At 59.1% G+C, this 54,551-nt stretch carries 67 protein-coding genes, 1 tRNA gene and 2 pseudogenes (1 of these 70 running past the window's edge); 20 read left to right on the top strand and 50 right to left on the bottom strand.

Annotation, left to right across the window (positions count from 1 at the left end; all coding sequences use genetic code 11):
* From CLG94_RS04775 to CLG94_RS04755, 5 genes are all read left to right on the top strand, one after another.
* Positions 1–663 carry the 3' portion of a response regulator gene (locus CLG94_RS04775; protein WP_107561718.1) on the top strand. 21 nt of this gene lie to the left of the window's left edge, so only the last 663 of its 684 coding nucleotides appear in the window; its start codon lies off the left edge, out of view; it ends in the stop codon at positions 661–663.
* A gap of 23 nt (positions 664–686) precedes the next feature.
* On the top strand, positions 687–2,177 hold the full coding sequence (locus CLG94_RS04770; protein ID WP_107561717.1) for an ATP-binding protein: 1,491 nt from the start codon (positions 687–689) through the stop codon (positions 2,175–2,177).
* Between the two features lie 119 nt (positions 2,178–2,296).
* Positions 2,297–2,623 carry an ArsR/SmtB family transcription factor gene (locus CLG94_RS04765; RefSeq protein ID WP_107561716.1) on the top strand — a complete coding sequence of 109 codons (327 nt, stop codon included), beginning with the start codon at positions 2,297–2,299 and terminating at the stop codon, positions 2,621–2,623.
* 55 nt (positions 2,624–2,678) lie between these two features.
* A complete protein-coding gene (arsB, locus tag CLG94_RS04760) occupies positions 2,679–3,788 on the top strand; it encodes an ACR3 family arsenite efflux transporter (RefSeq protein ID WP_107561715.1) in 1,110 nt (369 codons plus the stop codon).
* A 96-nt stretch (positions 3,789–3,884) separates the two neighbouring features.
* Positions 3,885–4,322 carry an arsenate reductase ArsC gene (locus CLG94_RS04755; protein ID WP_107561714.1) on the top strand — a complete coding sequence of 146 codons (438 nt, stop codon included), beginning with the start codon at positions 3,885–3,887 and terminating at the stop codon, positions 4,320–4,322.
* Positions 4,323–4,640: 318 nt separating this feature from the next.
* Here the strand turns inward: CLG94_RS04755 and CLG94_RS04745 are convergent, their stop codons facing one another.
* The 9 genes and pseudogenes from CLG94_RS04745 to CLG94_RS04710 all read right to left on the bottom strand — a co-directional run bounded on the left by CLG94_RS04745 (position 4,641) and on the right by CLG94_RS04710 (position 9,355).
* Positions 4,641–5,363 (bottom strand): hypothetical protein, encoded by a 723-nt coding sequence (locus CLG94_RS04745; RefSeq protein ID WP_107561713.1) that lies wholly within the window; start codon positions 5,361–5,363, stop codon positions 4,641–4,643.
* Positions 5,364–5,501: 138 nt separating this feature from the next.
* A complete protein-coding gene (locus CLG94_RS04740; protein ID WP_161954026.1) occupies positions 5,502–6,125 on the bottom strand; it encodes a 3'-5' exonuclease in 624 nt (207 codons plus the stop codon).
* A gap of 307 nt (positions 6,126–6,432) precedes the next feature.
* A pseudogene (locus CLG94_RS04735) lies at positions 6,433–6,561 on the bottom strand (integron integrase); the annotation flags it as partial.
* A gap of 11 nt (positions 6,562–6,572) precedes the next feature.
* Positions 6,573–6,725, bottom strand: coding sequence for a hypothetical protein (locus CLG94_RS13260; protein ID WP_161954025.1), 153 nt, complete (start codon positions 6,723–6,725; stop codon positions 6,573–6,575).
* A 403-nt stretch (positions 6,726–7,128) separates the two neighbouring features.
* Positions 7,129–7,425 carry a hypothetical protein gene (locus CLG94_RS04730; RefSeq protein WP_107561711.1) on the bottom strand — a complete coding sequence of 99 codons (297 nt, stop codon included), beginning with the start codon at positions 7,423–7,425 and terminating at the stop codon, positions 7,129–7,131.
* Positions 7,426–7,516: 91 nt separating this feature from the next.
* On the bottom strand, positions 7,517–8,005 hold the full coding sequence (locus CLG94_RS04725; protein ID WP_107561710.1) for a type II toxin-antitoxin system VapC family toxin: 489 nt from the start codon (positions 8,003–8,005) through the stop codon (positions 7,517–7,519).
* Entirely contained in the window at positions 8,002–8,238 is a 237-nt protein-coding gene (locus tag CLG94_RS04720; RefSeq protein WP_107561709.1) for an AbrB/MazE/SpoVT family DNA-binding domain-containing protein, read from the bottom strand. The genes CLG94_RS04725 and CLG94_RS04720 overlap by 4 nt, the downstream gene beginning before the upstream one ends.
* 180 nt (positions 8,239–8,418) lie before the next feature.
* The gene (locus CLG94_RS13570) at positions 8,419–8,751 is read right to left on the bottom strand and encodes a sodium/proton-translocating pyrophosphatase (protein ID WP_239993127.1); all 333 of its coding nucleotides are present in this window, start codon (positions 8,749–8,751) and stop codon (positions 8,419–8,421) included.
* Between the two features lie 211 nt (positions 8,752–8,962).
* Positions 8,963–9,355, bottom strand: a complete 393-nt coding sequence (locus CLG94_RS04710; RefSeq protein ID WP_107561708.1) for an Ig-like domain-containing protein — start codon at positions 9,353–9,355, stop codon at positions 8,963–8,965.
* 232 nt (positions 9,356–9,587) lie between these two features.
* Between CLG94_RS04710 and CLG94_RS04705 the strand changes: the two genes are divergently transcribed.
* The 8 genes from CLG94_RS04705 (at position 9,588) to phoU (ending at position 19,187) form a co-directional block, all read left to right on the top strand.
* Positions 9,588–9,806 (top strand): hypothetical protein, encoded by a 219-nt coding sequence (locus CLG94_RS04705; protein ID WP_107561707.1) that lies wholly within the window; start codon positions 9,588–9,590, stop codon positions 9,804–9,806.
* Positions 9,807–9,828: 22 nt separating this feature from the next.
* Positions 9,829–10,188: an STAS domain-containing protein gene (locus tag CLG94_RS04700; protein WP_107561706.1), complete on the top strand. Its 360-nt coding sequence runs from the start codon at positions 9,829–9,831 to the stop codon at positions 10,186–10,188.
* Between the two features lie 163 nt (positions 10,189–10,351).
* On the top strand, positions 10,352–11,851 hold the full coding sequence (locus tag CLG94_RS04695; RefSeq protein WP_107561705.1) for a porin: 1,500 nt from the start codon (positions 10,352–10,354) through the stop codon (positions 11,849–11,851).
* Positions 11,852–11,949: 98 nt separating this feature from the next.
* Entirely contained in the window at positions 11,950–12,954 is a 1,005-nt protein-coding gene (locus CLG94_RS04690) for a PstS family phosphate ABC transporter substrate-binding protein (protein WP_239993126.1), read from the top strand.
* A 19-nt stretch (positions 12,955–12,973) separates the two neighbouring features.
* Complete coding sequence (locus CLG94_RS04685) at positions 12,974–15,244, top strand: ABC transporter permease subunit (protein WP_107561704.1); 2,271 nt, start codon at positions 12,974–12,976, stop codon at positions 15,242–15,244.
* Positions 15,241–16,863, top strand: a complete 1,623-nt coding sequence (gene pstA / locus CLG94_RS04680; protein ID WP_107561703.1) for a phosphate ABC transporter permease PstA — start codon at positions 15,241–15,243, stop codon at positions 16,861–16,863. Before CLG94_RS04685 ends, pstA begins: the two co-directional genes overlap by 4 nt.
* Positions 16,864–17,073: 210 nt before the next feature.
* A complete protein-coding gene (pstB, locus tag CLG94_RS04675; RefSeq protein WP_107561817.1) occupies positions 17,074–17,820 on the top strand; it encodes a phosphate ABC transporter ATP-binding protein PstB in 747 nt (248 codons plus the stop codon).
* Between the two features lie 17 nt (positions 17,821–17,837).
* The gene (phoU, locus tag CLG94_RS13565; RefSeq protein WP_239993124.1) at positions 17,838–19,187 is read left to right on the top strand and encodes a phosphate signaling complex protein PhoU; all 1,350 of its coding nucleotides are present in this window, start codon (positions 17,838–17,840) and stop codon (positions 19,185–19,187) included.
* A gap of 38 nt (positions 19,188–19,225) precedes the next feature.
* On the opposite strand, the gene tatC (CLG94_RS04660) is transcribed toward phoU, so the two are convergent.
* From tatC (CLG94_RS04660) to CLG94_RS04630, 6 genes are all read right to left on the bottom strand, one after another.
* Positions 19,226–19,630, bottom strand: coding sequence for a twin-arginine translocase subunit TatC (tatC, locus tag CLG94_RS04660; protein WP_239993123.1), 405 nt, complete (start codon positions 19,628–19,630; stop codon positions 19,226–19,228).
* A gap of 85 nt (positions 19,631–19,715) precedes the next feature.
* On the bottom strand, positions 19,716–21,674 hold the full coding sequence (locus CLG94_RS04655) for a glycoside hydrolase family 15 protein (RefSeq protein ID WP_107561702.1): 1,959 nt from the start codon (positions 21,672–21,674) through the stop codon (positions 19,716–19,718).
* Between the two features lie 9 nt (positions 21,675–21,683).
* On the bottom strand, positions 21,684–22,316 hold the full coding sequence (locus CLG94_RS04650; protein ID WP_107561701.1) for an FMN-dependent NADH-azoreductase: 633 nt from the start codon (positions 22,314–22,316) through the stop codon (positions 21,684–21,686).
* 996 nt (positions 22,317–23,312) lie between these two features.
* On the bottom strand, positions 23,313–23,762 hold the full coding sequence (locus CLG94_RS04640) for an integrase core domain-containing protein (protein ID WP_161954024.1): 450 nt from the start codon (positions 23,760–23,762) through the stop codon (positions 23,313–23,315).
* A gap of 9 nt (positions 23,763–23,771) precedes the next feature.
* A complete protein-coding gene (locus tag CLG94_RS04635) occupies positions 23,772–24,149 on the bottom strand; it encodes an IS3 family transposase (RefSeq protein WP_107561698.1) in 378 nt (125 codons plus the stop codon).
* Positions 24,146–24,313 carry a transposase zinc-binding domain-containing protein gene (locus tag CLG94_RS04630; protein WP_107561697.1) on the bottom strand — a complete coding sequence of 56 codons (168 nt, stop codon included), beginning with the start codon at positions 24,311–24,313 and terminating at the stop codon, positions 24,146–24,148. The genes CLG94_RS04635 and CLG94_RS04630 overlap by 4 nt, the downstream gene beginning before the upstream one ends.
* An 8-nt stretch (positions 24,314–24,321) precedes the next feature.
* Between CLG94_RS04630 and CLG94_RS04625 the strand changes: the two genes are divergently transcribed.
* A complete protein-coding gene (locus tag CLG94_RS04625) occupies positions 24,322–24,600 on the top strand; it encodes a DUF47 domain-containing protein (RefSeq protein WP_161954023.1) in 279 nt (92 codons plus the stop codon).
* A gap of 38 nt (positions 24,601–24,638) precedes the next feature.
* On the opposite strand, the gene tatC (CLG94_RS04620) is transcribed toward CLG94_RS04625, so the two are convergent.
* From tatC (CLG94_RS04620) to CLG94_RS04525, 19 genes are all read right to left on the bottom strand, one after another.
* On the bottom strand, positions 24,639–25,439 hold the full coding sequence (gene tatC / locus CLG94_RS04620; protein ID WP_107561695.1) for a twin-arginine translocase subunit TatC: 801 nt from the start codon (positions 25,437–25,439) through the stop codon (positions 24,639–24,641).
* Positions 25,432–25,719 (bottom strand): twin-arginine translocase TatA/TatE family subunit, encoded by a 288-nt coding sequence (locus CLG94_RS04615; protein WP_107561694.1) that lies wholly within the window; start codon positions 25,717–25,719, stop codon positions 25,432–25,434. Before CLG94_RS04615 ends, tatC (CLG94_RS04620) begins: the two co-directional genes overlap by 8 nt.
* Before the next feature lie 49 nt (positions 25,720–25,768).
* A complete protein-coding gene (locus CLG94_RS04610; RefSeq protein WP_107561693.1) occupies positions 25,769–26,386 on the bottom strand; it encodes a DUF47 domain-containing protein in 618 nt (205 codons plus the stop codon).
* Between the two features lie 31 nt (positions 26,387–26,417).
* Positions 26,418–26,834, bottom strand: coding sequence for an ExbD/TolR family protein (locus CLG94_RS04605; RefSeq protein WP_239993121.1), 417 nt, complete (start codon positions 26,832–26,834; stop codon positions 26,418–26,420).
* A 5-nt stretch (positions 26,835–26,839) separates the two neighbouring features.
* Positions 26,840–27,517, bottom strand: coding sequence for a MotA/TolQ/ExbB proton channel family protein (locus CLG94_RS04600; protein ID WP_107561692.1), 678 nt, complete (start codon positions 27,515–27,517; stop codon positions 26,840–26,842).
* Between the two features lie 173 nt (positions 27,518–27,690).
* Positions 27,691–28,284, bottom strand: a complete 594-nt coding sequence (locus CLG94_RS04595) for a UbiX family flavin prenyltransferase (RefSeq protein WP_107561691.1) — start codon at positions 28,282–28,284, stop codon at positions 27,691–27,693.
* A gap of 197 nt (positions 28,285–28,481) precedes the next feature.
* Positions 28,482–28,682 carry a hypothetical protein gene (locus CLG94_RS04590; protein WP_107561690.1) on the bottom strand — a complete coding sequence of 67 codons (201 nt, stop codon included), beginning with the start codon at positions 28,680–28,682 and terminating at the stop codon, positions 28,482–28,484.
* A 150-nt stretch (positions 28,683–28,832) separates the two neighbouring features.
* A complete protein-coding gene (locus tag CLG94_RS04585) occupies positions 28,833–29,207 on the bottom strand; it encodes a HepT-like ribonuclease domain-containing protein (protein ID WP_107561689.1) in 375 nt (124 codons plus the stop codon).
* Positions 29,188–29,505: a nucleotidyltransferase family protein gene (locus CLG94_RS04580; RefSeq protein ID WP_107561688.1), complete on the bottom strand. Its 318-nt coding sequence runs from the start codon at positions 29,503–29,505 to the stop codon at positions 29,188–29,190. The genes CLG94_RS04585 and CLG94_RS04580 overlap by 20 nt, the downstream gene beginning before the upstream one ends.
* Before the next feature lie 627 nt (positions 29,506–30,132).
* Positions 30,133–30,345: a type II toxin-antitoxin system HicB family antitoxin gene (locus CLG94_RS04570; protein ID WP_107561687.1), complete on the bottom strand. Its 213-nt coding sequence runs from the start codon at positions 30,343–30,345 to the stop codon at positions 30,133–30,135.
* Positions 30,335–30,595 (bottom strand): type II toxin-antitoxin system HicA family toxin, encoded by a 261-nt coding sequence (locus CLG94_RS04565; RefSeq protein WP_107561686.1) that lies wholly within the window; start codon positions 30,593–30,595, stop codon positions 30,335–30,337. Before CLG94_RS04565 ends, CLG94_RS04570 begins: the two co-directional genes overlap by 11 nt.
* A gap of 145 nt (positions 30,596–30,740) precedes the next feature.
* Positions 30,741–30,860 carry a type II toxin-antitoxin system PemK/MazF family toxin gene (locus CLG94_RS13560; RefSeq protein WP_239993120.1) on the bottom strand — a complete coding sequence of 40 codons (120 nt, stop codon included), beginning with the start codon at positions 30,858–30,860 and terminating at the stop codon, positions 30,741–30,743.
* A gap of 14 nt (positions 30,861–30,874) precedes the next feature.
* Entirely contained in the window at positions 30,875–31,222 is a 348-nt protein-coding gene (locus tag CLG94_RS04560) for an HVO_A0114 family putative DNA-binding protein (protein WP_107561685.1), read from the bottom strand.
* Positions 31,203–31,499, bottom strand: a complete 297-nt coding sequence (locus CLG94_RS04555) for a toxin-antitoxin system TumE family protein (protein WP_107561684.1) — start codon at positions 31,497–31,499, stop codon at positions 31,203–31,205. Before CLG94_RS04555 ends, CLG94_RS04560 begins: the two co-directional genes overlap by 20 nt.
* A gap of 339 nt (positions 31,500–31,838) precedes the next feature.
* A complete protein-coding gene (locus CLG94_RS04545) occupies positions 31,839–32,144 on the bottom strand; it encodes an addiction module antidote protein (RefSeq protein ID WP_432264757.1) in 306 nt (101 codons plus the stop codon).
* 15 nt (positions 32,145–32,159) lie between these two features.
* Positions 32,160–32,417, bottom strand: coding sequence for a type II toxin-antitoxin system RelE/ParE family toxin (locus tag CLG94_RS04540; RefSeq protein WP_239993119.1), 258 nt, complete (start codon positions 32,415–32,417; stop codon positions 32,160–32,162).
* A 177-nt stretch (positions 32,418–32,594) separates the two neighbouring features.
* Positions 32,595–33,224 (bottom strand): DUF4145 domain-containing protein, encoded by a 630-nt coding sequence (locus CLG94_RS13555; protein ID WP_239993118.1) that lies wholly within the window; start codon positions 33,222–33,224, stop codon positions 32,595–32,597.
* 96 nt (positions 33,225–33,320) lie between these two features.
* A complete protein-coding gene (locus CLG94_RS04530) occupies positions 33,321–33,887 on the bottom strand; it encodes a tetratricopeptide repeat protein (RefSeq protein ID WP_239993117.1) in 567 nt (188 codons plus the stop codon).
* A 44-nt stretch (positions 33,888–33,931) separates the two neighbouring features.
* Positions 33,932–34,279 carry a DUF6804 family protein gene (locus tag CLG94_RS04525; protein WP_107561682.1) on the bottom strand — a complete coding sequence of 116 codons (348 nt, stop codon included), beginning with the start codon at positions 34,277–34,279 and terminating at the stop codon, positions 33,932–33,934.
* A gap of 849 nt (positions 34,280–35,128) precedes the next feature.
* Between CLG94_RS04525 and CLG94_RS12980 the strand changes: the two genes are divergently transcribed.
* Positions 35,129–35,350, top strand: coding sequence for a site-specific integrase (locus CLG94_RS12980; protein ID WP_133174639.1), 222 nt, complete (start codon positions 35,129–35,131; stop codon positions 35,348–35,350).
* A 9-nt stretch (positions 35,351–35,359) separates the two neighbouring features.
* Here the strand turns inward: CLG94_RS12980 and CLG94_RS04515 are convergent, their stop codons facing one another.
* The 14 genes from CLG94_RS04515 to CLG94_RS13255 all read right to left on the bottom strand — a co-directional run bounded on the left by CLG94_RS04515 (position 35,360) and on the right by CLG94_RS13255 (position 48,686).
* On the bottom strand, positions 35,360–35,944 hold the full coding sequence (locus tag CLG94_RS04515; RefSeq protein WP_107561680.1) for a Maf family protein: 585 nt from the start codon (positions 35,942–35,944) through the stop codon (positions 35,360–35,362).
* The gene (locus CLG94_RS04510) at positions 35,941–36,210 is read right to left on the bottom strand and encodes a DUF4321 domain-containing protein (RefSeq protein ID WP_239993116.1); all 270 of its coding nucleotides are present in this window, start codon (positions 36,208–36,210) and stop codon (positions 35,941–35,943) included. The genes CLG94_RS04515 and CLG94_RS04510 overlap by 4 nt, the downstream gene beginning before the upstream one ends.
* A 500-nt stretch (positions 36,211–36,710) precedes the next feature.
* Positions 36,711–38,243 (bottom strand): uroporphyrinogen-III C-methyltransferase, encoded by a 1,533-nt coding sequence (gene cobA, locus CLG94_RS04505; protein ID WP_107561678.1) that lies wholly within the window; start codon positions 38,241–38,243, stop codon positions 36,711–36,713.
* Complete coding sequence (gene hemC / locus CLG94_RS04500) at positions 38,240–39,175, bottom strand: hydroxymethylbilane synthase (RefSeq protein ID WP_107561677.1); 936 nt, start codon at positions 39,173–39,175, stop codon at positions 38,240–38,242. The genes cobA and hemC overlap by 4 nt, the downstream gene beginning before the upstream one ends.
* A gap of 42 nt (positions 39,176–39,217) precedes the next feature.
* Positions 39,218–40,486, bottom strand: coding sequence for a glutamyl-tRNA reductase (gene hemA / locus CLG94_RS04495; RefSeq protein ID WP_107561676.1), 1,269 nt, complete (start codon positions 40,484–40,486; stop codon positions 39,218–39,220).
* On the bottom strand, positions 40,486–41,295 hold the full coding sequence (ccsA, locus tag CLG94_RS04490) for a cytochrome c biogenesis protein CcsA (protein ID WP_107561675.1): 810 nt from the start codon (positions 41,293–41,295) through the stop codon (positions 40,486–40,488). Before ccsA ends, hemA begins: the two co-directional genes overlap by 1 nt.
* Before the next feature lie 43 nt (positions 41,296–41,338).
* Positions 41,339–41,812 (bottom strand): transcriptional regulator NrdR, encoded by a 474-nt coding sequence (gene nrdR / locus CLG94_RS04485; RefSeq protein WP_107561674.1) that lies wholly within the window; start codon positions 41,810–41,812, stop codon positions 41,339–41,341.
* Positions 41,813–41,833: 21 nt separating this feature from the next.
* Positions 41,834–43,102 (bottom strand): serine hydroxymethyltransferase, encoded by a 1,269-nt coding sequence (gene glyA / locus CLG94_RS04480; RefSeq protein ID WP_107561673.1) that lies wholly within the window; start codon positions 43,100–43,102, stop codon positions 41,834–41,836.
* Positions 43,103–43,260: 158 nt separating this feature from the next.
* Positions 43,261–43,563, bottom strand: a complete 303-nt coding sequence (locus CLG94_RS04475) for a hypothetical protein (protein ID WP_133174638.1) — start codon at positions 43,561–43,563, stop codon at positions 43,261–43,263.
* Positions 43,564–43,581: 18 nt separating this feature from the next.
* Positions 43,582–44,055 (bottom strand): glycine/sarcosine/betaine reductase selenoprotein B family protein, encoded by a 474-nt coding sequence (locus CLG94_RS04470; RefSeq protein ID WP_107561671.1) that lies wholly within the window; start codon positions 44,053–44,055, stop codon positions 43,582–43,584.
* Between the two features lie 291 nt (positions 44,056–44,346).
* Entirely contained in the window at positions 44,347–46,935 is a 2,589-nt protein-coding gene (gene clpB / locus CLG94_RS04465; RefSeq protein WP_193450634.1) for an ATP-dependent chaperone ClpB, read from the bottom strand.
* A 66-nt stretch (positions 46,936–47,001) separates the two neighbouring features.
* Positions 47,002–47,457 carry a bactofilin family protein gene (locus tag CLG94_RS04460; RefSeq protein ID WP_161954022.1) on the bottom strand — a complete coding sequence of 152 codons (456 nt, stop codon included), beginning with the start codon at positions 47,455–47,457 and terminating at the stop codon, positions 47,002–47,004.
* Between the two features lie 63 nt (positions 47,458–47,520).
* Positions 47,521–48,219 (bottom strand): YdcF family protein, encoded by a 699-nt coding sequence (locus CLG94_RS04455; protein ID WP_161954021.1) that lies wholly within the window; start codon positions 48,217–48,219, stop codon positions 47,521–47,523.
* Complete coding sequence (locus CLG94_RS13255; protein WP_161954020.1) at positions 48,216–48,686, bottom strand: hypothetical protein; 471 nt, start codon at positions 48,684–48,686, stop codon at positions 48,216–48,218. Before CLG94_RS13255 ends, CLG94_RS04455 begins: the two co-directional genes overlap by 4 nt.
* Positions 48,687–48,841: 155 nt before the next feature.
* Here CLG94_RS13255 and CLG94_RS04445 point away from each other — a divergent pair, with 155 nt between their 5' ends.
* The 4 genes from CLG94_RS04445 (at position 48,842) to CLG94_RS14095 (ending at position 51,719) form a co-directional block, all read left to right on the top strand.
* Entirely contained in the window at positions 48,842–50,740 is a 1,899-nt protein-coding gene (locus tag CLG94_RS04445; RefSeq protein ID WP_161954019.1) for an AMP-binding protein, read from the top strand.
* Between the two features lie 21 nt (positions 50,741–50,761).
* Positions 50,762–51,142 (top strand): phage holin family protein, encoded by a 381-nt coding sequence (locus CLG94_RS04440; protein WP_107561665.1) that lies wholly within the window; start codon positions 50,762–50,764, stop codon positions 51,140–51,142.
* Positions 51,143–51,198: 56 nt separating this feature from the next.
* Positions 51,199–51,275, top strand: a tRNA-Glu gene (locus CLG94_RS04435).
* Between the two features lie 228 nt (positions 51,276–51,503).
* Positions 51,504–51,719: a hypothetical protein gene (locus CLG94_RS14095; RefSeq protein WP_153062388.1), complete on the top strand. Its 216-nt coding sequence runs from the start codon at positions 51,504–51,506 to the stop codon at positions 51,717–51,719.
* Between the two features lie 233 nt (positions 51,720–51,952).
* Here the strand turns inward: CLG94_RS14095 and CLG94_RS04425 are convergent, their stop codons facing one another.
* Both CLG94_RS04425 and CLG94_RS13550 read right to left on the bottom strand, forming a co-directional pair.
* The gene (locus CLG94_RS04425) at positions 51,953–52,774 is read right to left on the bottom strand and encodes an FKBP-type peptidyl-prolyl cis-trans isomerase (protein ID WP_239993115.1); all 822 of its coding nucleotides are present in this window, start codon (positions 52,772–52,774) and stop codon (positions 51,953–51,955) included.
* Positions 52,775–53,479: 705 nt separating this feature from the next.
* Positions 53,480–53,707: pseudogene (locus CLG94_RS13550) on the bottom strand (ISKra4-like element ISDesp4 family transposase); the annotation flags it as partial.
* A 263-nt stretch (positions 53,708–53,970) separates the two neighbouring features.
* On the opposite strand from CLG94_RS13550, the gene CLG94_RS13965 reads away from it, so the two are divergent.
* Positions 53,971–54,551: Druantia anti-phage system protein DruA (locus CLG94_RS13965; protein ID WP_121592139.1), on the top strand; the 581-nt coding region annotated here is incomplete at its 3' end.

Genomic DNA, 54,551 nt, shown 5'->3' with positions numbered 1-54,551 from the left:
GATGAAAAAGACATTACCGCCCTGGTCGCGTACCATCTGGAGCGCGAGGGATTTCGTGTCCTTCAGGCGCATGATGGCCTCCAGGCATTAGAGCTGGTCAAGCGTGAGCGGCCACACCTGCTGGTCCTGGATCTGATGCTGCCGCATCTGAGCGGGTTGGATGTCTGCCGTCGGCTTCGCAAAGAACCCGACACCGCACGTCTACCGATCCTGATGCTTACCGCCAAGGCGGAGGAGACCGACAAGGTTCTAGGCCTTGAACTGGGCGGCGACGACTATCTCACCAAGCCGTTCGGACCGAGAGAACTGGTGGCGAGGGTCAAGGCCCTGATTCGCAGAAGCGAGGAGACTCAGGAGGAGGAGGTCTTCAAGGTGGGTAGCCTGGAGATTGATCTCGGCCGGTACACTGTCTCTATCCGGAAGCGAGCGGTGGAGCTAACAAGCAAGGAGTTCGACCTGTTAAAAGCCCTGGTCCTCGCCAAGGGACGCGCTCTGACGCGAGAGTTTCTTCTGGCCCGGGTCTGGGGATACGAGCGAGCCTCCGAGATAGAATCCCGCACCGTCGATGTCCATGTCCGGCGCCTCCGTGAAAAGCTGGGTCCAGAGGCCACGCGCATCGTCACCGTGAAGAACGTCGGCTATCGGTTCGATCAGGATACCTGATTGGCGCGGCAGCAAGGGCACCCGTGATCCCAGGCAAGCTTGAACAAAAGCTTATCGCCACGTACCTGCTCTTGGTGGCAGGCATCGCCGTCGCTGTCGGTCTCACCGTCCTTACATCACCGGATACCGCCCTAGTTGAGCGCCTGAAGGAGAGCTGGCTGACGCTGGTCATCTGGGGCCTGCTTGCTCTGGCTGCGGCGGCGGTTCTGGGCTTCCTCTTCGCCCGTCAGGTAACACAACCCATCCTGGAGATGACAACCGCCGCTTACCGCATGGCCGAAGGCGACTTCTCCTGCAAGATGTCCGCGCCCTCCTCCGATGAAATCGGCCAGTTGGGACGTGCCCTGAATCTCATGGCTAAACGGTTAGAGGATCGGCTCGCGGAGCTGGAGGGAGAGCGGGCCAAGGGGGCGGCCATCCTTGATAGCATGGTGGAAGGGGTGGTGGCGGTTGATGGAGCGAACCGCATCCTGTTCATCAATGCCAGCGCCTGTCGACTCCTCAACGCTCCATCCGTAGCGGCGGACGGCAGGCCCTTTCTCGAAGTGATCCGTAACAAGGAGATGCTAGATCTCTTGAATCACACGCTCAAGGAGGGGGCCTTCGCCCAGCAGGAGCTTCAGATCTTTACCCCAGTGCAGCGGGTTCTTCAAGTGCATGCCTCTGCCCTCAAGGGTCGGGAACGGACATCAGGCGCAATGCTGGTGCTGCATGATGTGACCGAGTTGCGCCGCCTGGAGATGGTTCGTACTGAGTTCGTGGCCAATGTCTCCCATGAACTGCGAACCCCCCTGACCTCGATCAAGGGGTACCTGGAGACACTCTTGGAAGGAGGGCTTGAGGATCGGGAGCATGCCCGTCCGTTCCTCGAAGTAATCCACAAGCATACCGAGCGGTTGGGCCGGCTCCTGGACGACCTGCTGGACCTCTCCAACCTGGAGTTAGGGAAGGCCACGCTCCACTGGTGCCCAACCAGCCTCGCGGAGGTGATAGAGAGTAGTATGGCCATCTACGGACTACAGGCAAACAAGCTGGGAATCGACCTGCGGGTGGTGTTGCCAAACAACCTGCCGCTTGTGCTGGCCGACCGTGACCGTCTGGTGCAAATCCTAATCAACCTGCTGGACAATGGCCTCAAGTTCACACCGAGTGGCGGCACCGTGACGGTCACCGCCAGACTGGTTTCGAGTTTCGAGTTTCGAGTCCCGAGTTCAGAACCCAAAACTCGAAACTCGAAACTCGAAACAGCGAGCGTGAGTGAGCTTGTGGAGATCGCGGTGGAAGACACTGGGGTCGGAATACCGTCGCAGGACCTGCCCAGAATCACAGAGCGGTTCTACCGGGTGGACAGGGCTCGCTCCAGGGATCTGGGCGGGACCGGACTCGGACTAGCCATCGTGAAGCACCTGGTCAAGGCGCACGGCGGTGAGCTAGCCATCGAAAGCCAATTAAACCAAGGGACCACAGTCCGCTTCACGCTCCCAATCGCCCCTCCCGATTCCGAGGCCACCTGACACAGGCGACGCCGCTGATTGTCCCGCTGCTGACCAGATCTCCAAGGGCATTGGCAACTGGAGCGTCCAAGAAGTAAATAGTCGTTTTACAAATCAATACAAATTGATATATTCGCTCCATGCTATCTCTGATGCCGAAAGATCTCACGCGCGCCGCACGCTGGTTTCACGCTCTCTCCGATGAAACGCGCTTGCAGATCATCGAACGTCTGAGTGACGGCGAGCAGTGCGTCTGCGACTTGACCGACATGCTGGCGACAACCCAGTCGTTGCTCTCCTTCCATCTCAAGACGCTCAAGGAGGCTGGAATTCTGACGGACAGGCGGGAGGGTCGATGGGTGTACTACTCGTTGAGCCTGGAGGCGATCGAGGATCTGCAGCGGTTTATTGGCTCGCTAAAGCCAAGGGGACGTGGGCTCCGCGTTTCATCGAAACGATGTGATTGACTTTTTTTTGGCGCCATTCATCAATGAATCTTGATTTGGATAGCGGGAGGACAGCATGAGCGAGCAGGACGTCAAAGTTGCAACGCGGCTGAACGTCTTTGAGCGCTACCTCTCTGTCTGGGTGGCGCTCTGTATCGTGACGGGCGTCGCCATCGGCAAGGTCAGCCCCGGACTGGTGGGTACCCTAAGCCGGATGGAGGTGAGTCACGTCAACCTTCCTGTCGCAGTCCTGATCTGGCTGATGATCTACCCGATGATGCTGCGGATCGACTTCTCTGCCATCAGGGACGTCGGGCGGAGACCGAAGGGAATCCTGATCGTCCTGTTCGTGAACTGGTTGGTAAAGCCTTTTAGTATGGCCTTCCTCGGCTGGCTCTTCTTCAAACACCTCTTTGCCGGGATCATCGGCTCCTCCCTCGGAGATCAGTACCTCGCTGGAACCATCATCCTGGCGGCTGCCCCGTGCACGGCCATGGTCTTTGTCTGGAGCTATCTGACTGACGGCGACCCAGCCTACACACTGGTCCAGGTGGCGTTGAACGACCTCATCATGCTCTTCGCCTTTGCGCCCATCGTGATCTTTCTCCTGGGCGTCTCGAACATCGCGGTGCCGTACGACGTGCTGCTGTACTCGGTGGTCCTGTACATTGTCATTCCGCTCGCTGCCGGGGCTGCCTCCCGCGCGGCGCTCCTCCGGATCAATGGCCCCGCGTGGTTAGAGGGAGTCTTTCTCGCGCAGCTCAAGCCGGTCACTATTGTGGCTCTCCTGGCTACCCTCGTCATCATCTTCGCATTCCAGGGGGAGGTGATCCTGGGCAAGCCATCGCACATCGTGCTCATTGCGGTCCCGCTGCTCCTCCAGGTCTACTTTAACTCGGGGTTGGCGTACGGGTTGGCGTGGTGGCTCCGCGTTCCTCACTCGATCGCCGCGCCAGGGGCGCTGATCGGTGCCAGCAACTTCTTCGAACTGGCCGTCGCCACCGCCATCTCGCTCTTTGGCCTCACCTCTGGCGCGACATTAGCCACTGTGGTTGGGGTTCTCGTCGAGGTGCCGGTCATGCTCTCGGTGTGCTCATTTTGCAATCGCACACGCCACTGGTTTGCCGAGCCCGTAGCGGTCCCGGTCGTCGAACCGCCCCGGCGGCCAATCGGCGGACGGGCCTGACCATGTTCAGCAAGATCTCTGCTTCGTTATGCTTTAGATCTCTTCCGGATGCTTTCCAGCGATCTGCGGTCAGTGTCCCACACTGAGAGGGCCTACATGACTAGACCGCGAGTGCTTTTTCTTTGCACGCACAACTCAGCGCGGAGCCAGATGGCCGAGGGCTTCCTCCGGGCCCTGGCCGGAGAGCGTTTCGACGTGGCCAGCGCCGGAACCGAGGCGACGCGCGTCCACCCCCTGGCGATTCGGGCTATGGAGGAGGTCGGGATCGATTTGAGTGGGCATACCTCCAAAACCATCGACGTATTCTTCAGCCAGCCATGGGACTATGTGATCACGGTCTGCGACAGCGCCAACGAACGATGCCCGATGTTCCCAGGGGGAACGACCCGCATCCACTGGAGCTTCGGCGACCCCTCTCAGGCCACCGGCACGGATGCGGACCGCTTGGAGACGTTCCGCCGAATCCGCGATGAGATTCTCACACGGCTCCGCCAATGGCTTGCCGGCGAGAGACGCTCGTCTTCCGACGCCTGACCTGAGTTAGATCGCCTCGATTCGCCGCTCTCCCCGCGTCTAGTCCGCAAAGACTGCACGCCCCTCCAAACACCAGTTTCCTGTGCACCTACCAGATCAACCCGTCTCTTCGCAGTGGCCGCTCTGTCATCGTGCGCATTCGAATCTCTGTCGTTCCGAAAGACCGTCTGGCGATAATTCCCTCGTTGCGTCACATGATACGGGTGGCCGGGTGCAACGATTCGGGTAATCCGTGGCATGCACGATCATGACCGCCGAACACCACGAATTGTCACGATAATAGTGTCTGTCCCTATTTTACCTATGGTGCATGCAATGTTAGACCGCCGGCAGCCGGCCACCCGAGGTAATTCTGACGAAGTTGACGATGGCATTGTCGATCGCTTTGGGTGGTGTCACGTTGTTCGAGCGAAGTTCGTGCTCGAGCAGCGCGAGATCTACGTGGTCGACCAAGCCCTTCACGCCGAGACAAATCGAGTGGAACATCTGGAACTGAGCCTCGATGCCAGCGGGCAGCATGACCGCCCTGAACTTGCCTTTGGCATCACGCCACGTGTCGGGCGACTGCTTGAAGAACCGGACCGTGTACTGGCGGTCGATGGGCGGTATCATGCGCGGCAACAGGTGGTACAGCGCCTTCGAGTTAACGACGATAGTTGCATCGGAGACCGACAGCTTGAGCTTCCGATAGCAGGGCGTGAGAGCCGACACGGCATCGGAGTACTCGTGCGCTGTGAGGTTGAGCAGATCGACCCCCTGCAGCGGTCTCAGCTCTTCACTGCATCCACGCAGCGAGTCCCGGAATGGGCCCCAGTTCGTCAACTTCGTCTTGGTTGTGTCGGTGTCGCCCATCCGGTGCATCCCCCACGCGGTGAGCGTTGCGTAAAGCATCTCGATGTGTCTGTCAGACAAGAAGTCGACTTCACCCGCGCGAATGCACTCGCGATGGAAGTACACACAGGGTCCGCCAAAGGCACAGAATTGCTCGTACGCGCCGACGAAATAGCGCCGCTGATCGGCAAGGAAAGCGCCCGTATTCATGATTTGGTTTCGGTGTTTCGTTCCGCGGTCTAACGACCCAGTTCACCGGGCCAGGAAAGCAAGCGAAGCGCCGCTTTCCTGGCTCCGGTGTAACTGATGGTTGGGCGGCGCCTTCTCTGACGCCGAGTTCTCGGGTCGTCAGACCAAATTCAGCTGCTTGAAGCGGAGATACAGCTCGCGGCACGCCCAGGCATCGGTCGCAGCGTAGGCGATCTGCTGCGGCGTCAGGCGGTGCGCAGCCCAGTTCGTCGTCTTCGCGCCCTTGGGGATTCGCGTGCCGAGAAAAATCCCTGCGAGATTGCGCACGCCCGTCTGCTTCAGGCCGTGACGCTTCGCAACCTTGCCGAGATCCACCACCGCTCTTTCCTCGAACTCAAACAACTTCTTCAGGTTACGCAGATCGTCGGCCACCGATACGCCCGCCTTAGTGATCTTCTCCGACGAAAAGATCTCCTGCATCACGGCGGAATAGTCCTGCTGCTGGACCTGCATGAGATACACCGCGCCTGCCGTGGCGAACTGCACAAGGGAGGGGAGATAACTCTCGCCGGGCCTGAAGGCGGGCCGTGTCTCGATGTCAAAGCCGACTACGCTTTCCTGGCAGATGTCATGCATCGCGCGCTGGAGGTCTGCGGGCGCCGCAACGAGGCGCACCGAACCCTCGTAGCTCCGGATGGGCAGCTCGCTCATCTCCTCTCGCGAAATCCGTTGAGCGCTTTCGGGCGGCAGCGGGGCGGCGGGGTCCCGGCTCATGGGCAGCATACTAAGCCAGCTCCGCGTTGCGCCTGGTCCTCGACACCTATGAGCTTCCACATCGCAGGATCTCATCCTTGACTGACGGTTAGAACAGGGTCCAAAGCGTACGGCGCCCTGACCCGACGCCCAACTATTGATTAGGCCGACCGGCCTAACACGCCAGTTGGGTCAGCCTAACACGCCAACTCCAGTGATGCAGCTTTTTCGCAATCCCTTTTATCACCTGTACTTCCGTCGTCCTGTCCGTGTGCCTCAAGGGAGGTTAAACTGCAAGATCTGCCAGCCTAACACACCAAATAATCATCAACCCTATTCACAATCCGTCCATCGGGCTTCTCACCACTTTTCCACCTCGATTCAGCACATGGGTGTAGATCATGGCTGTCTTCACCTCGTTGTGGCCACGCAACTCCTGGACGGTCCGGATGTCATAGCCATCTTCACGGACCGTCTTCATTGTCGCCATGCGATCGGGAAGCAGAGAGCGGAGGTCTCCTGAAAGCAGCACGGCCCTTCAGGGCTCATGATACCCCAAAGGGCCATATCGGTATTCGCCTTCGGCGTGATGCCGGATCCGGCTAGAAGCAGGTTCCCGCTACTCGCCATGTCTGCATCCTCTCCCTTGACAAAAAGGATAGAACTGAGTAGCCGACTTGTAGCATTCAGCTTGTATAGGTGTCAATGGAAAAAATGAGCCATATTGAGAGCCGTACTGGCGGGATTGGCGGTGCAGATTACAACCACAAATCTGCCATCCGGGGAGTCCACAGGAGGGGGTGTGACCGAAGAGGTCGGTACAGTGTGTGGGCCATACGACCTCGCTCAGCAGACTCGCCGGTTCGCGCGTCCCTGCAGGATCGAGCATCGCGCGGCGTCCCCCTGTCCCGACGATGTGTCGCGGGGGACGGCAGCGCACAATAGGAGATGCGTAGCCGAGGAACAGGAGGGTCGCGAGGCGCCCATGCTTCGGAGGGCTCAGCCGGTCCCCGCTTCCCTCGGAGCCCCGCCGCTAGTACGCTCGGCTCCGCCTGGGGGCTGGCAGTGGCGTGGTCGGCGCCGCCGCGCCCTGCACCGTCACCGTCGCGCTGGCCTCAGGTCCGACCTCTTGGTGGCGCGTATTCGCCGCGATGATCCTGACGGTGTGCGGCCCGTTCGAGAGACCCGTGAGTTCCATTGAGGTCCCAAACGGTGGCCCCGGGTTGGCCCCGTCCAGGTAGAGATGGATGTGGTTGACCTCCCCCGCCGGCTTGAACTCCCACTGGATCACCATGCGGGAACCTATGACGTCCCCATCCTTCGGCGACACGAGCGTGACCGTGGCCTGCTGCGCCCAGCCGATCTCCTCTAGCCCCTCGCGGGTCGGAAAGTCCGGGACTGCAAACGGCTCATCTGCGTTTTTAGGTACCCTCCTTCGCAGGATCCAGGAGAGATAGTTCAGGAAAGTAGGTCCTGTAATAGCCCCGATCACGGGTCATGAGACGATCGGCGTGACTGAGCGCGTGCGCCCCAATAAGAAAATCGCTGAGGAGACGTTGCCGCCCCCGGAGCGATGCTCCACATGACCCGCAGTTCACTTGTTGGATATGCCCGCACTGCGGACAACACAGGGTATCGTCTCGCTGACGGCGATACTGTGCCCATGTTTGGCCCGCCAGCACCAGCGCCGCCGGTGAGTAGGGAACAACATCAATCCCTGTGTCCGCGAGAAACCTATCGAGCTCGTGATGGGATGAGAAGTGGACCGCCAGTTCGGCGTAGACCATGTCACTGATCACTAGACGTCCGGCTTGAAGACTACTATCGAGCGCCCGCTGCGAGACCTCGCCAAACCGCGTATCTGGAATGAGGAGATCGAGCAAGATGTTGGTATCGATCGCTGTGATCACGCCTCTGCCTTCCCCCGGAGCGCCTCAAGCAGACTATCGGGGTCCTGGCCTGCGAGGTGGGTCAGATACCCTCGGTAACGCGCGAAGGGGGATCGGCTCACGAACTTCTTGAGGCGAATCCCGCCAGGCTCTTCTTCAAACTCCACCGCATCGCCCGGATGGAGTCCAAGGCGGTTACGGATGGGCTTAGGGATCGTGACCTGTCCTTTTACGGTCATCCGGCTTGTGTCCATGGGAGGCTCCTTCTCGATTTCATAAGGTATACAATCTACGTACTACGGCATTACGTATATAGTAATACCAATAAAGATGAGCGTCAAGGTAGGAAGGTCCTAGCGAATGACATGGGGAGCGGTGGCCTTGAATGCGGCAACAACTTCGGCCCCGTCCTGCAGGCCAAGCTGCTCCCACGACTACCGGGTGACTGTCGCCGCGATCAGGACGCCGTAGTCGATCGTCACCCGGTAGGTGGAGCCGGCCGGCAGATGGCGGATCATTCGCCCGCAGGACTGATTCCGTGCGCTGGAGGTGGTGAGGATCGCTCCTGGAAGGAAGCCGCCCAGCGTCGGCGCTCCGAAGGCGAACGCGACCAGGATCGGGCTGACAATCGAGAGGACGCCCGGTCCCAGCAGATCCTTCTGCGCCGCAGCCGTCACAATCTCTACGATCCGTTTTCCGGTCTCCTGATACTCTGGAATCCGGCAACCGGGTAGCTCGACAGCGTGGGAAAGGACGGACAAGGTCACAGCGGGGATGCCCTCCTTGACATCGCGGTGTAGATTTCAACCACGAATCCGCCATCCGGGGAGTCCACAGGAGGGGGTGTGACCGAAGAGGCCGGGCGTAGCAGAGGACGGCAGCTTAACATAGGATAGGCGAGCCGAGGAACAGGAGGGTCACGAGGCGCCCAGGATTCGGAGGGCTCAGCCGGTCCCCGCGTCCCTCGGAGCCCAGCAGCTAGTACGCTCGGCTCCGCCTGGGGGCTGGCAGTGGCGTGGTCGGCGCCGCCGCGCCCTGCACAGTCACTTTCGCGCTGGCCTCAGGGCCGATCTCTTGGTGGCGCGGATTCGCCGCGACGATCCTGACGATGTGCGGCCCGTTCGAGAGGCCCGTGAGTTCCATTGAGGTCCCAAACGGTGGCCCCGGGTTGGCCCCGTCCAGGTAGAGATGGATGTGGTTGACCTCCCCCGCCGGCTTGAACTCCCACTGGATCACCATGCGGGAACCTATGACGTCCCCATCCTTCGGCGACACGAGCGTGACCGTGGCCTGCTGCGCCCAGCCGACAGAGAGCCCCGCGACGAACATCACCGCTAATCCCGTCATCATCGACGTCATCGACTTTCCCATGCGATCTCTCCTTCTGCACGGTGCTGGAGCCTACTGAACTACTCACCTCCGCCGTGGGGGGTGGGCAACGCAGGTGCCAGAGGTGATACAGATCAATCCGAAACGAGCACAGAGAGTACACCACGTGTTTCCAGCAAGTCAATCCGGATAGTCGAATTTACTCTGGCGTCACCGATCCTTCATACGGTCGTAACACATGACGGTTAGGATGTCGGTCAAAAAGGAGGATGACATGCTGATTACGTTGAAGGTGGATGCGAGTTCCTACAACCGGCTGGTCGCAAAGAGCGAGGTAAAGAGGGGCTACCTGTTGGGCCTCTCTCCATATTTCGATGATCAATTTGTGCTGAGCCCCATCGATGGAACCATCGAACGAATCTCGTACAACAGGGAAGAGCAGACGCTGCGCATCAGCATTCGACCAGTGGGCGGGCAACGACGGGCGGCGTAACCATAACGAGGAGGAGCGGAGTATGCGATACCGGATCAAAGAGTGCAAAGGCAGTCTGATCATCAGGCTTGATGGGAAGGCGCTGGACAACGAGGAGGCAAGGTTACACCGAGTCCTCTTGCCGTTGCTGCGGCGCCACGGCGTGAAAGTCGTCATCAACCTGACCGGGCTTGACGAGCTCGGCATCCCGGAGCTGGGCGTCCTGGGCGTTATCCGCCAGGAGGTCAAGGCGCAGGCCGGCACCCTCCGGCTGTACGCTCTTCAAGACGACCTTCGGGCGCAATTCGATTGGAATCCCTTCCTTCAGGTCTACGCATTGTACCACGACCTTGAAAGTAGCTTCTCACAGATGCCGGACCTGCCCATGAAGCGGTCAGCCTGAACTCAGCGAGCGCCACAAGTGTGTAGTACGTCCACGGGCCACAACGGCCAGTACCCCCCATATAGGGTACCGTGGCGGGGTCAGTACAGCGCCCCGCAAAAGCAAAGCGCTCCGCTCTTCGGGAGCGCGGTGGTCAACCGAACAACACGCAGAGAGGAGAATCATGGATCAAAGAAAGTGGTGGGTTCGCGGTGTCGTCTTGGGCAGCGCCTTGCTGCTCGCCCCTGCTCCCGCGTGGGCCGATAAGCTCACAGAGCTCGAGCAGGTATTTGAGACGCAGCAGCAGTCACTGCAGCAGTTGCAGCAAGAGATGCACCGGCTACGGCAAGACCGGACCGCGCAACAGACCGAGATCGACAGGCGCGTGATGGAGGTGGAGAAGAAGGCCGCAGATGCCGCGGCCTCGTCACTGCTCACCGGGTATGAGCCCGGGAAGGGCTTCTTCCTGAAGTCAGCCGATGGCCAGTTCAACCTGAGCCTGCGCGGGTACGTCCAGACTTGGATGCAAATCGAAGGGGCGCGAAATGAAGAGGAGTTCCCCGGTGTGGTTGGTGGTCAGGATTTGACGGCAGCAGGGCTGGCACGGCACGACCCGAGCACATTTCGGCTGCGCCGTACTCGGATCATCGTGAGCGGCCAAGTCTTCAACAACTTCGGCTTCTTCATCGAGTCAGAGATCTCGGGAGGTGCCATCGGTACACGGCTCGAAGAGGGCTGGGGCAGCTACACGTATGCGCCGTGGGCCAAGGTGACCGTCGGGCAGTACAAGCCCCGATTCGGCCTCGAGATGCTCACCTCCGCACGGGACCTGGACTTCGCCGAGCGGGCAGTCATCTCCAGGGCGCTGTCCCCGGAGCAGCAGCTTGGTGCCACCGTCGAGGGCACGCTGAAACTCGCCACCATGCCTGTCTACTATGGGGTGGGGATCTATAACGGCTGCGGTCGGGTCGATCAGTGCGCCATCGACAACGACGGGAAGAAAGAGTTCACCGGGCGAGTGGCCGTGTCCCCCCCGATGCCCTTCGGGACTCTCACCATCGGGCTGAACGCCGACCACCGCACCTTCCGGATTGTAAGGGGGAACGGCGCGACCGATGCCAATACGGTGACGAGAGTCGTCGGCGGCTTTGAGAACTTCAACCCGGGTAGTCCGACTGGCGTCAGGCTGGCCGGTAACGGCGTCGGCGGGACCCAGGACGGCTTCCGGATCAACGGCGACCGAGTCACTGGTGGCGGCGACCTCGTCTTCGACTTCTACCCGTTTGTGCTCAAGGGGGAGTACGCCTACGCCTCCCAGGAGCGTGACAACTTGGGCGCGAGCGGTAGCAATCTCGATCACCTCATCATGCAGGGTGGCTATGGGACGATCGGCTACTGGCTCTTCGGCACCAAGCGCAATGGCCTGCTGACCAACCTCCGCTACGAGCACGTACGGGTCGATGATAACAAAGGCGCATTTACGTCTGCCGTGGCCAATGAGGTGCCGATGGAGTTGCGCTCCGGCACTCTCGGACTGACCTGGTATGTCAACCCTAGCGTCCGGCTGCGGGGGAACTACATCCTGATCGATCTCAGGCCAGGCCGGAATGCCGTCGGGATGAGCAATAGCACGCACGGCGAGCTCGCGCATCAAGGGATCGCCGAGCTGCAATTTCAGTTCTAATCGACCGATTATGGAACGTAACATATCTGTAACATGCGCGTAACGTCACCGTCACAGCACCTTTTGTAGAATTCATGGAGAAAAGGAGACCAACCGTCATGAAAAACAGCGAACCGCAAATGAGCAGGCCAAGTTTATCGATACTTCTCGCGCTGATCGTCGGCACTATCTCGCTTTGGCCGGTGCTTGGCGTGGCCGAAGTTCTCAAGGTGGACCAGGCGCTGCCAGCCTACAAGGCGGTCAGCGGGGTATCGGGCAACCTTTCGAGTGTCGGATCGGACACCTTGAACAATCTTATGACGTTCTGGGCCGAAACGTTCAACAAGTTTTACCCCAATGTGAAGATCCAGATTGAGGGGAAAGGCTCCTCCACGGCTCCGCCATCGCTGATCTCCGGTACCGCTCAGCTCGGTCCCATGTCTCGTCCCATGAAAGGGACCGAAATCGATGCCTTTGAAAAGAAGTTCGGCTACAAGCCGACCGAGCTCCGCAGTGCCGTGGACGCCCTGGCCGTATTTGTGAATAAGGACAACCCGATAAAGTGTCTGACCATTGCCCAAGTAGACGCCATCTTTTCCAAGTCCAGGCGCTACGGACACAAGGAAGACATCAAGACCTGGGGTCAGCTTGGCTTAACCGGCGACTGGGCCAATCGCCCGCTTAGTCTGTTCGGTCGAAACTCGGCCTCCGGGACGTACGGGTTCTTCAAGGATCACGCGCTGAAGAACGGCGACTACAAGGATGAGCTAAAGGAGCAGCCCGGATCGGCCTCGGTGGTCCAGGGGGTGGCCGTCGACCGCTACGCCATCGGCTATAGTGGCATCGGCTACACCACCGCCGGCGTACGGGCCGTTCCACTGGCAGAGAAAGAAGGCGGCACGTGCGGCGAGGCCACTGCGGCCAACGCCTATTCCGGGAAGTACCCACTGTCACGGTTTCTGTTCATCTACGTCAATCGGGCGCCAAGCAAGCGCCTTGACCCCCTCACTAGTGAGTTCATTAGGCTTGTGCTCTCGAAGGAGGGGCAGGAGGTCGTGATCAAGGACGGATTCTTTCCGATCCCTAGCTCCGTTGCTAAGGAAGAGCTGAGCAAAGCGCTCTAATGACTCACCGAGCATCTCTATGAAGGACAGCACCAACGTAGACGTACCGGGCGAGCCGCTACAGACGGCTCGCCCGTTTATTATCCCCCGCGAAAAGATTAGGCGGCGCCTCCTGCTGGATCGCCTCGCCCGTTGGGTCGTCACGCTCGGGGGGGCGGCAATCATCGTCTCCATTCTCGCAATCCTGTTCATCATTGCCTATGGGGTCTATCCCCTCTTCAGGAAGCCCACAGCGGTGCTGCTGGGAGCGCTCACCACAAGCCTCGATTCGGCCCCGCTGGCAGTTGGGGTGGATGAATACCGGGAGATCGTGTACGTGGTGACAGCCTCCGGCGTACACTTCGTTTCCGTCAAGGACGGCAGCGTGCCGGCATCCAACCGGCTGCAGGGACTGCACGGCGCCACGGTCGTCGGAACATCAGCCTTGGGACGAGGACAGTTCGCACTGGGACTCTCGGATGGGCGTGCGATCCCCGCTGAGGTCGGATTCTCGGTCACCTTCCCGGAAGGAAGGCGCCGCGTCGAAGCTGAATTAGTAACCGGCGACCCGATCGCAGTCGATCCGGATCGGCATCCGCTCGCCAGGCTCGCCTACGCCTCCACCCCCAACGGGCCCATGACAGCGGCTGCCGTCGGTCCAAAAGCTCTCATCCTCGTCACCGTCAAGGAGACGACGGCCCTGATCGGTCCATCCACGAAGGAGGAGTCACGTGAGCGCCTCACTCTGCCGGTCGAGGGGGAGATCACCCAGATCCTCCTCGATGGTCGCGGCGAGAACCTGTTCGCCGGTACCTCGTCCGGCCAGGTCATTAGGGTCGATCTGCAAAATCCGAACGACCCGAAGGTTGCCGGCGTTGTCCCTGCCACGATCCGACCGGGGATCGGCGTAAGCACGATGGGGTTCCTGATCGGGGACCGCACCCTGGTAGTGGGTGATACGATGGGCGGCGTCAGCTCCTGGCAGCTCGTGCGGGCGGATGGCGAAGAGCAGCGCCTGGCGAAGGTCCATGACTTTCTGGCCCACACGGGGCCCGTCGTCGCCTTCGCCCCGTCCCGTCGCGATAAGGGGTTTGTGACGGCGGACGCCTCCGGCATCATCCACATCCACTATGGAACCACGGGCAAGACCTTGCTGACGCTCAAGGCTGCAGATATGGGACTCAGCGCGGTCACCTTCGCCCCCAAAGTCGACGGTGTCCTGACAGTTGATGCGAAAGGGGGCTTCTCGCACTGGAGCGTGGAGAACCCCCACCCCGAGATCAGTTGGGGGAGCCTGTTCGGGAAGATCTGGTACGAAGGGTACTCTGCGCCGGCCTATGTCTGGCAGTCCACTGGAGGGACCGACGACTTTGAGGCGAAGTTCAGCCTCGCCCCGCTCATCTTCGGGACGATCAAAGGAACATTCTACGCCCTGCTCTTCGCGATTCCGCTGGCGCTCCTGGGCGCCCTTTACACCTCCCAGTTCATGCACCCGACGCTCAGGGGGATCGTGAAGCCGACCGTGGAGATTATGGCTGCGCTTCCGAGCGTCGTCCTGGGCTTCCTGGCAGGCCTTTGGCTTGCACCCCTCGTCGAACAGGTCGTTCCCGGCCTCTTCCTCATGCCGATCGTGACCACGCTCCTTATCCTGATCGTCGTCTTTTGCTGGCAATTCGTTCCCACTAGCGTCCGCAGTCGAGTCAAGGCTGGCACCGAGGTCGCCTTGCTCATCCCGATCGTGATCCTCGGAGGTTGGATCTCCTTCCAACTCGGTGGGACAATCGAGCGCCTGTTGCTGTCAGGCGACTATCGGGGCTGGCTCTTGAATGTCCTTGGGCTCACCTATGATCAACGAAACTGCCTGGTTGTGGGCATCGCCATGGGCTTCGCCGTCATCCCGATCATTTTTACCATTGCCGAGGATTCGCTCTCCAACGTGCCTCAACACCTTGTGGCCGGTTCGCTCGCGCTTGGCGCCACCCGGTGGCAGACCGCGCTGAGGGTAGTCCTGCCGACGGCAAGCCCGGGGATCTTCTCCGCCATCATGATCGGCTTCGGACGGGCGGTGGGCGAAACTATGATCGTCCTGATGGCCACGGGGAATACGCCGGTGATGGACTGGAGCATCTTCAACGGCTTTCGGGCCCTCTCGGCCAACATCGCCGTGGAGCTCCCGGAGGCGCCTGAGGGCGGGACGCTCTTTCGGATCCTCTTCCTGGCAGCCCTCCTGCTCTTCGTGATGACCTTCATCGTGAACACCGTGGCCGAACTGGTTCGCCTGAAGCTTCGGCAGAGGTATCGCGCCCTATGAAGCGATTCTGGAAGAGCGGCGATCCATTCATCTGGCTCACTGGAGGGGCATTAGCCCTCAGCCTCCTTATGGTGGCCGGGCTCGTCCTCCTGGTGCTGCTCAACGGGCTGGGCTTCTTTTGGCCGTCGCCGATTGCGCTTCTCACGCTGTCGGACGGCAAGGAGCTATTAGGCCAGGTGATGCAACGGGAGGTGATCCCGCAACCGGACGCACCCCCAGGGACCGCCACGCGCTACCGGATTCAGGTCAAGGTCGGCAATCGTGACCTGTACGGCGCCGACTTCGTCTGGGTCGAGGAGGCCATGATCGCTCGCCGCGACTCCCCTGCGGAGGCTGTCCTCATCGAGCGACGGGAGTGGGGTCATCTCTACGGCTTTCTCAAGGAGATTCGGGGGGACAACGAGCGCGCCGCAGCTAAGGGTCCTGAGCCGGCCTGGAGCGCTCTTCAGGCCCTCCTTCCGGACGCGACATCGACGCTCAAGGAGATCAGGCGGATCGAGAAAAAAGAGATCGGGGCGATCAACTTCGCTCAGGAGAAGATCCGCCTCAAGCTCAAGAAGCTGGCACTCTCGGGGCAAGAGGGAGGTTCAGAAGCAGCACGGCTCAACCAGGAGATGGAAGGTTGGGCGGCCAAATACCGCGAACAGGAGGCAAGACTCGCCACGTTCCGCCGGCTCTCCCAACATACCCTCATCGTCTCGGTCATCGACTCCAAGGAGGTGGATCTGCCGCTTCAGCAGATCGTCCGAATCGTCCGACCGAACTCGATGGGGGTGTGGTCCAAGAGCGGCGTGTATCTGTCCAGGCTCTGGGAGTTCATCTCCGGCGATCCCAGGGAGTCGAACACTGAGGGTGGCGTCTTCCCCGCCATATTCGGCACGGTGATGATGGTGATGATCATGAGCCTCCTCGTCGCACCGCTGGGTGTGCTGGCCGCATTCTACCTTCGGGAGTACGCGAAACAGGGGATATTGGTCAGTACGGTCAGGATCGCCGTGAATAACCTGGCCGGCGTCCCGTCTATCGTCTTTGGGGTCTTTGGTCTCGGCTTTTTCATTTACCTCGTCGGGGGAGGTATCGACCGGCTCTTCTATCCCGAAGCGCTCCCGACCCCGACCTTCGGGACAGGAGGGATCTTGTGGGCCTCGTTGACCCTTGCTCTCCTGACCGTCCCGGTCGTCATCGTAGCCACGGAGGAGGGACTTGCGGCTATCCCGCCCGGGATGCGTGAGGCCTCGCTGGCGCTGGGCGCCACAAAGTTCGAGACGACCTGGCGGGTCGTCCTGCCGACGGTCATGCCCTCAATCCTTACGGGACTCATCCTGGCCATGGCCCGGGCGGCCGGGGAGGTTGCGCCACTCATGATCACCGGGGTGGTCAAGCTCGCCCCGTCCCTTCCGATCGATGGCGTCTGGCCGTTCGTGCATCTAGAGCGCAAGTTTATGCACCTTGGATTCCACATCTACGACGTCGGGTTTCAATCACCCAATGTGGACGCCGCCAGGCCGATGGTCTACACTACTATACTCCTCCTTCTCCTGGTCGTTCTGGCCTTGAACCTGGCAACGATCCTGATCAGGAACCGTCTCCGAAAAAAATACGCATCTTCGGCGTTCTAGAGATAGAGAAAGTGCCTTATGATAAAGTTTGGACCTATTACTCCCTCCCTTTGTAGGGGCAGGCCTTGTGCCTGCCCAGATCGGGCGACCACTAGGGTCGCCCCTACGCCGAAGAGGATGGGGGGGACTTTCGAAGCAATGACGGACTTTATGGTGCAGAACCATGAGATTTAAAGTGGACTGTAAAAACCGACGATGACAATGGAACCGATGATCGAAATCAGGAAGTTGAGCCTCAAGTACGGCGAGAAGCTCGCCCTCCAGGATATCAGCCTCGATATCCCCAAGCATCAGGTCACGGCCTTCATCGGGCCATCGGGGTGCGGGAAGACGACGCTCCTGCGATGCCTGAACCGCATGAACGACCTCATCGACGGGGTAACAGTCAGCGGGACTATCCGGATCGGCGGACTCGACATCCATGACCCGGCCATGGAAATCACGGAACTCCGCAAGCGGGTAGGCATGGTGTTCCAGAAATCGAATCCCTTTCCGAAGACGATATATGACAACGTCGCCTATGGGCCAAGGATCCTCGGTGTACGCGGACAGTCGACGCTGAACGAGATCGTGGAAAGGAGTCTGCGGGCAGCCGCCCTCTGGAACGAGGTCCAGGATCGCCTGCGCAGCAGCGCTCTCGGCCTGTCAGGGGGACAACAGCAGCGACTGTGCATCGCCAGGGCCATTGCTGTCGAACCGGAGGTCCTCTTAATGGACGAACCGTGCTCCGCGCTGGATCCGATTGCAACGGGAAAGATCGAAGAGCTGATGGCCGACCTGAAACAACAGTACACGATCGTGATCGTCACCCACAATATGCAGCAGGCGGCCCGGGTCTCGGATTACACGGCTTTCCTTTACCTTGGCCAATTAGTGGAGTACGATCTGACCAAGCAACTTTTTGTGAAACCCTCCAAGAAACAGACTGAGGACTACATCACGGGCCGATTCGGCTAGGACACGAGGGCGGAGCCATGCAGCGTCACTTTGATGAGCAATTGCAGGAACTGAGAGAACACCTGTTGGCGATGGGGAGTCTGGCCGAGACGATGATCGTAAAGAGCGTCAAGGCGTTGATGGATCGGAGCGAGGCTCTGGTGCAGGAGGTGTTCACCCACGAGGAAGAGATGGATCAGCGGTGCATCGAAACCGATGATCGATGCTTCACCCTTCTGGCCCTTCAGCAGCCAATGGCTAGAGACCTCCGCTTCATCGCGGCAGCCATCAAGATCAACAGCGACATCGAGCGAATTGGTGACCTGGCGGTCAACATCGCGCAGGCGACTATGTCGCTCATCAGACAGCCAATCCTGAAGCCCCTTATCGATATCCCGCGGATAGCCCAGCTCTGCCAGGAGATGGTGAAGAAAAGCCTGGATGCTTTTGTGGCACAAGACCCGGAGCTCGCAAGGATCGTCATCGAATCGGACGATTCCGTCGATCTCCTGCGGGACCAGATCTTCAGAGAGCTTCTCAGCTATATGATCAGTGATCCCACCACTATTCCCAGGGCCTTAGACCTGATTCTAGTCTCACGCTACCTCGAGCGGATCGCCGATCATGCGACTAATATCGCAGAGGATGTCGTCTATATCGTTCGGGGACAGGATATCCGGGAGCGTGGCGACAAGGAGATACGAAAGGGCTTGAGACGCCCGGCCGGTATCTCACCCGAAATTCCAGGAGTTGATCGAGATGCAGCCCTTGCGGCCCACAGGCTGATGCCGGAGGAGCGTGAGTTTCTCAGTCTGATCGAATCCGCAGCGCATAATCTCCTCGATGCCGCCAGGTCCCTGGAGGCCATGTTCGAGGATTACACTGATTCCGCGGAGAAGTGGAGAAAAATCAGGGAGGCTGAGCACCAAGGGGACGCTATCACCCACAACATCATGAAGAAGCTGAACCAGACCTTCATCCCGTTCATCGACCGGCAGAACCTCCATGCCCTGACGTCAGCCCTCGATGACGTCGTGGACTTCATCGAGGCGGCCGCCTCCAGGATGGTACTCTACAAGATCGAGCAGCCGACCTCCGAATCTCGCGAGATGGTCACCCTCATTGTGGCATCGGCTGAGCAGGTCGCGAAGGCCGTCAGCCAACTGCCAAGGCTCGACACCGTGCAGGAGATCTGCGTGGAGATCAATCGGTTGGAGAACGAGGCGGACGATCTGTATCGGCGTGCGATCGCCGGCTTGTTCGAAGGAGAGCAACCGATTCTAGAGGTGACCAAGTGGAAGGAGATCTACGAATTGCTCGAAGGTGTGACCGACCGCTGTGAGGATGTAGCGAACGTGGTCGAAACGATCGTCCTCAAGCATGCGTGAGCCTGAGCCACTCATCTAACCCTGGGACCTCTAACGTCTTAGACTCCTTCCGTCGCCTCCTGCGAGGTGACTGCCGGTTTCTTGACCAGAATGCGTGCCCCGAGAATCCCGACCTCATAGAGTAGATACATCGGCACAGCCATCAGCGTCTGGTTGAAGACGTCCGGGGTGGGGGTCAGAATGGCTGCAATCGTGAAGACAGCCAGGATCGCGTACTTCCGATTCTTGGCAAGAACCTGGGGCGTGACCAGCCCTATCTTGGCCGCAAGTCCAATGACTAACGGGAGCTCAAAGACTACTCCGAAACCCAACAGGACTTTTGTGGTAAAGTCCATGTAGTTACCGATGGAGATCATCGGCTTTAGACCATGGGTCACCGCCTGCTGCTGCTGCGGATTCAACTCCGCCATCCAGGTTGTATCGTTGCCGTTGTGTTCGGTCATCCGTGCTGCCTGTTCTGTTGAGTCGAATGTGATGCAGAAACCCAGGGCCGGCGGAAACGGGAGAATCGTAATGGCTTTTCAACGATCACAAGGGCAGACGGTCAGCTTGCTGCTGGTACTCACGGACGGCGGTGACAAATGCGGCGTGGCTCCAGGTGAGCGGAGATACCGATAGCGGCCGACCGGACTGTGGATCTAGCTGCTCCGCCAACACCCCGCTTGGTAGCGCATGGGCCGCGGTCCATTCCAGGATCGCCAAAGCGGGGATCAGATCCGCCCGCCTCCGGGCCGATGCGATCAGATATTGGGCATACCAGAGCGTCGTCACGAACCAGGGATTGCCCGGCACCTGTGTGTTCTCCCGGAAATAGGGATCGTTCTCGTACCGCGCAAGTCCCCCAACCTCCGTCCGGCACCATAGCTTCGCATGCAGGTGTTTCAGCGTACTCTGCACCCTGGAATCATCGGCCGGCAGCATGCCGAAGGCAAACACGCCACATGCGCTTGCATCCACCGTACGATCCAGCACCGGCGCACCGCCATCCGGCGGGAACATCGCGCCGCGGGCAAAGCACTGGGTCTCCGGCAGGAACAGGTGACGTATCGCCGCCTCGCGCAGGGTTGCGGCGCCCGCCCGGTAATCCCCGGCAAGTTCATGCTCTCCAAAAGCTTCCACAAAATGAGCCGCCGCCATCAGACCGCCGTAAACCGCCGCCACTGTAAATGTCAGGACTTCCTGCCGTTCCTCCCAGAGGTCATAGCTCGCCAGCGGAAGCCCCGTCTTGAGATCACGGTAGTTCATCAGGAAGTTGGCGCCGTTCTTGATGAGCGGACGGTAAAGCGGGGAAATGAATTCGATGTCCCGGAACCGGCGATAGTGTTCCCACAGCGCCCATATCACCAAAGCAGTTTCATCCTCCTGGATCGGCAACTGGCCGCGCGCATCCTTGACCCAGGGATGCCAGGAACTGGCGGGCATCCCGGCAGGCGTGTATTTATGCAGGAAGTAGCCCTCGCGCTCCACCACCCCTGCACAAAATCGGAAAAACATTCTGCTGGTCTCAGGGTACTCCGCCAAGTCAAGGGCGTGGGCCACCAGCGCGCCATCTCGCGGCCACACATAGCTGTAGGTGTCGCGATTGAACTGGATATTGTCCGAATCATTGGCGGCAACAATGGCTCCGTTCCGATCAATCTGCGTGCGCATGATCAGCAGGCTGCGCCGATAGAGCCGCATCACGGCATCCGGCAAGCCTTCCACAGAAAAAGGTTCCTTGCGCGACCACAGACGCCAGTAGTCATGGGTCCGCTGGAAGAAGCGGGCTGGCCCGCGGCGGATGACCGTCCGGTTCAGCCCCTGCACCGCGTTCCAGTCTTTTCCAATGCTGATCCATAACCAGGCAATTTCCGCACCTTCCGGTTCCACGTTGATATGCAGCGCAGCCACCGAGTCCACGGAGCCCTGGGCGATGGCGTTTCCGCCGAGGTTCCCGTCCTCCGCATCCTTCCACGTGCCTTCAAATGCCTGGCGCCGCTTGTTCCCGGTGGCGAATTGATCGAACCCGTGCCGCCCGCAAAGTAAGGCATTGATCAGGAAATAGCGGTCGTTCTTATAATGCAAGAGCCCGCCCGCCTCCAGCCTCAGTGCGGCGGTATCGCCGATGTCGTTACCGCTGATGCTGAAATCAAACCCGAAGAACAGGCGAAGGCGGCGGGCTCGATTGCTGAGATTGGTCACCGTGATGCGACGCAGGTAAAGGCTGTCATGGAAGTCGACCAGGTCGTTGAAACACATCTTCAGGGCCTTTCCGGGATGCGTCCAGAGCACCCTGGTGACCAGCGTGTCGTCCAGATACTGGACGCTTCGTTCCCAGCCGTTCGGCAGCCATTCAAAAGCGCTGTCTTCCCACAGGCCCACACGAAACACCGCCCCACCGACATGGTTTTCCTGACCGACATGCGGATAATAGATATCCCGCACTAAGCCGTCCGTGTCATAGGCCACCAGGATTTGTCCGTTGCCGATTGGAATGTCACGTGCCATGACTGCTCCTCAAGCAGGGATCCGCGCCGCCGCCTCGCGCGCCGCTCCGCGGGCGGCTTCCACGGTGTGTCGTACCGCCTCTGCGGACACCCCATCCAGTGGTTCAACCTTAATAAACTCAATCGCCGTAATCCCGACAAATCCGAAGACGACCCGCAGATAGGATTCCACATGATCGAACGACTGGGTTTCCGGCGTGGTATAGTCCCCTCCCCGTGAGGAAATCACCACCATGGGCCGCCCTTTCAGCAGTCCCTCCGTATGACCGTGGACATACTGAAACAGATACCGGGGCTGCACGAGGATATCGATATACTGCTTCAATACGTACGGGACATTGAAATTCCACATGGGCGTGCTGATCAGGTAGGCATCCGCCCCCTTGAAGCGGGCGATGTGCTGCTCAATGTCCTCCCATGTTTCGCGTAGCTCGCCATAAAGCTCCTTGCCGCCAAGCAGCATGTACTTGCCATCCACCTGGCGCGCCGCCAGCACGGGCAGCGGGTCGGTAAACAGGTTGATCTCATCGATCATCCATTCCGGATGCAGCTCGCGAAAGCGTTCAAGAAAGGCGGATGCCACCTGCAGGGTTCGCGATTTTTCGCCCCGCGGGCTGGCGATAACGTGCAGAAGTTTTTTCATGGCAGCGTCGCTCCGTATCGAGTGAGGCCGTCTCGGTCATTTGCCGTAACGTTTAACGATCTCTTTCCTGACAGGGCATGTGCAGATGGGGAAGTTATCCATCGTGCTCTTATAGGCGCAGGGCTTGTCTCCGCGGCATTCGATAAGACAAATCCTATGCATGAGGCATTGATTCACGGAGCAGTATATGTGCCCCGCGCTTTTCAGGCAGGCGATGTTCCTTGTGCGCTTGGTCGCCGCCTTGATGATAGCGCCGTCGATCTCGTGTTTCATGCCCGCGGTCCTTAAGACTTGGCTCACGAGGCCCCGTCGTTCTCCGTAACGTTGTCGCTATTCAATAAGCTCAGGATGCTGTTCGGTAAAGAAAAGGAGCAACTGAAAGTAGCTCCCCATAGTATCCAAGGGGATGGATGACGTCCACGTCGTTGAAGGTGAATTACCAAGGATATAACATCTGTTTGTCCAATTGCCACTGGATTTGTGACGGACGGTAAAACCAGTCCAAATAAATCTACTTGCTTGAAAAAAGGATCATCCCACAGTTTGACATCATATTAGAACCATCCGTTCGATAGGTAACTGCTGCTGCACGTCATGAAAGGGGCGGCACTACAATCAAGTATCCAGGCGAGAAGCATGGCGAAAACGGTTAAAACATGTCTGCGCATATGCTCCCCGGTTCCTTGTGCTAACTTGTGCAACACCTCGTGTGGGATATTCTAATTGCCCACTGCTGCCCACGCAGCAGTGATTTCACTACCGCATCGCAACGAGTCTTGCGGTTAGTGCAGACCTAGCCTGCCTCCGCGGTGGGTCCGAAGATGAGCCGGCTCCTTTTCAGGACGCTTCTCGCCCCATCTATAGATCGTGCCTCTCCCTTTCCTTACGGCGACTCCAGACTTGAAGGTCTGATCATCCTTGGATGCGCGGTCGAGGCGGGAGAACCAGAAACAATCATGGTAGTCAGTGTAGTGCCCCCTCGAAAGTCAACAAGTCTTATGCCGCCTGGGAGAGTTGGTAGAACTGTTCACGCCAAGCACGAGGGGTGAGATACCCCAGGGCCGAGTGTTGCCGTTCCGTGTTGTAGCGCGCAATCCAGTCCATGATGATGCGTTCGGCCTCCTCGAAGGACTCGAAGTGATGCAGCCAGACACATTCCTGCTTCAGGGTCCGGAAGAATCGCTCGATGACCCCGTTGTACTCCGGCGAGTCGCGGAGGATGAACTCCCGGGTGATCGCGAGCTGCTGCGCGGTGCCGACAAAGAGCTGGGCCAGGAAGATGGAGCCGTTCTTGTGCCGGAGCCGCAGCCCCGCAGGCACCTGGCGGAGACCCCCATAGCGCTGGACGATCCCTTGCTCCAGCGCATCGATGGCCTCGATCGCCCGGCCATGATGGGCGAGCCGAGCGCCCACACATTCGCGACTCCCGGCATCAAGGACGCCCACCAGGGAAGCCTAGCCATCCCGGACGCACCAGATCTTCGTCGTATCGGTGGCCCAGAGTCGGTCCGGCTGGTCCACGGTCGAGCTCTCACCCATGTCGGCTTGGGCCGACGGGCAGGGCGATGCCAGCCCTTCAGTTGCATAATCCCGATGCACCGTCTTCCGATTGACCACGACCCCCTCCTTCAACCGCAGCCAGGCCCACACCCGGCGGCAGCCGAAGGTCTCCTCCCGGCCCAGGGTGCTCCGGATCCGCTGGGCCAAGCGCTTATCACGCGGCTCCTGCCGCGGTGGAGTGGGCGCCGAGCTGTGCTGCCATTTGTAGAAGCCCGCCCGCGAGACGCCCAACGTCCGACACACCAGGCTGAGCGGAGCGCCATGCGCCCTCATCTGGTCGATCTCCGCCCACGTTGGCGGATCAGCTTGGGGACGGAGAAGACAATGTGACGCTGAGGGATGGTGACAGCAAGATCATCCAGGAACCATTCACCGAATTCGATCACTCGTTTCTGATGACACGATGGGCAGAAGTGACGGCGTTTGCAGGAGAATATCCCGCGAGATGGTGGCCCTCATTCTAGCATCGGCCGAGCAGGTCGTGAAGGCGATTGGGGACCTGCCCAGATTCGTCGGGGTGGAGGAGATCTGCGTGGAGATCAATCGGTTGGAGAACGAGGCGGACGATCTGTATCGGCGTGCGATCGCCGGCTTGTTCGAAGGAGAGCAACCGATTCTAGAGGTGACCAAGTGGAAGGAGATCTACGAATTGCTCGAAGGTGTGACCGACCGCTGTGAGGATGTAGCGAACGTGGTCGAAACGATCGTCCTCAAGCATGCGTGAGCCTGAGCCACTCATCTAACCCTGGGACCTCTAACGTCTTAGACTCCTTCCGTCGCCTCCTGCGAGGTGACTGCCGGTTTCTTGACCAGAATGCGTGCCCCGAGAATCCCGACCTCATAGAGTAGATACATCGGCACAGCCATCAGCGTCTGGTTGAAGACGTCCGGGGTGGGGGTCAGAATGGCTGCAATCGTGAAGACAGCCAGGATCGCGTACTTCCGATTCTTGGCAAGAACCTGGGGCGTGACCAGCCCTATCTTGGCCGCAAGTCCAATGACTAACGGGAGCTCAAAGACTACTCCGAAACCCAACAGGACTTTTGTGGTAAAGTCCATGTAGTTACCGATGGAGATCATCGGCTTCAGATTTTCGGTTTTGTACGTCAGGAGAAAGTTCAGGGCGAACGGGAGGACAAGGTAGAAGCAGAACAGCAGGCCGCAAAAAAAGAAGACGGTCGACAGCACCACAAAGGGAAGGGCATAACGCTTCTCGTGAGCGAGTAGGCCGGGCGCAATGAACTTCCAGATCTGATAGAGGACGATTGGCAGGACTAACAAAAGGCCGGCAAAAATGGCGATCTTCATGTGCATCCAGAAGGCCTCGGCAGGCGCCAGGAAGAACAGGTCGACGGGGGGGCCCTGGCGTGGGGCGGATCGTAGGAAGGGGTAGGTCCTGGAGAAAATGAGATCGGTCGTCAGGGGGCGCTTCAGAACACGAAGGATCGTCTCCGAATAGTTGAAGGTGACAATGAACCCGATCCCGATGGCTACTATGGATATGAGGATCCGCTTTCGGAGCTCCTCCAGGTGGGAGAAAAACGCCATCTTCTCATCAGACATTCCGCGTCTCGTGCTTTCCCTTCGGCGTTTCCTCCTGGCCTACGGTCGGAAGCGTTTCAGCCTCGGCGGCTTGCGTCTTCTGCTCTGCCACCGCACCTGCCTTCTCCTCCTCTTCCGCTAGCTCGGTAGACAATCCTTCCTTCAGCTCATCAGAGGCTCGCTTGAACTCCGCCATACCTCGGCCTAGCGATCGAGCAAGGTCCGGCAGTTTCTTGGGGCCGAAGACTAAGAGCGCGATGACAAAGATTACAATCAGCTCTTGCATCCCAAGTCCGAACATCCTACGAACCCCCCACTGCGGCCTCTTTTCGATTGGTGGATCTTGCGGATCAGGTACTCTTCAATGCCACGGATTCGACGATGTTGGCCACATCTTCACATCGGTCGGTGGTCGTCTCCATCGTCTCGTAAATCTCCTTCCACTTGATAACATCCATCGGATCGTGCTCCTTGTCAAAGAGGTCGGCAATCGCCTCTCGGCTGATATCATCGGCCATGTTCTCCAGTCTATTGATCTCGATGCAATGCTCCATCACGTCGTCCATTCGCTCGAGGCTTGACACCGCTTTGACAATCTCCTCAGCCGATTTCAGGATGACCTGGGCAAGCTTCCCGGACTCTTCGGTAGGCCGTTTGATCTTGTAAAGACTCATGCGGGCAGCCGACGCCTCGATCAGGTCCATAACGTCGTCCAGCGCCACAGCCAGACCGTGAATGTCTTCGCGTTCGATGGGGGTAATGAATGTCCGGTTCAGCTTTCGGATGATCTGGTGGGTGATCTTGTCTCCCACGTGCTCGAGCTCCTCAAGTCGCTTCCAGCGTTCCTGAAGGTCCGAGTCGTGTTCATCGGTCATCTGAACGAGGACTTTTGCGCCTTCCAATATATTATTGGCTGCCTCATCGAAGAACTCAAAGAACTTCTCTTCCCGTAGGATCAGTCTGAACATACCGGGTGTGGGCTCACAGCGGTGAAGTGGGCTATCTGGACTCTGCTCGCTCGGTGATCATTCCAACCGTCTCGATGCCGGAAGATTTGATCGCATCCATCACATCGATGACGAAACCATAAGGGACCCTGGCATCGCCGCGTAAGTAGAGAACCCGCTCCTTCCCGGAACCGGTCATGGATTTAAGGCGGGTCTCAAGGTCTTTCCGGGGTACCTCCTCATTATTGACGAGGATGCGGCTGTCTCTCGTCACCGTCAAGGTGATGCGCTCTTCCTCTTTCACCTGCGACGCCTGCGCTGTCGGGAGTTGGACATCAGTCCCACGCTGGAGCATCGGGGTCGTCACCATGAAGATGATCAGCAGGACAAGGGTCACGTCCACCAAAGGAGTGATGTTGATCTCTGAAAGCAGCCGCCGATCTTTCCCACTGTTAGTCTGCATGCCCATCCTCTTTAGTCTCCATGATGGGTGGCCTGATCCAATAGCCTGTCCACCATCTCCGAGGCCGCATTGTCCATTGCCGTGGTAAAATCCTTGACCCTGCCGACAAAATAGTTGTACGCAATCACTGCAGGAATAGCCACGAACAAGCCCGCGGCTGTTGCCACGAGCGCTTCGGCTATCCCGGATGATACCGTACCAATCCCACCCGACCCCGTCTTGGCAATCGCCTCGAAGGCCCGAATGATCCCCAGAACGGTCCCGAAAAGGCCAACAAATGGGCTGACATTACCGAGCGTCGCGAGAGAGCCCAGGTATCGTTCCAGCCGGGTGATCTCCGCGGAGGTGGCCCGTTGCATAGCCCCCTTGCACGATTCGAGCCGACGCGAAAATCGCTTACCGGCGAGGTCCGGAGATTCCTGGTCGATGATGGCCAGGAGACCGGCCTGCAGGACCTTGCCAACCGGGCTGCCGGCATTCTGTTCGCACAGACGGAGCGCTTCCGCCCTTTTCCCATCCGCCACATACTGCAACCCCTTCCCGGCTACCTGTTCGGTAGCTTTCTGAGCCTTATAGTATGTATAGAACCGCTCGCCGATCACCGCGAGTGAGTAGATAGAGAATATGGCGAGGATCACCATCGTGATCCCACCGTTAGCAATAAACTGGAAGGTTCCCTGCCCCATCATGTCAGATTATCCTTCAAAATGACGACTATACACAGCTCTTTCCCCAATCTCCTCGCTTCCCTGCCAGACCACGCAGCTCGCTAATACTCGATCAAGCTGTATAGCATGGAATGGCGCCGAACGGAAGTGGATAACGAATCGGGTGAGTACGTTCGCCGGCAGCGCCTCGATCGTTATCCTGTGCCCAGCCACCGATTTGGTAAGTCGGTGTGCAGACCGATCTGATCCAGCGCCCGTCCGACGATCTGATCCACTAACTCCTCGACCGTTTGTGCCCTCTGATAGAACGGCGGCACTGGCGGAACGATTTTGACGCCCGACCTTGCCAATGTCAACATCTGTTCCAGGTGGATGGCGGTAAAGGGGCTCTCCCTCACCACAAGAGCAAGGCGCTTCCCCTCCTTCAGGACAACGTCAGCCGCTCTGGCGATCAAGGTCTCGGTGTAACCGGTAGCGATGGCCGCCAGGCTCTTCATCGAGCAAGGCGAGACAATCATCGCGGCCACGTTGGGCGAGACGTAGGAGCCGCTCGAGATGGAAGCGCCGAGGTCCCGATCGTCGTGGAAAAAGGTGGCAAGGCGCTTGAGATCCTCCATCGTGCGTCCGCTTTCTTCCCGAAGTGTCGCCTTCGCCCCTTCGGACACGATCAGATGGACGGGCAGCCTCAGTTCCTGGAGCACCTCAAGCGTCCGGATGCCAAGAACGACCCCGCTGGCCCCGGTAATCCCCAGAATATATTCCTGCTTCGCGTCGATCCGATTCACCATAGCTGTGTGAACATTCCTTAGAAAATGGCGATCAGCCGTCAGCCGTAGTCAGCCGTAGGTCGGGTTAGCGCAGCGTAACCCGACAACACTCGGCTGGCCGCTCTCTCAGAATGGCATTCTCGTGCGCCGTGGTACGACCGAGCCGTATAGGGTATTGCTCAAATATTGCAGCCAGAGAAGCATTATTGTGAAGTACCTCACATCTCGCGCGCCCTACCGGTGCGATATTCAGCTAGCGCCTCTTCAGCTAACGCGTCGAACTTTCCGGCAGCAGCATCTGCCTCAATCTGGGCATCCCAAGCAGCAGCATCGAACTCCAAGAACCAGCGTCGAAGCTTCGCGAGTTCTTCGGAAGGAAGTTGCTCGATGGCGCGCTCGATCGTCTCCACAGTTGTCACGGTGTTCTCCTTACTTGGTCACAAATATACCGCATTCTCCACCTCAGGGCCAATGCCCGCGATGAGCCGCAAGCAGCGATCCCCCGTTCCGTCCCGGCACCGCCAGTCCGCTCGATCCCGATATTCGGCGGGATGTCTTCCGGGTACAGTTCAACGACTCGTCGGGTCTTTGGGCTGGGTGCGGCTGCCCGCATCACGGAGGATGTTTACGATTTGACCCCTCAAAACGGGTACCTTGTTCTTCACGGCATCCCACACAAGCTCGTAATCCACACCGAAGTACCCATGGATCAGTCGGTAGCGCATGCCGGCCATTGCCCGCCATTCCACCTCGGGATGCTGCTCGCGAAACGCATCGGGTACTTTCTTGGCGGCTTCACCAATGACCTCCAGACTTCGCGCAAACGCCCGGCGCAAGGTTTCGTCGGCCAGCAATTGCTCCTTACTGAGCGATGCGCACTGCTCGGCCAGATAGTCTGCCTCGATGAGGATGTGACGCAGGTACTCAAGCGGCTCGAATGACATCTCTGGCCTCGGAAAGGATATAAGCGCCGAGATGGGGACTCAGCGACTCGGTCGTCACGATCTCAACACGACGTCCAAGCAGGCGCTCCAAGAGTTCCGAGAGATCGAGAAACCGGTCGTATGTTTTCCGTTCGGGCTCGAACTCGACCAGGACATCGACATCACTGTCGAGCGACGCCGCTTCCCGAACAAACGAGCCAAACAGCGCGAGCCGCCGAACCCCCAGCGCACGGATCGCGGCCTCGGCTGATTCCAGGCGTTCGATTACTTCCTTCCGGTTCCGCACGATCTCAGGCATAGGGAACCCCCTTCCCGCACAACCTACCGACCTTCGACCGGAAACCCTTTCAGCTTCAGCATACCTCTTGATCGATCCGAATCGATACGAATTCTCCGTGCCGCCGAATGTTCACGTTAAGCGGCCTGCCGCAGCTTTATGCGGCAGGCCCGCTCGAAGGCTTGGTTGGGCACAGTTGGGATAAGTTTGTTCTTGAGTGTACAACCAACAGCAGCGGCGTATCGCTTCAGCGAGCCCACCGAGGGCGCATGCTTTCCGGAGGCCTCGATCTCGGCCTGAACTCGCTCATGGAAGTACTCGGCGGATAATACTAGTAATGAAGGTTAGCACTCATACGAACTTGCGTCAATGCGAGGGCCGACTTCCTAGTGCCCAATACGGGCTGACCGGCGGTCAGGTTCGCGCAGGCGGGGGAGAAATGCGAAGCATTTTCAACACGTCGAGGAGTATGTAGGCCCGGAAGAAATCGACGATGGCATCTGGAGCGTCTACTTCGGCCCGCACACGCTCGGTCGGCTCCATGAACGACACATGCGCGTTGAGGACGAACATGGTAGATTACAACGTCATAAAATGTAACCCATGTCTCCGGACTGTTTTGTTACCTATCTCCCCGACCGGTTATTATTATGCATACATCAGCCGACCCCGGGGTTGTGGAATTGGACGATTGAGCTCCCGAGCGGTCTCGATCCACTCCTCGATCACTTCTTGCGCATTCGCAACAGCTTGCTCGTAGGTCTCTCCGTCTGCCATGCACCCAGGCAGTTCTGGGACCTCGACCACAAAGCTTTGATCCTCATCGCTCCAGTAGATCACGAGTTCATACTTAATCGACATCGCCTTCTCCTAATCGATATGTTACAAGAGTATTCCTGACCTGCTTGACTTGATACGGTTTAGCCTTTTTGCCCTTCGGTTGTAAATTGATGATCTCGGCAACGCCACCCAGGGTGAAAATATGATGATCACCCCTCACCCGTTCTTCAAAGCCAAGGCGGCCAAGTAACTTACACAGGTCGGCGAACTCGATGTTTGAGTCGGCACCGCCAGCCAATATTTTCTCCCTGAGCTTTGAATACTTCCCCATTCGATAATCCCTATTTATTTAGTCCGGCGATTTCTGATGCATAACGGCGAGTTCAGCGGCGGCGTTTACGCCATCCCTGGAACGATTTGTTAGGCACATCCTCTTTGTGTATCAAGCTTAAATGGTCGCTGTCCCTATTATCCGTTCAACGGAAATCGATCGACTTGATCTGCTCGACCATGACAAGACCGGTGGTATCTTGGCCTTCAGGAATCGACACGTGGAAAGGGTGGTACTGTGTCCGGTTGAAGCCTTTGTTAGGCATCAGCCGCCTCCGGCTTATGCCGCTCGCAGTAGGAACTCTACTTTCACAGCGTCGAACGGAAACTCGATGCGCCCATCGGGTACGCGGCTCAGCACCCCAGCCTCCAGGAGTGCTGTCACGTCGCCATGGACGGCTTTCACATCGCGCCCAACCCGACGCGCGGCCTCGCGGATCGATACGGGGCCGGCCCCACAAAGGGCTTTGAGAAGTCCCCACCGCTTGGCCGTCAGCACCTCCCAGAGCAGTTCCGGTGTCGCGAAGCTGATGCGCGCCTCGCGCTCCGCGCGCCTAGTTTTCATTGTACTTGCGGCATCGGCCAACGTGCCTTTGAGAGACCGAACTTCAAGAACGACCGTGTTCATGATTCCACCTCGCCACGTCCGATTCGAAATCGGTCATCAGTTGATCCGGCGTAGAAAAGTTGTAAGGCTCTTGGGCTGCTTCGGTGTGTCGGTGATCACCTGTTCCTCGTTCGTTGTCGTAACGCAACACGCATTTCCCACCAACGACATAGGCCAGCCGGTACTTCAATTCATGCGTCGACGGCGGAACCGGTTCCGGAACTTGCCAAATCACCACCTCGACGAATGCGTCGACGGCAACAACTACTCGGCGGTGAAGCAGGGGCACTGCCTTCATGTTGGAGAGAATACCAACACATAGGGGCGGTGTCAATCACTCTAACGGCCGCGGAGGATCTGATGTCGAACCGATGTTCAAGCTGAGCGGCGGTCAGGTTAGCGCAGGCGGGGGAGAAATGCGAAGCATCTCCAACCCGTAGGGGAGTATGTTGGCCTGGAAAAAATCGACGATGGCATTTGGAACGTCTACTACACCGGCCCGCTGAAACTCGGCCGGCTCCATGAACGACATATGCGCATCAAGGATGAATATGGTAGATTAGCACGCCACAAAGTGTAACCTATGTCCCCGGACTGTTTTGTTACCTATCTCCCCGACCGCTCAGACTTTGGAGACTCAAGCATGAATCGCCTGTGCCACCAGCCGCACCCCCAGCGCCCCACAGACTTTCGCGATGGTGTCGTAGCGCGGCTTTGCATTGGGTCTGAGCGCCTTGTACAAGGCTTCGCGGGTCAGTCCCGATGCCTTGGCAATCTCACTCATGCCACGCGCCCGAGCGATGTCTCCCAAGGCCGACGCCAGCAAAGACGAATCGTTCGCTTCTAGAATATCCGTCAGGTACGCCGCAACTGCCGCCTCGCTGTCGAGATACGGCGCGGCATCAAACTCGGGCAAGTCAGCCACCTTGATACGTTGGGGCATGGTCATCTCCTTCACTCAATCCAATAGCGCCGCCAATGCCTTGGCGCGCTTGATGTCAGTCTTCTGGGTACGCTTGGAGCCGCCAACGAGCAATACAATCAACTGACCGCCACGCTGCGCGAAATACATGCGCCAGCCCGCGCCGACATGAATGCGCATCTCTGACACCCCGTCGCCAACCGGCTCCACGTCCCCCATCAAGCCGCGCTCCAGGCGCTTGATGCGCGCCGCAACCACCCCGCGCACCGACGCATCGGACAGACGTCCAGCCATTCGGTAAATTCGGGCATGGGTTTGATCAAGAACATGGGAAGATTGTAATCGAACGATTACAACTTGTCAACGATCATTCACTCCACCACGACACCTGCGCAGGCGGGGTCGAACGACAAAGCTCAGCGACTGGCACGGCTTTTTGTGCCAGTCGCTGGAGTGATCTGCTATCTGCTGTTACGAGAAGTGAGAGATCAGAAATTGCTCGACGAAACCGATCACGCTGCTTACATCAGCGGGATCGATCTTTGTCCATTCCGCATGCATTGCGTAGTCCCTGATCTTTGGCATCGTGCCGAGAAGAGTCTTCTGGGCGCCACCTACCAGGCCCTTTGCTTTGAGAGCGTTGACGACGTCCTGCATGGATCGATCGGCAGTATCGATTCGATGCCGGGCGGCAAAACGTTTGAGGACATCCTCGAGGGCAGCACAGGCGAGAACGGCTGCAACATCCTTGTGGCCTTCGGCCAGAGAGCGCTTTGCCAAGCCGACGAAATCTCCGAAAATCTCACCAGAGATGGCCGTCTCGAGATTGAAGATGTAGCCACCGTCATAATCAGTCTTTGCGGCACGGAACACTCCCTTTGCGGCCTCAACGTCGGACCCCCAGCCTGTGAAGTTGTTGTAGACACGCTGAAAGTTCTGAAGGTGAGCCGATTCTGCGCCAAAGGCTCGCTGGAGTAGATTGAGGACGCTGGTCGCCCACTCATACCACTCCCCGCTGGGGCTGTTACCCGAGGGTTGGACTCTCGCCATCTGGCGTTCAAGCTCCGTAAACCGCCTGGCGGTCACGTCCCCTTGTTGCATCAACTATCCATGAATCGGTCTAACACCAAGCTCACCAGCGGCAATGGAGCGTAGCGAAATTGCCATCAGGTGCAGTGTCTTGTTGGCCATTTGATTTCATCGCTTTATTGCCCGGATGTCTGCGGCTCGCTTCTCTAGTACCTCTGCTTCCTTTTCCCGGCCGGTTTTTCGAAAGAGCGCCGCCATATTCTCAAGGCTTATGGCCACATCGGGATGATTCGGGCCGAGGGCCTTCTCCCGGATCGCCAGTGAGCGCCTGTAGAGCGGCTCAGCCTGCGCGTACTGGCCTTGGGTGTGGTAGATCTCTGCGAGGTTGTTCAGGCTCGTGGCGACAGCAGGATGATTCGGGCCGAGGGCCTTCTCATAAATCGCCAGTGAGCGCCTGTAGAGCGGCTCAGCCTGCGCGTACTGGCCTTGGGTCTTGTACAGCAAAGCGAGGTTATTTAAGCTCGTGGCCACAGCGGGATGATCGCGCCCAACCGCTTCCTCGGCGACCGCCAAGGCCTTTTTCGCCACGACCACCGCGCGGTCATAGTGTCCTTGCTTGTACAGCGAGGTGGCCTCATCATTGAGCGTCTCCCATTCGATGCCTTGCGCATGGACGGCGGCGCCTATCCCGAACGCGAACAGGAACAGCAACAATGAGGTCATGATTATCTTCACGGTCGCTCTCCCTTGCATGGATAACGTTGCGGATTAGGCGCGAGCTATTGCGAGTCGCCTGCAGCCGTCTTGTTCGATGATTCTTTCCTTCCACACTCGTCTTTCAGAGCGAAGATCGACGCCACAGCTACTACTATGGTGGTCACATTGATGACTGACCAAATCTGCCTTGTCAGGTGAACTCGGATGATGGGATTGTAAACCACCGCGGTAACGCCGAGAACCCATACCCAACCCTGCTTCCCTTGGGCAAGCGCCTGAATCGCGAGATAGGCAAAGACAGCACAGCACACCCAACGCAGAAGGATGTAATATCCGTAGGGATTGTCCGGGCTGAGCGCCCATAGCAGCATCGCGCTCGTGACGACTTGCGGTATCCAGATTCGTTTCATGATCTCATCGCTGAACGTCAGCGCTCACGCGCGGCCGCTCACAATCACCAACAAGGCCGTCGCGTGCAGCGCCCTGTTAGAGTGCCCAAAGGTCATATCACGATCTCATAGGTCTCATCCCATCTGCTGTGTTGCCCAGACGGACTCGGCCTAGGTCCAGGAAAGGTGTCGTCCAGGGTGACCAATCCACTCATTCGGGGAACATCTACACGTCTCCACTCAGGAAGCCCCCCGGACGAGCTACCGCCTCCAACTTGGTGGACCAAGAGTTGCTCGGCACCACCGTTGCGTCCATACACGTGTGGCTCCGCTACACGGTGATGACCTCCGCAATCGAACTCGATCATCTTCCTGTTCCGGATGGCGTTAACGAGTTGCTGATTCATGTGTTTCACATTTCCGCACAACAGATATTAGCCGACACTTCTTGGACGGACTCTACGATAGTGATGCATAAAATGCAATACGATACTAGTGACGTAAAAACAAAGAGATAGGGGTGTGTCATTGACCCTAAAGTCCCCCCCCCCCCCCCCCCCTTCCCCCCCCAGGGGGGAAGGGAAAGTTGAGGGGGGACTTTCGAAGCAATACCCCATGCGCCTGCGGTGCGCCCATGGGCATGAAAGTTGGTAGCGTGCACCCTCCATCCTCCTCCCCTTTGTAGGGGCAGGCCTTGTGCCTGCCCGGATTGGGCGACCACAAGGGTCGCCCCTACGCTGAGGCCAGGGGACTTACTGGGCAATGCGGACGATGATATCCGACACTTCAGGCGTGGGCATGTGGCCCCCTTCAACCCGGATCTCTGGTGGTTGGCGGGGTACTTGCGGGTATTCGAAGACCTGGGTATCGATGAGTGGCGGCGGCCGGCGGCGCCATCACCTCTACGAGATTCGGGGGTGGCATGCGGTCAAACGGGGTGTAGTCGAAGCGGGCGGGTGTGGCATTCGCACGGTCCAGAAACTTCTCGGCACGCAGACGTCAGCACAACGATGGTCTATACTCACGTGCGGGGCGGAGGGCCTATGGGCTTGGCCCGAGCACGGCTGCCAACTCCTGATGGCTGTTCGCTAAAGTCTGCCCTCAGACCTGCCGATGGAGCGGATCGATGCCAAAACGCAGAAGCAGGGTTCGTAGCCTGCCGAGTGGGAGTCCGACCACGTTTGTAAAGCTTCCTTTGATCCCCTCGATGAAGGTCCCGGCAGCACCCTGGATCGCGTAGCCACCGGCCTTATCTAACGGTTCGCCCGTCTGCACGTAGGCGTCAATCTCCTCGCTCGTCAAAGCGCGCATCCGCACCTCGGTCACCTCGTGTCCTACCTCGGTTCTACCATCGCTGATCTCCACGAGGGCGAGGCCGGTCACCACGAGATGACTCCGACCGCTCAACAGGCGTAGAAACCCGCGGGCCTCGCCTTGATCTTTCGGCTTACCCAGGAGGCGACCGTCACATTCGACGATGGTGTCGGCACCAAGGACCAACCCCTCCCCCACCCGAGCTGCCACCTCGGCCGCCTTTAGAAGAGCTAGGCTTTCGGCGTGGGATGCCGTCGTCGTCCCGGGAAGCGGACCCGCTTCGGAAACTAAGCTTGGGATGACTCGGTACTCGACCCACAGCGCCTGTAGCAGCGTCTCTCGCCGGGGCGAAGCAGAGGCCAGGATAATCACAGCTTCCGATAGACCAAGAAGGCCAGGCCGATGCCCAGCAGGCTTGAGAGATTGATCTTCACGGTGAAACCGAAGGAAATGCTCAGTATCTTCAGGTCGAGGGTTGCGGGCGGGGAGAGACCGGGATGGATCCCCTTGCTGAAGATCTTTTCCAGTGTCCCGCCGGGCGCTATGGTGGCGATCACCTCTCCTATCACGGTGCCTATCAATGCCCCCAATATGAGGATCACCAACAACACGACTACGCTGTCACTTCGTTTAGCCAATCGATCCTCCCATGTGGCTCCCTGGAAGCTGTCAGCTTTCAGCCGTCAGCGATCAGCTTTCAGTACCAGGCGGAAGAAGGAACACCTCATGCGGCCGCAGCCGCACCACGGCTCACGAAAATGCCATTCTGAGAGAGCGGTCAGCCGAGTGGTGTCGGGTTACGCTACGCTAACCCGACCTACTTCACCCTTCGACACGCCCATGGCGAACTGCTGTCTTCCTTAGAAAATCCCCCCCACCCGTATCCTCCCCCTCCGAGGGGGGAGGAGTCCGCGTAAGAGGTCCCTTCCCACCCATGAGAGCCTGCCCCGGACTCGATCCGGGGGGGAAGGTGAGGATGGTGGGTGAAGTTGCCTTTTCGTACGCCGTGGTGTGCCGGTGGCACATGGGCTGTTCCTTAGAAAATAGCGGTCAGCCGAGTGGTGTAGGATTACGCTGCGCTAACCCGACCTACAGTTGAATGCTATATCCTAAGGAATATCAGGATCTCCTGCTAGCGCTATCCTGCGCCTGGTGTTCGATAATACTGGACGATGGCGTCAACCAGGGATGGGATGGTGTAGTGCTCCGGGACGATGTCGATCGGTAGACCGAAGCCTTCGGCTGTCTTTTGTGTGATAGGGCCGATACACGCAACGCGTACTCCGTTGCAGATCGCCTTGAGGTCTTCCTTCGCTAGCGCCTCCACGAAGTTGGTGACGGTGGAGGAGCTGGTAAAGGTGACGAGGTCGATCTTCCGGTCCTGGAGAAGCGGCTTCAAGACTTCCCTGGCAGTACTCGACTGTATTGTCCTGTAGACAGGCACGACCTCAACGGTTGCGCCCCGCCGCTCCAGATCCTTCGGCAACAGATCCCTCGCGACTTCGGCCCGTGGCAGGAGGATCTTCACCCCTTGCAGATCATACGGCTTCAGCGCCTCGATGACCCCTTCGGCGCGGAATTCAGCCGGGACTACGTCGGGGATCACGGCATGTCTCTCTAGTGCTTCGGCGGTTGCAGGTCCGATAGCACAGATCCTGGCGGCGCCCAGACGTCTGGCATCCTGGCGACGCTCCCGTAGCCTGCGGAAAAAGGCATCGACGCCGTTCGCACTGGTAAAGATCACCCACTGATAGCTTTCGAGCCGCCCGATAGCCTGATCCAACGGCTCCCAGCTCTTGGGTGGCACGATCTCAATGAGGGGAATCTCCAGAACCTTCGCCCCTTGTCCCTCCAGCAACTCGGCAAAGCGACCCGCCTGCTCACTGGTCCTGGTCACAAGGATCCGCTTCCCGAAGAGTGGCCGCCGCTCGAACCAGTTCAACCGCTCCCGAAGCCGGACGACATCGCCGACCACCAGGACTGCCGGCGGCCCAAGTCCGCGCATCTGGACAAGCGCCACGATGTTCTCGAGCGTACCGGCTACCGTTTCCTGCTCGGGCTTGGTGCCCCAGTGCATGACAGCGGCAGGCGTCTCCTTGGACCGACCATGCCCGAGAAGCTTGTCAATGATAGTTGGAAGATTGCCGGCACCCATCAGGAATACCAACGTTCCGATGCCGGTCGCCACCTTGTCCCAGGCGATTACCGACGTCTGTTTCGATGGATCCTCATGTCCGGTCAGAATGGTCACTGTCGAGGCATAATCGCGGTGAGTGAGGGGGATGCCTGCATACGCCGGTACGGCAATAGCGGAGGTGATGCCTGGAACGACCTCGAAGGGGATACCTGCATGGAATAGCTCCTCCCCTTCTTCTCCGCCCCGCCCGAAAATGAATGGGTCGCCCCCTTTCAGTCGCGCTACTACCTTTCCGGTCAGCGCCTTGTCGATCAGCAGACGGCCGATCTCCTCCTGTGTGGCCGCTTCGGCGTTGCCGCCCTTCTTGCCGACGTAGATCAGCTCGGCGTCAGCCTTCGCATAGGACAGGAGACGCGGGTTGGCGAGGTAGTCGTACACAATCACATCAGCCTCGCGGAGACATGCGACACCACGCAGAGTAAACAGGCCGGGATCACCCGGCCCCGCGCCAATGAGATAGACCTTCCCCGTCATTTGCCCCTCTCTAAGAGCTGGGGATCAATCTCTCGAAGGATCTCCTCGGCTCCAGCGGCGAGCAGCGCCTCCGCCAACGCCTGCCCTGCCTGCTCGGGCGCACTGGTCTCCCCCCGAATGGCTTGTCTGACCATCCGCTTGCCGTCCAGGCTGGCGACCATTCCAGTGAGACCGAGCGTCGTTCCTTCAATGTGGCCGAAGGCGGCAATAGGGGTCACGCAGCTCCCGCCCAGGCGCCGCAGGAAGGCTCGTTCCGCCATCGTGACCTGTCTGGTCTCGCGATGATTGAGCGTCTCGATAAGATCGGCCACTCGCTGATCGTCCTCCCGGATTTCGATCGCCAGCGCTCCCTGGCCAATAGCCGGCAGACACAGATCCGGCTGCAAACACTCAGTAATCCGATCCTGCAGACCAAGGCGGATGAGCCCGGCGGCCGCCAGAACCACGGCCTCGATGTCGAGCGTCTCAAGCTTCTTCAGCCGTGTCCCCACATTACCGCGGAGGGGAACGATCTGGAGGTCTTGGCGACGATGCAGGAGCTGGACCTGTCGGCGCAAGCTGCTGGTTCCAATTCTGGCGCCATGGGGGAGTTCGGTAAACCGAAGGCCGTTCCTCGCAATAAGCGCATCGAGCGGGTTTTCGCGGCACATGACGGCCCCCTCTCGAAGACCTGGCGCCAGCTCCGCAGGCAGATCCTTCAGGCTGTGGACCGCAAGGTCGATCCGGCTATCGAGCAGGGCCTCCTCGAGCTCCTTCACAAAGAGGCCCTTTCCGCCGGCTTGCGAAAGGACCGCACCGAGAAACTTATCACCGGAGGTCTGGATAGGAACAATGACGACTTGCAGGCCAGGCCATTGCCGGCTCAGGCCTTCCGAAACGAGCCCCGCCTGGCACAGCGCCAGCGGACTCCCACGCGTACCCAGCTTCAGCATATTTCACCTCGCACCCGTACATTGGCGCAGCAAGCAGCGCCCCTACTCCTCCCTGATGCCGAAGAGCCTCCGCAGTACATTTACGTAGAGGTGGCCCTCTTTCAGGGACGACTGGCGTTTCAGCTCTGTCGTCGGCTCGTGCAGGATCTTGTTCACGATCGAGCCGGTCATGAGGGAGATAGTATGACGCTCCTCTGGAGTCAAGTCTTGCAGTTTCGCAAAAATCTTTTGGAGTTCCTCCTCGCGGATTAATTCCACCTTCTTACGCATGGCGACGATAGTCGGGACGACATGGAGGCTCGTAAGCCACTCGGCAAACTGCCCGACCTCCCGGTCGATCAACGCCTCCGCCAGATCCGCCTCGCGCTGCCGCTCGAGAAGATTGGCCTGCACCACCCCCTGGAGGTCATCAAGATCATAGAGGTACACATTATCGATCTCGTTGGCCTTGGGATCGACATCCCTGGGAACGGCGATATCGATTACGAAGATCGGACGATTACGGCGCTGCAGGACAATCTCCTGGAGGTCAGCCTTGGACAGGATATGATGCGGGGCTCCGGTCGAACTGATAACGATATCGGCATGGACCATCTCCGACTTGGCGTGATCGAACGGAACGGCCCGGCCGCCCCATCGCTCGGCCAATTCTACCGCACGATCGAAATGCCGATTGGTCACGATCACCGTACTCACACCATCAGCCAGCAAGTGCTTGGCCGACAACTCCGACATCTTTCCTGCCCCGATCAGCATGATAGTGCGGCCCGACAGGTCGCCGAAGATCTTCTTAGCCAGCTCGATGGCGGCGGTGGAGACCGAGACGGCTAAGGTTGCAATCCCGGTCTCGGTCCGCACCCGCTTCGCGACGCGCAACGCCCTCTCCATAAGGGCATTGAGAATCGGGCCGGTGGCATCCCGTTCGAGGGCGATCGCGTACGCCGCCTTCACCTGGCCCAGGATCTGAGATTCACCAATCACCATCGCGTCAAGGCTCGACGAAACACGGAAGATATGCCGAATGGCCTGATCGGCCGTCAACAGATACATAGAGGACTCGAAGGCCTGCAACGGAAGCTTGTGCCGCTCGGCCAGGAACTCCACAAGGAACTGACGCGCACCATCTACGTCGTCCACGACAGCGTACGTCTCCACCCGGTTGCAGGTGGAGAGGATCATCCGCTCTTCTATCTGCCCGCATCCGCCGAGCTGCTCCAGGACTTCCGGTAGCTCCGACTCCGGGACGTGAAACTTCTCCCGGAGTTCAATCGGCGCTGTCTTGTAGCTCAGACCGAGGACAATGATTTCCATTAGAACGCGTGCGTCCCTCTGATGATAAGATTCGCTGCGAGGGAAGCAAAGGCAACCCCGCAGAATCCGATGATCGACAGAATGGCGGCCTTCCGGCCCCGCCAGCCCCCTGCCAGTCGTCCATGCAACAGGGCCGCATAGAAGACCCATGTGATGGACGACCATATCTGTCTGCCGTCCCAGGACAGGAAAGAACCCCACACGGAATAGCTTACCAGCACACCGCTCAACAAGCCAAGGGTCAGCAGCGGAAAGCCCAGCACGAGACTGAAGTAGCTCAGGTCGTCGAGGAGCTTCAATGAGGGAAGGCGCTCGAAGAGTACTCCTGGATGCTTGGATTTGAGCAGCCATTCCTGGACCAGGAACATCACTGCCCCGCAGCAGGCGAGGGCAAAGGCGGCGTTTCCGAGGAGGGTCAGGATCACGTGCATCCAGACCCCGAAGTGCTTCAGCGGCGGGGAGAGGGTTTCAATCGTCTTGGGCAGGGCGGCCGATGCCCCGAGCAGGAGGAGTACCAGCGGGATCGCAAACGAGCCGATCACCTTACTTTCGTAGTGCGCCTCGGTGACGAGATACACAGCAACCGTCGCCCACGCATAGAAGGCGAGCCAATCGGCAAGATTGGCCGGCGGGCGGCCCTGTTGGTAGAGATGAACCGCCAGTGCCCCCGTATGCAAAACAAACCCGGCCCGGGCTAGGATGCCCGCGACCTTGAGGAGCTTGCCGGGCCGCGCTGCAAGGGAGCCCATATACGCCAGACTCGCGCTCAGGTAGAACAGCAATGCAAGGTACGTGAAGGTGAGTTCCATCGTCGTTTCGAGAGCCGATCCCCGAAGGACCCGTCGCTATCCTCTACGGGGCTCTCCGACGCCTCCCCCCTCCCCGGAGGCCCTTGACCTCCTCAACGAACTGACGGACGTCTTTGAACTGGCGATAGACCGATGCAAAGCGGACGTACGCCACCTCATCGATTTCGTAAAGCCTTTCCATGATCAGCTCACCAATCTCAGTAGAAGGCATTTCGCGCTCCGCCTTCTCCGCAAGGCGGCCCTCAATCTCATCGACAATCTTCTCGAGCTGGACGACGCTGACAGGCCGCTTCTGGGTCGCTTTGAGCAATCCCCCCAGAACCTTGTGCCGGTCGAATGGTTCCCGGCGTCCATCCGCCTTAATGACCATGAAGTGGATCTCACCGATCCTCTCATAGGTAGTGAAGCGCTTGAGGCACTGCTGGCATTGGCGTCGGCGACGAACCACCGCGCCATCCTTGCCCTCACGAGAATCGACGACCTTTTCTTCAAGACTGCCACAGTAGGGACACTTCACAGGCGAGCCCCTTGGAGGATCCTACGCCAGGTGGGGAGAGGAGAGGGCAAGCTGCTCTCGGTACAACGGGAAGGAGTCGCACAACTCTTTCACACGGGCCGCGACCCCAGACAGAGCCGCAGTGTTCGAGGCATCTTTCAGAACGTCGGCAATGAGGTTCGCGATCTCCCTCATCTCGCCTTCCCGCATCCCCCGAGTCGTCACGGCCGGCGTCCCGATCCGAATGCCGGAGGTCACGGTCGGCTTTTCCTCATCGAAGGGGATAGCGTTCTTGTTGGCCGTGATCCCAGCCTGATCCAGCGCGATCTCAGCCGCCTTCCCCGTCAGCCCTTTCCCTCGCAGATCGATCAGGAGGAGATGGGTATCGGTCCCGCCGGAGACCAGACGGAAGCCGTGCCCTTGCAGCGCCTCCGCCAACGCCTTCGCATTCGCCACGATCTGGCGCTGATAAGTGGCAAACTCCGGCGAGAGCGCCTCAGCAAACGCCACCGCCTTGGCCGCAATAATGTGCATCAGCGGACCGCCCTGCATCCCGGGAAAGACCTGCTTGTTCAGAACCGGGGCATACTCCGCCTTACACATGATCATCCCACCTCGCGGGCCGCGAAGGGTCTTATGGGTGGTGGTGGTGACGAAGTCGGCGTAGGGAATGGGACTTGGGTGAAGCCCGGCCACGATCAGCCCGGCGATGTGGGCGATATCGACCATGACGAGCGCGCCGATCTCTTTCGCAATCTCGCCAAACCTCGCGAAGTCGAGGATTCTGGGATAGGCGCTGGCGCCGACTACGATCAGCTTGGGCCGGTGTGTCTTCGCGAGAGATCGTAGCGAGTCAAAGTCTATCTGCTCCGTCGCCCTATCTACACCGTACGGGATCACCTTGAAGAAGCGGCCGGAAAAGTTGACCGAGCTGCCGTGGGACAGGTGGCCCCCGTGGGACAGGTTCAGCCCAAGGATGGTATCCCCGGGCTCCAGGACAGCAAAGTAGACGGCCATGTTGGCCTGCGTGCCGGAGTGCGGCTGGACGTTGATATGGTCGGCGCCAAAGAGCCGCTTGGCTCGCTCGATCGCCAAGTTCTCCGCCATGTCAACAAATTCGCACCCACCGTAGTAGCGGCGTCCCGGGTACCCCTCGGCATACTTGTTGGTGAGCGTAGAGCCGGCCGCCTCCATCACCGCAGCACTGACAAAATTCTCCGAGGCGATCAACTCCAGCTTGGTGGCCTGACGCTCGGTTTCGAGCCGAATCACTTCAGCAATTTCCGGGTCAACATCGATAAGACGCTTCACGCTCTGGCTCCCTTGATAGACTATGAAAAAGATGCGTCAAATTCACGCAAATAGTAATCCCATGGCCTTCTCCTGTCAAGGCAAAATGGGTTGAAAGAGAGGCGTTTTGTGGGGACGATCTCGGGGGATACCGTGAGGGAAGCGTCTGTAAAGGTGGGTCACACCAGCGAAGGGTGGAGCATCTCCTCCGCTTCCCAGGAATCCAGGGGATCGTGCTCGTCCCACTTGTAGGGAAGCTGGACGAGGGTGCCTGGAGTGGTCGCCGTCTCCAGGACGTGGAGCGCGTCGAGAAGGATCCGGGTCTGCCCCTCCGGGTCACACGGCTTACCGGCCTGGTGACCGAGGGGAAAGTTCACGAAGACGGCGCGGGGAGGTTTGACAGAGGAGGTGATGTCGAGGGCAGCGGAAAGCATGAGGGTTGGGATACCGGCCTCCTCGATCGCGCGGGCGAACAGTCCCACGGACTGGTGGCACAACTGTCAGACCGGGACCAGGAAGGCCGCATCGACGCTCATCTCCTGTAGGCGCTCGATCAGATGCGGCGCCATCTCTTTCTGGAGCCTGGTCCGTGTGAAGATTCGTCCCATACAGGTGAAAGCGTACGGCGCGAGCTCGCCGATGTGCCCCTGGGCCTCCAACTGCCTGAACCGATCGAGGGGGAAGATCGTGTTGAGGTCTTTGACGTCCCGGGCGTTCTTGGAGTAGTGGGAGATTCGGAGGTCGGCAAGATCGGCCGTTTTCGGGATCTCTCTGAAGGTCAGGTCGTTCTTGACGGGATTGAACGGCTCCTGTGTGAGGTGGTACATCCCCCCGGAACTGATCAGAACAATCCGACAGTCCCGAACCGGCTTGAGCATCGGCGCCCACGGGCTCGCGAGATTGACCGTCCATTGGTAAGGCGGATCGTTCGGATAGAGCCGCCGAATCTGTTCGATATACGGGACCGGTGCCATGGATCACTCCGTGATAGCTGGTCAGCTCTCAGCTGTCAGCCATCAGCAGTTATGACAGGGAGCGCTAACTAGATTGCATTCTCACACAGCATCTCAAGCAACTTCCCCCTTTACGAAAGGGGGATTGAGGGGGATTTTCTGATGGTTCAAAACCCCCCTGACCCCCCTTTACGAAAGGGGGGGGAAGCTATTTTGTGCTCCCCGTAATATGGCAAACACGCACTGCTTGCACGCGCTCTGGCATCTGCTTGATCTTGCTGAAAGCTGACTGCTGATAGCTGAAGGCTTCTGTTAGTCCTTACTCAGGATCAGTTCTCCTCGAGCTGCATCGACTCTCACGGTGTCGCCTTCGGCAAACTCATGCTCCAGCAGCCGACGGGCCAGCGGGTCCTGCAGCACTCGCTGGATGGCTCGCCTGAGCGGACGCGCCCCAAAGACTGGATCGTACCCTTCCCTGGCCAGGAACTCTTTGGCCTGCTCCGTAACCTCAAGACCGAGTTTCCGCTCGGCAAGTCGCTTCGCCACATGCTTGAGCTGGATCTCCACAATCGCTTTGATCTGGGCCAGCGAGAGGGTGTGGAAGATCAGCATCTCATCGACGCGGTTGAGAAACTCCGGCCGGAAGTGGTCCTTCACGGCCTCCATAACCCGTCGTCGCATCTCCTCGTCATCACGGCCGCCCAGCTCCTGGATAGCCTGGCTGCCCAGGTTGCTGGTCATAATAATGATCACGTTCTTGAAGTCCACGGTCCGCCCATGGCCATCGGTCAGGCGGCCGTCGTCCAGGATCTGCAGCAGGATGTTGAAGACGTCGCTGTGGGCCTTTTCGATCTCGTCCAGGAGCAGGACAGAGTACGGGCGACGCCGGACCGCCTCGGTGAGCTGGCCCCCCTCCTCGAACCCCACATACCCCGGCGGCGCGCCGACCAGGCGGGAGACCGTGTGTTTCTCCATGTACTCGCTCATGTCCAGGCGGACCATCGCGCGCTCATCGTCGAACAGGAACTCAGCCAGCGCCCGGGCGAGCTCCGTCTTCCCCACCCCAGTCGGCCCCAGAAAGATGAACGAGCCTATCGGCCGATTCGGATCCTGGAGCCCCGAGCGGGCGCGGCGGATTGCATCACTCACCGCGGTGATCGCCTCGTACTGCCCCACTACCCGCTCCCTGAGCTTGTCCTCCATAGTCAGAAGCTTCTGCGTCTCCCCCTCCAACATCCTGGTGACCGGAATCCCGGTCCACTTGGAGACGACTTCAGCGATGTCTTCCTCATCGACCTCCTCCTTGAGCATGGCGCCATCCTGCTGGACCTGCTCGAGGCCGCGCTTTTCGGATTCCATCTCCTTCTGCATGGAGGCGACCAGGCCATAGCGGAGCTCGGCGACCTTCCCCAGCTCTCCCTGCCGCTCGGCCATCTGCTCCTGGAGTTTCGCCGCCTCAGTCCGCTCCTTGAGGCTCCTGATCCGCTGGATGAATCCCTTCTCCTGTTCCCAGCGGGCCTTGAGCCCTTCCTCTTTGGTCCGGATCTCCGCAAGCTCGTCTGCCAAACGCGCAAGGCGCTCCTGCGACTCCGGATCGGTCTCTTTCTTCAGGGCCTCGCGTTCAATCTCGAGCTGTCGGGCTCGCCGACTGAGCTCATCCAGCTCTGTCGGCATACTGTCGATCTCCATCCGGAGGCGTGATGCCGCCTCATCGATCAGGTCGATCGCCTTGTCCGGCAGGAACCGGTCGGCGATGTACCGGTTGCTGAGAACCGCAGCAGACACCAGCGCCGAGTCCTTGATCCGGACGCCGTGGTGGACCTCGTACCGCTCCTTCAGACCACGGAGGATCGAGATGGTATCCTCTACTGACGGCTCACCGACCAGGACCGGTTGGAAGCGTCGCTCAAGCGCGGCGTCCTTCTCTACCCGCTTGCGGTATTCGTCCAGTGTCGTGGCCCCCACGCACCGAAGCTCACCTCGGGCCAGCGCAGGCTTGAGCATGTTCGAAGCATCAATAGCCCCCTCGGCCGCGCCAGCCCCAACAAGGGTATGCAACTCGTCGATGAAGAGGACGATCTGCCCCTGCTGTTCAGTGACCTCGCGCAGGACCGACTTCAGCCGGTCCTCGAACTCCCCACGGTACTTGCTCCCGGCCACAAGTGCGCCGATGTCCAGCGCCATGACGCGCTTGTTTTTCAGTGACTCCGGCACATCCCCGTTGACGATCCGCTGCGCCAGCCCTTCCACGATGGCAGTCTTCCCCACGCCAGGCTCGCCGATCAGGACCGGGTTGTTCTTGGTCCGACGCGCCAGGACCTGGATCACCCGGCGGATTTCATCGTCCCGACCGATGACCGGGTCTAACTTCCCTTTTCTAGCTAGATCGGTCAGATCGCGAGCGTACCGTTCCAGCGCCTGGTACTTCTCCTCTGGAGCCTGGTCGGTAACGCGCTGGCTGCCGCGGAACTCCTGCAAGGCCGCGTAGATCCTGTCTTTCGTGATTCCGGCCTCGCGCAGGACCTTCCCGACGGCGCCGCCATCCTCGTCGGAGATCGCCAGGAGCAGATGCTCGGTGCTGACATATTCATCCTTCAGGCGTTCCGCCTCGGACAGCGCCGCGTTCAACACCTTTTCCATGCGCGGCGTGATGTGGACCTGGCCTTGTGGCAAACCGGAGACCCTGGGGAGTCGCCTAAGCTCCTCTATGAGTCGTGAGGCGACCTGGCCGGGGGTTGTCCCCACCTTTCTCAGGATCGGCTGAACCACCCCTTCCGCTTGGTCGACTAGCGCCAGCAACAGGTGCTCGACGTCAATCGTCTGATGCTCCCGCTCCTCGGCAAGCTTCTGGGCCTGCTGAATCGCCTCCTGCGCCTTAAAGGTGAATTTATCAAACCGCATAAAGGCCATACGTCCTCCTCGTCACGCTTGTTGTCAAGTGCTCTGAGCGCAACTGGGCTTCTCAGGCTAGACTGGACCGATCCGGTCCCTCTCCATCTGGCCTTGGATCTGTCGGCGATTGATTTCAATCTCGCCATGCAAGGAGGCACCCTCTGCGGCAGCGATGCTGCCGGTCTTCACGTTACCCGTTACGCTGCCGGTTGGCAGGAGATCGACCCGTCCGCTGGCGATCAGATTGCCTTTTACGTGGCCGCCAACACTAATGTTGGTCGCAGCGATATCGGCCTCTACTTGAGCCGACTCTCCGATCACGACCGTTCCAACAAGATCAATAGTCCCGTGAAACTTACCCATAAGGTGGATGTCGCCTTCGCCGGTTAACTCACCGTGAATCTGAATCTTCTCACCGACGACAAAAGCGCTCGTCGACATCTCCATCATTGGAGCTTGCCGTGTCGGCTCCTGGCTGGTCGGTTCCATGGCCCCCCAAATCTTGTCAAACATCCCTCGCTTCTCTTGCATGACGTGTCCCTCCATCCATGAACGGTTTAACTCTCGCAGCAACCAGACCTTAGATCCTGATAGTCAGAATGTACCCTCGGCCGAAACGGCCGAATCACTCCCACCTTTCCGCCAGCCGGTGAGGCCGGCACTCGCCGACTGCACGAGGTAGTTGAGCAGCTTCGCGTATTCCATCAAGACCTCTTTAGCGTCAGCGTGAGATCGCCACCATCCTTCCGGATCAAAGGTGTCGTAGCGGGTAGGCCGGCTGATGATCACAATCTTCCCACCGGAGACGCGGGCCAGAATCTTCCTTGCCCGCGTTGAATGCGATCTGTCCGTAACAAGGATAACTGTTCCTATCTGGTGCTCTTTGAGAAGACGTGCGAGGTAGATCATCTCTGTATCGGTACTGTCAGCCCGCTCACTGACCTGAAGGACGGCGGTGGCAGGGATCCGCATCGCCTTGAGAACCATCAATTGGATGCCTCGCTCTTCCGGGACGGTAAGACTCAGCCGTACCAGCGCTTCGTACCCTTTCGGCAAGCGCTGATGGGTCAGGACGATCTTGGGGGCATGGCCATCCTGGTAGAGCCTGACAGCCTCGAGCGTGCGACCGACGCCTCCATCCCCTGCCAGAACCGCGATCGCGCCGGCCTTTTGTAGACGATCCTCCGTGATCAGGTAGCGGCCCATGGCTCTCAGGAGGAATGGGTGTCCGACGTAGAGCAGAAGGCCAAGGAGCGGGAGAACGATCAGCCACCGGATCAGTTTTCCTATCAAAGCAACTGCCCACGGTTGCCATTCTCCTTGGGTGAAGGCAGGCGCTGTGGATGGGGAGACTGATGAAAGACCCGGTAAAGACAGGCCTGCAACCGCAGCCACAGACGTCCCACGGGGGACCGAGCCAGGCGCTCTAGCCTCTGCAGGCGGCTCAGGAGGAGACGGTGGGTATCCTCCGCCTCCTCCGCCAACTCCTGCTTCCATGCGCGAGACGCCATCGGCGCAGTGAGCCCCCGGACACAGACGGCATAACCCAGCATCAGTTGAGTCAACCGGTCATCGCCAATACGCTGCAGAGCGAGGCGAAGTTCCTGATCATCCCCCTTTGGGAAATGATCAGTATCATCCTCCAGCAGTTTGGCTTCGAGTCGGCCAAGCATCTTTCGAACTATGGCGAGTTCCTGCATCAGCGCATGACCCTGCCGCGAATCACGACACCCGAACGCGGCCATCACCACCCTTCCCATGCGGTCGCATGGCGTGTTCCCTTGTGACAATTGCTTGCCAGGCCGAGGATAGTATGCTATGCAAGCTTAGTCAACCTCATTTCAACGCCTCAGAAAGGGCATCACGCTACCCGTCATCGCTGGATTCAAGTACACCTCTAGGTGAATACGTAACCATGACGACCTCTTCCTCGAAGCCCGACCTTTTTGACCCCTCCTCACTCGCTGCCCTCAAGGTTTCGGACACGATCGGCGAGATCGTCCGTTACCAAGCGGAACACCGCATGGATGAGGCCTGGTGCTATCTGCTCCGCGGCCTTGACCCCGGTGAGCCGGTTCAGTTCGGCATGTTGTACCAGGAAGCCGAGCGAGTGGCAGCGCTTCTTCAGGAACTGGGGGTTCGGCCGGGCGACCGGGTCCTCATCATGCTCCCCACCGGGCGACCGATCCTTCAAGCCCTGTTCGGAACCTGGTTAGCGGGTGCTGTGGCCGTTCCCACTTACCCACCCCTGCTTCTCCCGAAAGGCCTGCTGCACACCCTGGCTGCGGCGAGGGCCACCCGCACATATACCCCAGCCAAATGGGCGATCGACCGGCTCCTACGACAGCCATTAGCCCAACGCTGGCGACAGGGGAAGAAGGCGGGGCAGCCTCTCATGGCAATACTGGAAGGGCTTCAGCGCCTCAGCCGTTACGTCGACCAGCAGGTCCACATCTGTCAGACCTCCCGGCCTGCCGTGGTGATCGCCGAACAAGATTTCGCTCCCGTGTGTCACACTGCCGCCCGGTTTCTCCCTGAGGCGCCTGCTTTTGTGGCTGCGTCCGATCTTCTGCGAGGAACCGCAAAGTTTCGGACGCCGAGTCTCGACGGCAACGCAACGGCACTGATACAGTTTACCTCCGGGTCAACCGGCGTCCAGAAGGGTGTAGTGCTTAGCCATCGAGCGATCCTGGCCAACATTCAGGCATTCGGGGAAATGGTCCAACCGAGGCCTGACGATAAGGTTGTTTCATGGCTACCGCTCTACCACGATATGGGGCTCATCGGGATCACGCTGGGATCCTTTGCGCTCGGTCTAGAAACCTACCTGATGTCGCCTACCGACTTCACCCGCGACCCACTCCGCTGGATCTGGGCGCTTCATCAGTTCGGAGCGACGATCTCGGTCTCAAATAACTCAGCCATCGGCCGGCTCGCACGAATGTGCCAGATTTCCCCCAGACGGTTTGAGCAACATCCGACCTATGGACAAGGGAGCCGTCTTGACCTCTCCCGCATCCGGATCTTAATGAACGGCGCTGAGCCGGTTACGGTGCAGGCAATGGAAGCGTTTCAACGCGAGTTCGGCCAGTTCGGTCTCCGTCGGGAAGCGCTGTCGCCGGTATATGGGCTGGCTGAGATGACGCTCGCCGTCTCCTTCCCAGACCTCGCAGCGCCCTATCGGGTCTGCCGCCAGCGGGGCGAGGAGTGGGTATCTGTAGGGCGGCCGCTGACGAATTTTGAGATCCGAATCATTGATACTGAAGGCAACAAGCTCCCGGCAGGACATCTCGGAGAGGTGACCGTCACGGGGCCAAGCCTTATGGATGGCTATTTTGGGGACCCGAAGGCGACCGCGCAGGTAATTCTCGATCGAGACGGACACCGATGGCTGCACACCGGCGATGAGGGAATGATCGACTCTGCGGGAGAGCTGTACATCACCGGGAGGCTGAAAGAGACGGTGATCAAGGGTGGCCGCAACTATGCCCCGGCCCTCCTGGAAGAGGTCATCGAAACCGTTGAGGGAGTCAAGCCGGGCCGGAGCGTCGTCTTTGGCGTGACCGACGTCAGAGCCGGAACCCAGCGTGTAGTGGCAGTTGTCGAGTTTGCAGAGCCACACTGCCCTGAGCCGCGCCGGGAAACCTTGATGAGGGAGATCCGTGCTCGAGTGGATGACGTTTATCGACCAGCGGGCGGGACGGTTCTAGACCAGGTCCTGCTGGTCGTACCAGGAACTCTGAGCAAGACCACCAGCGGCAAACGGATGCGACTCGACGCCCGGGAACGGTTCCTTCGGGGCGAGTTCGGCTAAATCAACCCTGAGGCGCGAGTGATGGGCTTTCTCGTCCGACTTTTTCTCAACGCGCTGGCCCTCTTAATCGTATCAACCGTCATCCCTGGCATCGAGGTGCGGGGGGTCCTGCCTGCATTGTCAGCCGCCTTTTTTCTCGGGGTGGTCAACGCCGTTGTGCGACCTGTGCTCGTGATCTTGACGCTTCCACTCACGATCATGACACTGGGGCTTTTCATCCCGTTGCTCAACGCAGCGCTCCTGAAACTCGTCTCGCTGATGATCCAGGGGTTCGAGGTGCATGGCTTCTGGTCTGCGGTGTTCGGGGCAATCCTGTTAAGCCTGATCAGTGGTCTCTTAAATCTGTTCATTAACGACCGTGGCCGGGTGGAGGTGATGACCCGCCGCCAAAGGATCTCGTAACCAGCCCTTCCCATGTAACCGGAACTATGTTATAAAGAGCCGGTCTTCCCTTCAATGTCCCCATCGTCTAGCCGGCCCAGGACGCGGCCCTTTCAAGGCTGAAACACGGGTTCGAATCCCGTTGGGGACGCCACGCGAATATATAGGCTCGCTTCAGCACCTCGAGTTTGACGATCCCCTTCTCTGGGAAGGTGGCGACATGAAGGGGGCGAGCCAAAGCCCATACCCCGGCCTCAAGACCTTGATCCACTGAATACCGACCAGGCGACGTCGGCGCACGTTGCCTCCCCCCGTCATCAACGTCCCAATCGATCGCAATTCTACCCGAATGATCCGTCGAATGGAGGAAGACCTTGGAATAGTGCAGGTACGCCTCCTCAACCTCGACGCCGAGCGCGACCTTGGGGAGCTTGCCATGCACGGCCAGGCGCGCCAGGATCTCCTCGTCGCGGATGATGGAGACGCAGCGTTGACGCGCAACATATCCCCACGCCCCGGCACCAAGAGGATCATTCCCACGTGCGGATTCTTGAGAACGTTGGTCATTCCATCGATGCGGTTGTTGCCCGAGCGATAGGACCCGACGAGATGCGTGGGGTCAAGTACCAGCACGAAGTCCGACGTGGCGCCCTTGGGCGAGACATCGCACTGTGAAACGGCGCTGGAGATCGCGAGCAGCACGAACGGCGCGGTCGCGATGAAGGCGCGCAGACCCTACTTCGACGTCACGACGTCGTTGAACATGTCCGCACCTCCCGTCGCGATACTAGGTCAGCCGGGCGGGCGGAGTCAGCACAGCTCTCAGGTACGTTACTTCACGATCTCCAGCAGTTCCACCTCGAAGACCAGCGTGGCGCCCGGCTTGATCTTCGGGGGCGACCCCCGGAGGCCGTAGGCCGCGTCGCTAGGGCAGACCAGCTTGGCCTTACCGCCGACCTTCATGGTGGCGACGCCTTCGGTCCAGCACTTGATCACGCCGTTGAGCGGGAAGGTGGCCGGTTGCCCGCGCTGCACGGAGCTGTCGAAGACAGTGCCGTCGATCAAGGTGCCCGTGTAGTGCACCTTCACCTTGTCGCTGGCCGCGGGCGAGGGTCCGGTGCCAGGCTTGAGCGTGGTGACGATCACGCCCGAGGCCGTCTTGGTCACCCCCTTCTCGGCGGCGGCCTTATCGAGGAACGACTGGCCCTGCTTCTTCTCGACGGTGGCGGTGGCGGCCTGACGCGACACCTGCAACTCCTGAATTTTGCCGGTGTACGCGGGCAGATCGACCTTCCGCGTCCGATTCAGGACCCCGTCGGCGAGGCCTGACTTCACCAGATCCAGCTCGGCCTCGCTGAGATTGAACGAGCCGAGATTCTGGCTGAGCGCGAGCCCTAGGGCGTAAAACGTCTTCTGTTCCTCAGTCTTTGGCTCCTGGCCCCAGACGACGCCGACCGCGCCGACGGTCAGGATTGCGATGATGCACGCGACGATTCGATACATGAGGACCCCTTTCTGAAAGGTGAAATCTTCCGTTAGGATGCACCAGACGTTCGGTCGGGAGAATCGTTTAGTAGAACTCCACCAGGAGTCCTGCGCGGCCAGGAGCTCGGCGACCGGCTTCTCGTGCACGATGCGCCACGATTTTATCACGTAGGCTGCGGCTCGCCATGCCGAGCACCGTCTTGATGCTCAACTCCATCAGTACAATCGGCCGTGCCGAAGCGTCGGTTGATCTGGACCGCCGTCTCCAGTGTGCGCTGGCGAGCACCGGCGCGAGCCCGATGGACGGCTCGTCATTGATTCATTGATAGGAAGTTCCTTTTTCGAGCGGAGGATACCACCACCCGTTTTTGGGTGTCAAGAACCGCTTTTTCAAACTTGGAAGAACGGCATTGACAATCGTTCGCTTTTTCCACTTCGGATTCATGACTTTCAGAAATGAGACTAACGATGACCAGACAGGACCTTTTCAATTGTTGTTGGGAAAGCGAACCCCTCATACACTCGATCCAGCTATTGGCAGTGCGTCAGGCCTAAGAGGCAGTCATCCCAAGAATGGTCAGGGTCCGTAGAGAAGCCGTCGGGCTCCCCTCTACTCGTTGCCTGTGTCCAAGCTCGGTCCAGTAGTGGTTCTTTTGGGGACACACTCTCTTGTATGAGAGGCGTGGGGGCCCTGACACCGTTCCGTTTGGCCCATGTCCCCAGTCGGTATATGCGCTACCGTCTGCAGGATGCCCGTCCCGCGCATCGGAATAAGCAAGAAGGTTTATCGCCATCGCTCGCATAGTCTGGTATCGGTTTAGATGCTAGTAGGTGGTCGCAACGGGGTGTAAGACAAATTTATGGGTAAGCTTCTCATCCCGTTGCCCGATTTCCCCAAAACTCCTCCCACCGGCCACTGATCTGACAGCAACGTAGGGCGATAATTGCGTTGGCCCCTCTGACAGTCCATCTCATTCCCGACTGTTTGAGCCGCTGCCCCACGATCGTTTTACAGCCGGCTTCAATCACTCCGGATCCTACAAACAAGCCATGCTTTATCCATTCAGCATAGCGCATGCGATCTTGATTCGTCTCAAAATACCCCACTGTTTTGTGAACTTCCTCCCGAACCGACGGGTTCTGCGGCTGCAGCCGTTTGATGGCAGCGATGACGTTTTTTACACCACTAATCGTCACGATAATAGTGTCTGTCCCAATACTGTTCGGCACATAATTTGCCGCTACTGAGCATGGAGTAATAAAACAGGTGTGATTTCTTCCTGACGGAATACCCCTTAAAAAAGTTTCATGAACCCCTTCATTTTTGCTGGACTCACGCGTTTTTTTATGTGATATTCCACGGCATGGAACAATCCATGACCGTAAATGTCCAGCAAATCCGACAGCTGCTTACTGCCAACCCCGACTGGCACCGCACCCGCCTCTCTTTGGAGATTTGCAGGTTGTGGAACTGGCAAAGTCCCACAGGGCAATACAAAGACATGGCCTGCCGCAGCCTCCTGCTGAAACTGGAGCGAGCTGGCTCTATTGTGTTGCCTCCCCGCCAGGGGAAACTTACTTTTACGTCCCGTCCTTCTTATCCATCTGTTCCATATCGAAAGGAAGGGATCAGCGACAGTCTCAAGGCATTGATTCCCCTTCGGATCACGGTTGTAAGCCTCAAATCGGAGGATTATGCGCTGTTCAACTGCCTCTTGTCACAATATCATTACCTGGGTTACCGTGGCGCTGTAGGGGAAAACATCAAATACCTGATTCGCGATGCTTCGCACCGCCCCCTGTCCTGTCTCCTGTTTGGCCATCCTACAGAAAGGCAATCTCACTGCCGCAACCTGCACCGATTGCCATGGCGCTCACGAGATCCGACGAGCTGCCGATCCCGCCTCTGGCGTCTTCAAGCAGAACGTCGCCGTCACCTGCAAGC

The sequence above is a fragment of the Candidatus Methylomirabilis limnetica genome (assembly GCF_003044035.1).
GTDB classification, from domain to species: domain Bacteria; phylum Methylomirabilota; class Methylomirabilia; order Methylomirabilales; family Methylomirabilaceae; genus Methylomirabilis; species Methylomirabilis limnetica.
This window is presented reverse-complemented; position numbering and strand designations above follow the sequence as displayed.

Bases quoted from the DNA above. Each gene is read 5' to 3' on its own strand.
- CLG94_RS04625 (WP_161954023.1), top strand. From the start codon at position 24,322: ATGGTGGCCCTCATTCTAGCATCGGCCGAGCAGGTCGTGAAGGCGATT.
- CLG94_RS04440 (WP_107561665.1), top strand. From the start codon at position 50,762: ATGGGCTTTCTCGTCCGACTTTTTCTCAACGCGCTGGCCCTCTTAATC.
- CLG94_RS04540 (WP_239993119.1), bottom strand. From the start codon at position 32,417: ATGGCTGGACGTCTGTCCGATGCGTCGGTGCGCGGGGTGGTTGCGGCG.
- pstA (WP_107561703.1), top strand. From the start codon at position 15,241: ATGAAGCGATTCTGGAAGAGCGGCGATCCATTCATCTGGCTCACTGGA.
- phoU (WP_239993124.1), top strand. From the start codon at position 17,838: ATGCAGCGTCACTTTGATGAGCAATTGCAGGAACTGAGAGAACACCTG.
- CLG94_RS04695 (WP_107561705.1), top strand. From the start codon at position 10,352: ATGGATCAAAGAAAGTGGTGGGTTCGCGGTGTCGTCTTGGGCAGCGCC.
- CLG94_RS04600 (WP_107561692.1), bottom strand. From the start codon at position 27,517: ATGATGGGGCAGGGAACCTTCCAGTTTATTGCTAACGGTGGGATCACG.
- CLG94_RS04565 (WP_107561686.1), bottom strand. From the start codon at position 30,595: ATGGGGAAGTATTCAAAGCTCAGGGAGAAAATATTGGCTGGCGGTGCC.
- CLG94_RS04545 (WP_432264757.1), bottom strand. From the start codon at position 32,144: ATGCCCCAACGTATCAAGGTGGCTGACTTGCCCGAGTTTGATGCCGCG.
- pstB (WP_107561817.1), top strand. From the start codon at position 17,074: ATGATCGAAATCAGGAAGTTGAGCCTCAAGTACGGCGAGAAGCTCGCC.
- CLG94_RS04685 (WP_107561704.1), top strand. From the start codon at position 12,974: ATGAAGGACAGCACCAACGTAGACGTACCGGGCGAGCCGCTACAGACG.
- CLG94_RS04595 (WP_107561691.1), bottom strand. From the start codon at position 28,284: ATGGTGAATCGGATCGACGCGAAGCAGGAATATATTCTGGGGATTACC.
- CLG94_RS04555 (WP_107561684.1), bottom strand. From the start codon at position 31,499: ATGAAGGCAGTGCCCCTGCTTCACCGCCGAGTAGTTGTTGCCGTCGAC.
- CLG94_RS13255 (WP_161954020.1), bottom strand. From the start codon at position 48,686: ATGGGAAGGGTGGTGATGGCCGCGTTCGGGTGTCGTGATTCGCGGCAG.
- CLG94_RS04580 (WP_107561688.1), bottom strand. From the start codon at position 29,505: ATGCCTGAGATCGTGCGGAACCGGAAGGAAGTAATCGAACGCCTGGAA.
- CLG94_RS04690 (WP_239993126.1), top strand. From the start codon at position 11,950: ATGAAAAACAGCGAACCGCAAATGAGCAGGCCAAGTTTATCGATACTT.
- CLG94_RS04585 (WP_107561689.1), bottom strand. From the start codon at position 29,207: ATGTCATTCGAGCCGCTTGAGTACCTGCGTCACATCCTCATCGAGGCA.
- CLG94_RS04470 (WP_107561671.1), bottom strand. From the start codon at position 44,055: ATGGCACCGGTCCCGTATATCGAACAGATTCGGCGGCTCTATCCGAAC.
- CLG94_RS04525 (WP_107561682.1), bottom strand. From the start codon at position 34,279: ATGAAACGAATCTGGATACCGCAAGTCGTCACGAGCGCGATGCTGCTA.
- CLG94_RS13555 (WP_239993118.1), bottom strand. From the start codon at position 33,224: ATGCAACAAGGGGACGTGACCGCCAGGCGGTTTACGGAGCTTGAACGC.
- tatC (WP_239993123.1), bottom strand. From the start codon at position 19,630: ATGACCGAACACAACGGCAACGATACAACCTGGATGGCGGAGTTGAAT.
- CLG94_RS04610 (WP_107561693.1), bottom strand. From the start codon at position 26,386: ATGTTCAGACTGATCCTACGGGAAGAGAAGTTCTTTGAGTTCTTCGAT.
- CLG94_RS04710 (WP_107561708.1), bottom strand. From the start codon at position 9,355: ATGGGAAAGTCGATGACGTCGATGATGACGGGATTAGCGGTGATGTTC.
- CLG94_RS04445 (WP_161954019.1), top strand. From the start codon at position 48,842: ATGACGACCTCTTCCTCGAAGCCCGACCTTTTTGACCCCTCCTCACTC.
- hemC (WP_107561677.1), bottom strand. From the start codon at position 39,175: ATGCTGAAGCTGGGTACGCGTGGGAGTCCGCTGGCGCTGTGCCAGGCG.
- CLG94_RS04700 (WP_107561706.1), top strand. From the start codon at position 9,829: ATGCGATACCGGATCAAAGAGTGCAAAGGCAGTCTGATCATCAGGCTT.
- CLG94_RS04705 (WP_107561707.1), top strand. From the start codon at position 9,588: ATGCTGATTACGTTGAAGGTGGATGCGAGTTCCTACAACCGGCTGGTC.
- CLG94_RS13260 (WP_161954025.1), bottom strand. From the start codon at position 6,725: ATGGCGAGTAGCGGGAACCTGCTTCTAGCCGGATCCGGCATCACGCCG.
- CLG94_RS04655 (WP_107561702.1), bottom strand. From the start codon at position 21,674: ATGGCACGTGACATTCCAATCGGCAACGGACAAATCCTGGTGGCCTAT.
- CLG94_RS04740 (WP_161954026.1), bottom strand. From the start codon at position 6,125: ATGCTGCCCATGAGCCGGGACCCCGCCGCCCCGCTGCCGCCCGAAAGC.
- CLG94_RS12980 (WP_133174639.1), top strand. From the start codon at position 35,129: ATGAGTGGCGGCGGCCGGCGGCGCCATCACCTCTACGAGATTCGGGGG.
- CLG94_RS04720 (WP_107561709.1), bottom strand. From the start codon at position 8,238: ATGGACACAAGCCGGATGACCGTAAAAGGACAGGTCACGATCCCTAAG.
- CLG94_RS04745 (WP_107561713.1), bottom strand. From the start codon at position 5,363: ATGAATACGGGCGCTTTCCTTGCCGATCAGCGGCGCTATTTCGTCGGC.
- CLG94_RS04570 (WP_107561687.1), bottom strand. From the start codon at position 30,345: ATGTCGATTAAGTATGAACTCGTGATCTACTGGAGCGATGAGGATCAA.
- cobA (WP_107561678.1), bottom strand. From the start codon at position 38,243: ATGACGGGGAAGGTCTATCTCATTGGCGCGGGGCCGGGTGATCCCGGC.
- CLG94_RS04460 (WP_161954022.1), bottom strand. From the start codon at position 47,457: ATGCAAGAGAAGCGAGGGATGTTTGACAAGATTTGGGGGGCCATGGAA.
- CLG94_RS13560 (WP_239993120.1), bottom strand. From the start codon at position 30,860: ATGCCTAACAAAGGCTTCAACCGGACACAGTACCACCCTTTCCACGTG.
- tatC (WP_107561695.1), bottom strand. From the start codon at position 25,439: ATGTCTGATGAGAAGATGGCGTTTTTCTCCCACCTGGAGGAGCTCCGA.
- CLG94_RS04650 (WP_107561701.1), bottom strand. From the start codon at position 22,316: ATGAAAAAACTTCTGCACGTTATCGCCAGCCCGCGGGGCGAAAAATCG.
- CLG94_RS04605 (WP_239993121.1), bottom strand. From the start codon at position 26,834: ATGGGCATGCAGACTAACAGTGGGAAAGATCGGCGGCTGCTTTCAGAG.
- ccsA (WP_107561675.1), bottom strand. From the start codon at position 41,295: ATGGAACTCACCTTCACGTACCTTGCATTGCTGTTCTACCTGAGCGCG.
- arsB (WP_107561715.1), top strand. From the start codon at position 2,679: ATGAGCGAGCAGGACGTCAAAGTTGCAACGCGGCTGAACGTCTTTGAG.
- hemA (WP_107561676.1), bottom strand. From the start codon at position 40,486: ATGGAAATCATTGTCCTCGGTCTGAGCTACAAGACAGCGCCGATTGAA.
- CLG94_RS04755 (WP_107561714.1), top strand. From the start codon at position 3,885: ATGACTAGACCGCGAGTGCTTTTTCTTTGCACGCACAACTCAGCGCGG.
- clpB (WP_193450634.1), bottom strand. From the start codon at position 46,935: ATGCGGTTTGATAAATTCACCTTTAAGGCGCAGGAGGCGATTCAGCAG.
- CLG94_RS04615 (WP_107561694.1), bottom strand. From the start codon at position 25,719: ATGTTCGGACTTGGGATGCAAGAGCTGATTGTAATCTTTGTCATCGCG.
- CLG94_RS04635 (WP_107561698.1), bottom strand. From the start codon at position 24,149: ATGAGGGCGCATGGCGCTCCGCTCAGCCTGGTGTGTCGGACGTTGGGC.
- CLG94_RS04765 (WP_107561716.1), top strand. From the start codon at position 2,297: ATGCTATCTCTGATGCCGAAAGATCTCACGCGCGCCGCACGCTGGTTT.
- CLG94_RS04560 (WP_107561685.1), bottom strand. From the start codon at position 31,222: ATGAACACGGTCGTTCTTGAAGTTCGGTCTCTCAAAGGCACGTTGGCC.